Genomic DNA, 57,671 nt, shown 5'->3' on the forward strand with positions numbered 1-57,671 from the left:
GATTTTATCGCTTTTTGTTTAGAAATACCGACCTTAGCTAAACTTTTACAAGCATCAAGTTTACTGCTTCCTCCTTGCTTAAGTGAAGCAGAATATCGCCGCATCATCATCAATCCCGCTGAACAAGTAGGTTTAACAGTCGAGTCAGAATTAGTAGAAGTGCTAATCCAGGAGTTACACCAATCTCCAGGAGATTTACCTTTATTAGAATTTGTATTAGAACAATTGTGGGAACATCGTGAGCATGGTGTAATCACTTTACAGGCATACCAGCAAAACTTAGGTGGCATTAAAGGGGCATTAGAAAACAAAGCTCAAGCAGTTTACGAAAGTTTAGACCCAGAAGCACAAGAATGTGCGCGCTGGATTTTCTTGTCGCTGACGCAGTTAGGTGAAGGTACAGAAGATACCAGACGACGGATACTCAAATCTGAGTTAATCGTTAAAAAATATCCTGTGGCATTAGTTGAAAGAACATTGCAAATTTTAACTGCTGCCAAATTGATAGTTGTGAATTTAGAAGAAGACGACAAACAAAGAAGTAAAAAAGAACTAGATAGCAATTCTTTGTTTTCTACTCCTCCCGTAACCGTAGAAGTAGCTCACGAAGTATTAATTCGTTACTGGTCAACCTTGCGATGGTGGCTAGAAGAAAATCGTACCCGTTTGCGATCGCAACGTCAAATTGAGCAAGCAGCCGCTTTGTGGAAACACTATGACGAACAATCTGATTTTTTATTGCAAGGTGTGCGCCTAGCAGAGGCGGAAGAAATTTATGTTAACTACACCGATGAACTATCTTTTGATGTGCAATGTTTTATTGAAGCTTGTTTAATCGAAAGACAAAGACAACAACAAAAAGAAAAAAACAGACTCAGACAAGCTCAAAAAACTGTAGCAATGATCAGTATTTTAGGACTGACTGCTTTTGGTTTAGCTGTTTTAGCTTATCAGCAAACTCAAAAAGCCCAGTTACAAGAAATACAGGCTCTCAATTCCTTATCGGAAAACTTCCTTCTCTCCAATCAGCAATTAGAAGCATTATTAGCTAGTGTGCAAGCTGGAAAGGAATTACAACAAATCGCCCCTGCAATTCCCCTAGATGTGCAAACTAAAACCGCAACCATTCTCCAACAAGCAGTTTATGGAACTCAAGAACGCAATCGTCTAATGCATAATTCTTGGGTAACTAACGTTAGTTTCTCACCAGATGGTCAAATGCTGGCCTCTGCTGCTGCTGATAATACCATTAAACTCTGGAGTGACAGTGGCAAGTTACTTGCAACTCTTAACGGACATAGTGATGGAGTCAATAGCGTCAGTTTCTCACCTGATAATCAAATGCTAGCTTCTGCTAGTACTGATGATACTATTAAACTTTGGAGTGACGGTGGCAAGTTACTTGCAACTTTTAATGGACATAGTGATGGAGTCAATAGCGTCAGTTTCTCACCTAATGGTCAAATGCTGGCCTCCGGTAGCAACGACAATACTGTCAAATTGTGGAGTCTTAGCGGCAAGTTAATTACAACTTTCAATGGACACAGCCAGGGTGTAAATAGCGTCAGTTTTTCTCCAGCAGGTAATATAATTGCCTCCGCTAGTGATGACGGCACAGTCAAACTTTGGAGTTTGGATGGTCGCCTTGTGACAACTATACCAGCACATACCAAAGAAGTTTTAGGTGTCAGTTTTAGCCCTGATGGACAGACCATTGCTTCTGCTAGTGCCAATCATACTATTAAACTCTGGAATCGTCAGGGTACTTTGCTGCGGATTATTGAAGGACATAAAGATCGTGTTTGGCATGTTATTTTCTCACCAGACGGTAAGATTATTGCCTCAGCCAGTGCAGATAAAACGATTAAACTCTGGAGTCGTGATGGTAATTTGCTGACTACTCTAGCAGGACATAACCATGAAGTGAATAGTTTAAGTTTTAGTCCAGATAGTAAGATTATAGCCTCAGCTAGTGATGACAACACTGTCAGACTTTGGAACTTAGAGCGAACATTGCCCAAAACCTTTTATGGACATAGAGACAGTGTAAATCATGTCAGTTTTATCTCTAACGGTAATACTATTGCCTCACTTAGTGCTGATAACACCATGAAACTCTGGAGTTTGGATGGTCGTCTGCTCAAAACTTTACCTTCTCCAGTGAATAATGTTACTAGTATTAGCTTTTCTGCTGATGGCAAAATAGTAGCTTTAGCCACTGCCAACCAGACTATCCAAATTCGTCAGCGCGAGGGTACTTTGCTTCACACCCTTGGGGGTCATACTCAGTGGATCATGAGTATGGATTTCAGTCCTGATAATCAGACTCTAGCTTCAGCCAGTGCTGATAAAACTATTAAACTCTGGAGTCGAGACGGTCGCCTGTTAAAAACCCTGCAAGGGCATAATGGTTGGGTAACTAACGTCAAATTTAGTCCAGACGGTAAAACTATTGCCTCCGCCAGTGCAGACAAAACTATTAAACTCTGGAGTCGAGACGGTCGTCTTTTGAAAACTCTGCAAGGACATAGCGCTAGTGTCTGGGATATTAGCTTTGCTGCCGATAGTCAAACTATAGCTTCAGCTAGTCAAGACAAAACTGTCAAAATCTGGAGTCTGGATGGTCGCTTACTCAAAACCCTCCAAGGACATGGTGATTTAGTTGCCAATGTGAGTTTTTCTCCTGATAGCAAGATGATTGCCTCAGCGAGTGATGATGGTAACATCAAACTTTGGAATGTTGCTAGTGGGACTTTGCTCAAAACTTTCCCAGGTCATCAAGGTGGTGTCAGAAGCGTAAGTTTCAATCCTGAAGGCACAATGCTGGCTTCCGGTGGTCAGGATGCCACAGTCAAACTCTGGAATCTGGAGGAGATAGAATTGCAAACATTAGATCTGAATCAGTTACTCATTCAAGCTTGCGATCGCCTACACAATTATCTAACCACTAATCCTAATATTACTCAAGAAGAATATCAACGTTGTTTTGGCGATTAATAATGTCAAAGGTTTAAGATTTCACAAAATTTTAGTTACCCTGAAATGGCAAGCTAACAATAAACGTTGTACCCATTCCTACTTTAGTTGCATAGGCAATTTCGCCCCCATGTAAATCTACATAATGTTTGACAATTGCCAGTCCCAAACCATGTCCTGGAATATTGCCAACATTACTACCTCTGTGAAAGGAAGTAAACAAGTTTTCTTGATCGACTTCTGGAATCCCAATGCCTTCATCTTGAATACGGAAAATTGCTTCCCCCTCTACACAAAATAAGTCAAAATACACCATGTTACCTAATGGCGAGTACTTCATAGCATTAGACAGTAAATTAGTTATAATATGCCGTAACAACTTTTTATCTAATCCAGGTAATTTATATTTTGTAATTAGTGAATGTGAATTTTTCCCAAAATTACTACTGTCTTTAATTGCACAACTTCCTTGCATAGAAAAAATAATTTTATAATCATTGCCTACACTTAATTGAATTTCTGATATTATTTCTTGACAAAAATTTTCTAAGTCCAGTGGTGAAGGATTGAAAGAATCACGACCAACTTCTGCCTTGCCAATTAGCAAAACATCACATAGTAAATGATCTAATTGCTTCACAGCATTTTGAATTTGTTGTACGTACTCTTTTATTTTAACTTCCTTTAAACTGGCAACTTGATTTGCCAATAATTCAGTATAGTTGAAAATACTACTTAACGGATTACGAAATTCATGACTAACCATTGAGACAAAATAAGAGTTAATACTTCTATTTGCTTTTTCCTTTTCTAAAGCTTCATGCATCAACACTTCTATTTGATGTTTGTTCAGGGCAATTTCAATAGTCGTAATTAATTGATGTTCTTCAAATGGTTTTGTGATGTAGCCAAATGGGCGAGAATTTTTAGCTTTATATAAAGTATTTTTATCTGAATGAGCAGTCAAATAAACTATGGGTATATTTAAACGGGTTATAATTTCCTGAGCAGCTTCTATGCCATTCATGTTACCTCTTAACATAATATCCATGAGAACTAAATCTGGATGGAAATCTGTTGCTTTTTCAATTGCTTCTTCTCCATACACAGCAATAGCAGGAACAATATATCCTGAATATTCTAAACAGTCTTTAATTATATAAGCAATAACATCTTCGTCTTCAACAACTAGGATTTTTGCTTTCATTATTTGTTTTCTCCCTAGTTTTAAATGACGCTTTTATAAAATGGCTATAGCGACAATTTTTCATAGATATATTAACATATAGTAAAATGTCACTTTGTATATATCAATATCTGTTGAAATTATTATTTTCTGTATTTAGATTTTTTATAGAAAAATATAATTTATGAGTCACGTTTTATAGAAAAAATTCAATTATTGGAGATTGAACAGGGCTTTGCCCTTCAGGAAAAGAGAAGATTTTTCTTCTTACTTCTTCCTTCAGCATATAAGCCCCGCTGTCAACGGCGGCTAATGCTTGGGAGATTTTCAAGCTCCTTTCAAACTAGAACACTTCTTTCTTCTTTCAACGCTTGCGGACTCGCTACCACTGCGCTATTCTTCCTTTTGACTTCGTTTATAACTGATAATAATAAATATAGGAATCCGGTTTGATTTGGTGAAATTACTTGCGTCGTGCGCGAAGCGCGATAGGCAGGGAACTCTTAACAGGGAACACTTCGGCTACGCGGTAGTTGAATCTCGACTTCGCTCGATTACCGCGCAGTCGAAACTCAGTGCATCGCAGGAAACAAGGCTCTTTGAGGTGTACTGAATTTTTTCAAAAATCAAATATGAGTCCTATACAATGCACACTATATATAAATTAAATTATTAGAACATCATAGTAGTCTCTTTAAATAGTCAAAAATTTAAGCAAATGCAAATAAGGAGAATGCCTTACTGCCTGTATGCTATAAGCGAAATTATCTGGTAACCAAAGTGTCATCATTATACTAATTCATGAGTTTTAGAAAAATTAACTTGGATGGATATGTATTTTGATTAATCAATAACATTACTAAACTGAGAAGTAAAACTTCAAATTAGAGATACATCTAAGTATCAATAAGGTTTTCGGTAGAGAAAAATTAGAACAATAATAGTTCCTTTGTGATAAACTAAGTCATAATTAATATTATTACCTCAGTATATTTTCTGATTTTAATCAACAAAGTTATCAGAAAACTTGATTTGCATATATCTGAACATAGTAGTTATGGGAGTAAATATCGTATTGGCACTGAGTAACTTAGGGAATGCCAACTTTTTGTCTTAATCTTGAATCTTGAGCAATTTGCTTTTGAGTCTAAATCGGAACTACTTAGAACGCTGCACTTTTTTAGGGATGTTAACCAGTAAATTAGATGTAGGGAGTAAAAAAATAAACTGATGAAATCTATCGCCTCTTGTCTTGCATCTACTATCGGCGAAGAAAATGCTGTATATCCTTGGGAAAATCTGGAACTGAGTCAGCAACAACGTATCCAACAAGCGATCGCCCCAAACAGCTATACTTCTGGAAAATCTCCCAGTTGTATTGTCTATCCCCATACCCAAGAACAACTAGCTGCTGTTGTTGCAAAAGCTTATCGTCACAACTGGCGTATCCTTCCCTGTGGTAGTGGTAGTAAACTTAGCTGGGGTGGTTTAGCTACAAGCGTTGATATTGTCATCAGTACAGAACGCCTCAACCGACTCATTGAACATGCTGTAGGTGATTTGACTGTTACAGTAGAAACAGGGATGAAGTTTTCTAATCTACAAACAATTTTGGCAGACTCTCGTCAATTTCTCGCCCTTGACCCCACAGCACCAAAGTTAGCAACCATTGGTGGTATTGTCGCCACTGCTGATACAAATTCTTGGCGACAACGTTATGGTAGTGTGCGCGACCAACTTTTGGGTATTACTTTTGTCCGTGCTGATGGACAAATTGCCAAAGCCGGAGGACGAGTAGTGAAAAATGTAGCTGGTTATGACTTGATGAAGTTGTTCACTGGATCTTATGGCACATTAGGTATTATTAGTCAACTCACTTTTCGAGTCTATCCATTGCCAAAGGTGTCTAGTACGGTAGTGTTAACTGGTACAGATGAGGCTATATCTCAAGCGGCTACTATTTTGCGAGGTTCGGCTTTAACACCAACCCAGGCTGATTTACTTTCAGCTAAATTAGTATCTAAATTAGGTCTGGGTAAAGGATTAGGATTAATTGCACGTTTCCAAAGTATTAGTGAGAGTGTTAAAGAACAGTCAAACCGGCTTTTGGCAGTAGGGGAAAAATTGGGTTTAGATGTGGTAATATATTCAGCCGCAGATGAAGCTGATTTATGGCAAAGATTACTAGAGCAAATGCATTCTTTTAACACAGAGTCTGTAATTAATTGCAAAATAGGAGTATTACCGACTGCTGCTGTGGAGGTTTTAAGTCAAGCAGAAATGGGTTGGATTCACATTGCTAGTGGTTTAGGATGGTTGCAGTTTGAGAATCAAAATCCAGTTTTAGCAATGCGCGATCGCATTCAAAGTCATGGTGGTTTCTTAACTATTTTACAAGCACCAGTGACAGTTAAACAAAAATTCGATGTTTGGGGCTATAGGGGTAATGCTTTACCAATAATGCGCCGTATTAAACAACAGTTTGATAGTAAAAATATTTTAAGTCCTGGTCGGTTTGTGGGTGGTATTTAGATGAAACGAACCGCGGAGGACGCTGAAAAAATAAAGAGAGAAAGAAATATGCAAGTTTCAGAGAATTACGTTAATAATACAGCTAGCTTAAAAAACTTGAAAGGATTTGATCCTAATCATCCACCAGACCCCAAGTTAATTGATAGTTGTGTACATTGTGGATTTTGTCTCTCGACTTGTCCTAGTTATCGAGTGATTGGTAAGGAGATGGATTCTCCTAGGGGACGTATCTATTTAATGGATGCCATTAATGAGGGAGAAATTGCTCTAAATACTGCCACAGTCCAACATTTTGATTCTTGTTTGGGGTGTTTAGCTTGTGTGACAACTTGTCCTTCTGGTGTGCAGTATGACAATTTGATTTCTGCGACTCGTCACCAAATTGAAAGGAATTATTCTCGCAGTTTGCCAGATAAACTATTTCGCCAACTAATATTTTCTTTGTTTCCCAATCCTGATTTGTTACGCTTTTTGTTGGTTCCATTATTAGTTTATCAAAAACTGGGTTTTTCTAAATTCTTCCAAGCTACGGGTTTATTAAAGAAAATATCTCCCCGTTTGGCAGCAATGGAATCAATTCTGCCAAAAATTACTCCCCAATCGTTTCAAAGTAATTTACCGGATATTATTTCAGCTAAAGGTGAAAAACGTTACCGAGTCGGGATGATTCTAGGATGTGTGCAACGGCTGTTTTTCTCCCCAATTAATGAAGCGACGGTGCGGGTATTAACGGCGAATGGTTGTGAGGTAGTAATTCCTAAATCTCAAGGTTGTTGTGCAGCACTTCCCGAACACCAAGGCCAAACAGAACAGGCGAAAGCTTTGGCCAGGCAGATGATTGATAGTTTTATCAATACTGATGTAGATTTTGTCATTATCAATGCTGCTGGTTGCGGTCATACATTGAAAGAATACGGTCATATTTTAGAAGATGACCCAGAATATCGACAAAAAGCACAAGATTTTGCCGCGAAAGTCAAAGATGCTCAAGAATTTTTGGCAACTGTAGGATTAACAGCAAAACTTTCACCATTAACTGATGAACCCTTGAATTTGGTTTATCAAGATGCTTGTCATTTACTGCACGGACAAAAAATTAGTGTGCAACCGCGTCAGCTGTTACGGCAAATTCCAGGGGTGAAGTTAACAGAACCAATAGATGCAGCTTTGTGTTGTGGCAGTGCGGGGGTTTACAATATGCTGCAACCAGAAATAGCTGAGGAATTAGGCCAGCAAAAAGTTGAGAATTTACTAAATACTGGTGCTGATTTGATTGCGTCTGCTAATCCTGGTTGTACGTTGCAAATTACTAAGCATTTACAATTGCAAGGTCACAAAATTTCTGTAATGCATCCAATGGAGTTGTTAGATTATGCAATCCGGGGTGTAAAGTTGTAAGGTTTCTACGGGTTAATAATGAATGTCCCAAGCAATCGGGTTTCGACACTTCGACAGGCTACTTCAGCTTGCTTCGGCTGCGCGGTAATTGAGCGCACTTGTACTGAGCGACTTGCCTTGAGCGCAGTCGAAAGGAGTCGAAGTAGTCGAAACTCGGTTGACTGATACTTTATTTCCACGCAAGTCCTTAATCTAAATTACTATCCATCTCTACTCATCTTGGGTAGAGTTTTATCTTATCTATTCGTTTGATTTGTTGTGTGGTAATTTTTATTTTAAAAATCACCTAAAAAATAACTAAATAATTAAACCAGAATTATTAAACGTTGTATAAGTCCTTAATCATTAGAGAGTAAAGGAATCTCATATAACCTAAATTTCTGGTCTACCGTAACTATCGTTAAACCTTCTACCAAGGCTTGAGAAATTAACATCCTATCGAATGGGTCTTTATGATGCCAAGGCAAACTACCCACCTTTAAACAATGCTTTGCCGAAATCTCCAAAATTTGAAATTGATTATCCCTAATCACTGCCAACAAATCATCGGGTTGCTTTAACTTTCCTAATGAAGTTTTAATCGCTATCTCCCATATCGTTGCCGCGCTAACAAAACTATCATTTACTGGATTTCTAAGAATTTCTCGCACATCTGCCGACAACTTCGGGTCATTTGCTAACCACCACAACAAAACATGGGTATCTAATAAGAAACCCATTAATCTTTTCCATAAAACATAGTATTAATCTCCTCTGATTCATCATCAAAATCATCAGCAATCCAAACGCGCCCTTCCCAAGCTCCTGGAGTACGCGGCTCAAGTTCCGCCTGATAGCGTACCAAACGCACCAATGGTTTACCTTCTCGACTAATAACCACATCTTCACCCTGTAACACTGACTCTATTAATTCGAGAAGACATGCCTTTGCCTCTTGAACCGTTGCATTCTTCATAGACAAAAAAACCTGATCAATTAAAATTTAATTATAAAATTAAAATTTATATTATCTTCACACACTCTTTTAATCTTTAATCTCAAGCATAATGTCTGGCAAACAGCCGTTTCCAATCTACGCATATCCCAGTAATTTGTTGTAAAGTTACAAATTCCGAAATAGCAGCCTTGCCATTTGTATAATCACTGAAATGGGTGTTAATGTCAGGCTGATGTTGGGTTATATGCAATGAAACTGGATTTAACAAGGTTTTTTCAGGCTTGCAACCCTAGTAAAACTCTGGTTGTAGGCAAAGCAGAAGATAGACAGTATTATATTGATTTTTCTCAAGTGCGTGGTGGCAAGATAATTGAGGAATTGGGGCGAACTATTACCCGCCTTTCACCCAATGAACCAACTTGCCAGTTATTTACCGGACATATTGGCTGTGGTAAATCTACAGAACTACTGCGACTCAAAGCCGAGTTAGAACAGCAGGACTTTCATGTGGTTTATTTCGAGTCTAGCCAAAGTCTGGATATGGCAGATGTTGATGTTACTGATATTTTACTAGCGATCGCCCGCGAAGTCAGCCAAAGTTTAGAAGCAATCAAAATTAATCTCAAACCAGGCTACTTTCAAAATCTGTTTACTGAAATTGTCGATTTTTTGCAAACACCCCTTGATTTGTCGGCTGAAGCTGAATTATCTGTGGGTATTGCCAAAATTACAGCCAAAACCAAAGATAGTCCCAAACTGCGCGGTCAATTGCGGCAATATTTAGAACCGCGCACCAACAGCATTTTAGAATCAATCAACGAAGAATTACTCAAACCTGCTACAGAAAAGCTCAAACATCTAGGCAAGAAAGGACTAGTAGTCATAGTCGATAACCTTGACCGCATTGATAACTCTTTGAAACCTTCTGGTTATTACCAGCCAGAGTATTTATTTGTCGAACGCGGTGAACAGTTAAATCAGCTAAATTGCCATGTTGTCTACACAATTCCTTTAGTTTTGTTGTTTTCCAACGCTTTAGGAAGGTTAACAAATCGCTTTGGAGTAGACCCGAAAGTTTTGCCAATGGTTCCTGTATTATTACAAGATAATTCTTACTATCCGCAGGGAATTAGACTACTACAACAAATGGTAATGGCAAGGGCTTTTCCTGGTATTGGTTGGGAACAAAACCGTAATTTAATCACTGAAGTTTTTGATAGTCCGCATACTTTAGAACGACTATGTTTAGTTAGTGGTGGTCATTTGCGTAATTTATTGATGTTATTGTTTCGCTGTCTTCAGCGAGAAGACCCACCTCTTTCGCGGGAATGCATAGATAAAGTCATTAAACAACGTCGCAATGAGTTAACTTTAGCCATTACTCCTGATGAATGGGAACTACTAATGGAGGTGGCGCAAGATAAGAAGTTGAGAGGTCATGAAAAATACGAACTTTTGCTGCGGAGTATGTTTGTTTTTGAATATCGAGATGAAGATGGTTCTTGGTTTGATATTAATCCAATTTTGGCAGAAGCCAAAGAATTTGAGTTATAACTCAATACGCTTGGGATAAGAATAGTTAATTTAAAGTCTGTTCCCTGCTATATGACTAATCACCACAAATCAGAAAATTTATCCACTGACAACGAAAGTTCTTTACATACTTTAGTACGAGCAATTACCCTTTCTCAGGGTCAATTTTCGCTAATTTTGCTGCGCTGTAACTATGGGGCTTTGCGCCAGCGGATGGTAGATAGATTGCATCAATTATCTTCTGTAAAAATCCGCGAAATTACTTTACCTACATCAGTTAAAACACTTTATACAAATCTCAGCGAACAATTGGGAGATGAACAACCACCAGCATTGATGGTTTTTGGTTTAGAGTCAGTTAAAGATATTAAGACAGTTTTGACATCAGCCAATCAAGTCCGAGAAGAGTTTAGAAAAAAGTTTTCATTTCCGATATTAATATGGATTAATGACCAAGTTCTGCAAAAATTTATCAGATTAGCTACAGATTTAGAAAATTGGGCTACGATAATTACCTTTAAGAACACTACTAATGATTTAGTCGATTTTTTGCAGCAAAAAACTGATACAATTTTTGCCGATGATATAATCTGTAACCCTCAAACTTGTTGGGAATTAGAAACGGCTTGCAAAGATTTACAAACTTTGGGAAAAGAACTAGAATTATCACTACAAGCAAGTCTAAAGTTTGTGATTGGTTTGAATGATTATCAACACGATCGCATAGACTCAGCTTTAGTAAATTATCAACAAAGTTTAAGCTTTTGGCAACAAAATAATCATTTAGAACGGCAAGGTATTTTACTAGTTCATATTGCCATAGTTTATGATCGGCAAGCAGAGAAAAATCAGCCAGAGAGTAAAGTAGGTTGGCTAAACTCTCAAGATTATTTTCAGCAAGCCATTAATATTTTTGAACAAGCACAACGTCCAGATTTAGTTGCTAAACATATTAATAAACTTGGTGAAATTTTGCGACACCTGCAAGCATGGTCAGAGTTACAAAATTTAGCTGAAAAATCCTTGACTCTGCATAAATTTTATGAAAATCCGCTACAAATAGCTCAAGATTATGGTTTTCTGGCAGAAGTCGCGCTACAGCAGTCACAATGGAACCAAGCCAATCAACTTGCTCATAAAGCACTACACATATTAGATGATATTCCTAATCTATCAAATCATGAATATGTTTTATATCGGTTTATTTTAGCGAGATCGCAGCAAAATTTGCATCAGATTTCCGCAGCAATTATTAATTTAGAAGCCTCCAGAAAAGAAAGTAACCATCAATACGACCCACAACTATATATATCTATATTAGAGAATTTGCGATCGCTTTATTTTAATCAATCTAAATATCTCGATGCTTTTAATATCAAACAAGAGCAATTAAGAATTGAACATCAATATGGTTTTCGCGCTTTTATTGGTGCATCTTATCTCAATCCTCAGCGACAAATTATTGGTTCTGCACAGTTACAAATTGAACATCCTGAAACAATTGCTCAAGAGATTTCTGCTTCTGGTCGAGAACAAGATGTCAATCGTTTACGAGAACGAATTAGTCGTAATGACTATAAACTCACTGTGATTCATGGTCATTCTGGAGTCGGGAAAAGTTCTATTTTACAGGGTGGATTAATTCCAGCTTTACAACAGCAAGCAATTGGGGCGCGGGATGTTTTACCTATCTTGATTCGCTCTTACACAGATTGGGTAGGAATGCTCAATCGTTCTTGGATAGATACTTTTGAAAAACTTAGATCTCAAACATTTGCTATTAATCTTGATTCCATTGCAGCTATTGTAGAACAGTTACATAAAAATGCTGATCGTAATCTATTAACAGTATTAATTTTTGACCAATTTGAAGAATTTTTCTTTGTGTATACAGACCAAGCTCAAAGAAGACCATTTTATGATTTTTTGCGAGTCTGCTTAAATATTCCTTTTATAAAAATTATTTTATCATTGCGAGAAGACTATCTCCATTATTTATTAGAATTTGACCGACTATTCGATTTGAGTACTATCAACAATAATATTTTAGATAAAAATATTCGCTATTATTTGGGCAATTTTTCACCCGAAGATGCTAAAGCAGTTGTACAGAACCTAACAGAAAAAATACATTTTTACCTCGAATCAAAGTTAGTTGATAAATTAGTAGAAGATTTAGCTGGGGAATTAGGAGAAGTCCGCCCTATTGAATTACAAATTATTGGTACACAACTGCAAACTGAGAAAATTACCACATTAGAAAAATATTGTCAGTTTGGCACTAAAGAAAAGCTGGTGGAACGATTTTTAGAAACAGTCATTCATGATTGCGGTTCTGAGAATGAATGTACAGCCCGGTTAGTTTTATATTTACTCACAGATGAAAACAATATTCGTCCCTTGAAAACTCGTGCCGAATTGGCAGCAGATTTAGCAACAGAAGCCGAAATACTAGATTTAATCTTAAAGATTTTTGTCGAATCAGGACTAGTATTACTATTACCAGAAGTTCCTGCCGAACGATATCAACTAGTTCACGATTATCTTGTATCGTTTATTCGTCAACAACAAGGAAGTGAACTGTTAGCCGAACTCGAAAAGGAACGTCAACATAGAAAGTTGATTGAACAAGAACTAAAGCTTGCAGAAGCAGCATTAGTTCAAGTCAACAAAGAACTGCAAAAACAACAAATAGCCCTCCAAGAAGCACAAGAAGGTACAAGGTTAGAACGTGAGGGCGTGAGTGCTTTACGACAATTTGAGTTTGCCCAGTTAGACTCGCTAATATTAGCAATGCAAAGTGGCAAAGCTTTACAAGCCTTAGTCAAAGATAATCGTCCTTTAGAAGAATATCCCGCTACCAGTCCTTTGCTAGCTTTGCGAACTATTCTTGATCGTATCCAAGAATGTAACCGAATCCAAGGACATCAAAGTTGGGTGAGGAGTGTGTGTTTTAGCCCCGATGGCAAATACATTGCTACTGCTGGTGACGACTGTACAGCTAGATTATGGCAAGTTAATGGTCAGCAAATTGCCCAATTTTCAGAACATCAAGATATTGTCTGGAGTGTGTGTTTTAGCCCTAATGGCAAATATATTGCCACTGCTTCAGGCCATACAGCCCGATTATGGAACTTAGATGGTCAATTACTTGCTCAATTTCCTGAACATCAAGGTACTGTCTGGAGTGTATGTTTTAGTCCCGACAGTAACTACATTGCTACTGCTAGTGACGATTGTACAGCTAGAGTCTGGAACTTCAGTGGTCAATTGCTTACCCAATTCCTTAGGCATCAAAAAGCAGTTAGAAGTGTGTGTTTTAGCCCCGATGGCAAGTATATTGCTACTGCTAGTGATGACTGTACAGCCCGATTATGGAATTTTGATGGTCAGTTAATTACCCAGTTCCGAAGACATCAAGGAGCAGTTAGAAGTGTAAGTTTCAGTCCTGATGGTCAAAATATTGTCACTGCTGCTGATGGCTGCACAGCTCGGCTGTGGAATATTAAAGGGCAGCAGATAGCCCAATTTCGAGGTCATCAAGGCAATGTTTGGAGTGTGTGTTTTAGCCCGGATGGTAAATACATTGTGACTGCTAGTGATGACTGTACAGCCAGAGTTTGGAAACTCAACGGTCAGCAGGTGGCTCAATTTCTAGGACATCAGGATTGTGTGAGAAGCGTGAGTGTAAGTCCTGATAATCAGTATATCGCTACTGCTTCATCTGACTGTACGGTTCGGTTATGGCATCTTAATAGACAGCAATTTACCCAATTGCAAGGACATCAGCATTGGGTAAGAAGTGTATGTTTCAGTCCTGATAGTCAGTATATCGCTACTGCTTCGTCTGACTGTACGGTTCGGTTGTGGCATCTGAATGGGCAACAATTGACCCAATTTCTCGTGCATCAAGGAGCAGTTAGAAGCGTATGTTTTAGCCCTGATGGCAAATACATTGCTACTGCTGACCGTACAGCCCGATTGTGGAACCTCCACGGACTGCAACTTACCCAATTTTCAGGACATCAAGGTACTGTCTGGAGCGTGTGTTTCAGTCCCGACAGCAAATACATTGTCACTACTTCTGATGATTGTACAGCCCGATTGTGGAATCTCAAGGGGCAGCAGCTTGTGCAATTCCAAGGGCATGAGAACTGGGTAAGGAGTGTGAGTTTCAGTCCTGATGGTAAGTACATTGTCACTGCTTCCGAAGACCGTACAGCCCAATTGTGGAACCTCAACGGGCAGCAGCTTGTACAATTCCAGGGACATCAAGGCAGTGTTTGGAGTGTGAGTTTCAGTCCTGATAGTAAATACATTGTGACTGCTAGTGATGACCGTACAGCCCAATTGTGGAACCTCGACGGACAGCAACTAACTCGATTCCAAGGACATCAGGGTACTGTCTGGAGCGTGAATTTTAGCCCTGATGGTCAGTACATCGCTACTGCTGCTGATGATGGCATAACCCGGTTGTGGAGCCTCAGTGGCCAGCAAGTTGCTCAATTTCCAGGGCATCGCAAGGCAGTTAGAAGTGTGAGCTTCAGTCCTGATGGTAAGTATATTGCCACGGCTGCTGATGACCATACAGCTCGGTTATGGCCTGTAGAAAATTTAGACCAACTGCTGGTGCGCGGTTGTAACTGGTTGTATAACTATCTTCAGAATAACCCGAATGTGAGCGATGTCTACGACGGGCTACGCCTACGCAATCTCTGCAATCAAAGCAACACTCAACTGCCATAACTCATCTTTCATCAAAATTATCGCAAATAGTTGTACTTTTATAAAGTATAATTAAGAAAAAGATAAAAAAGCTTGGGTAGTAAGGTCGGAACAATTTGCCGTCAATACTATCTAAAAAATCGGTAAACTTTAATAGTTTTTTATAAAAAGCTATCGATAATCTCAGACTTGCAACTAGCTTGTCAGTCTGGATACAAACAAAAATGTAAATTTCCCAGTTGAAGAGGCAAAAAAGGCGTGGGTCAGTATCAACCTGGTCAGCTAAAGCGCTACAACCCAGACGAAATCGCTCGTCATTATCGTTACCGTCCCTGGCTGGCTTGGGGACGATTCCTAAGAATTATCTGGTCTTTTGCTGGATTTATTTTTAGTCTGAAGTGGGACGAGTGGCAAAATCAAGTTGAGCAGAATAAGGGTAAACGCGCTACCCAGTTGCGAGAACTGCTCACTCGCCTAGGTCCCACTTTCATTAAAGTTGGTCAAGCCCTCTCTACCCGGCCTGACTTAATACGTAAAGATTTCTTAGAAGAACTTGTCAAGCTACAAGATCAACTGCCACCCTTTGATAATGCGATCGCTTATCGAATTATCGAAACTGAGTTAGACCGTTCAATCTCTGAAAGTTTTAGTGAATTGTCGCCTACACCAGTGGCCGCTGCAAGCTTGGGTCAAGTATATCGTGGTCGTCTAGTCACTGGCGAAGAAGTCGCAGTTAAAGTCCAACGTCCCCACTTACGCCCTGTCATCACACTCGATTTATATTTGATGCGCTGGGCTGCAAGTTGGTTGGCTCCTTGGTTGCCCTTGAATCTTGGTCACGACCTGACTTTGATTGTAGATGAATTTGGCACAAAAATATTTGAGGAAATTGACTATATTAACGAAGGTCGCAACGCCGAAAAATTTGCTAGCAATTTCCGCAATGACCTACAAGTAAAAGTTCCCATTATTTACTGGCGTTACACCAATACCCACGTTTTAACCCTAGAATGGATTGACGGCTTCAAACTCACAGATACTAAACGCATCCGTGAAGTAGGTTTAGACCCAGAAGGAATTATTAAAATTGGTGTCACCTCCGGTTTACAACAGCTACTAGAACACGGTTTCTTTCACGCCGACCCCCATCCTGGCAATTTGTTTGCTATGCCCGATGGTCGCATGGCTTACATTGATTTTGGCATGATGGATCAATTAGAGGAACCCACTAAAGAAACACTGGTGGATGCCTTAGTACATTTAGTTAACAAGGACTACACAGATTTAGCCGAAGATTTTGTCAAATTAGGTTTTTTGACTCCAGACACAAATATTTGTCCCATTATCCCGGCTTTAGAGTCAGTGCTGGGAAGCGCGATTGGTAAAAACGTCGGTGATTTTAACTTCAAAACCATTACCGATGAATTTTCGGAACTGATGTATGAATATCCTTTCCGAGTTCCTGCCAAATTCGCTTTAATTATTCGTTCTTTAGTGACACAAGAAGGCATTGCCCTCAGTCTCAATCCCAACTTTAAAATTGTTGAAGTGGGTTATCCCTACATAGCGCGGCGCTTACTGACAGGAGAATCTCCAGCATTACGGCGACGATTACTGAATGTGTTGTTTAAAGATGGTAAATTCCAGTGGCAACGCTTAGAAAATTTAATTGAAATCGCTCGTACTGATGGCAACTTTGATGTTGTACCCACCGCCAAAATGGGTTTGCAATATTTGCTATCTGATGAAGGAAAATTTTTGCGGCGACAGCTGGTGTTAGCGCTGACTGAAGATGACCGCCTGCATACAGCAGAAGTGCAACGTCTGTGGAATTTAGTTAAAGATGATATCCAGCCAAATCGTTTATTGAATGTGGCGATTGGCATGTTAACAGATTTATCTAAAGAAAGCGTAGCGGCGATTCTTCCTAAAGCTACATCTCTAGCAGCTTTTACAGAAAACCAGCGACTAAATAACAATTAAATCACTATCAGGAGTTCTTATGTACTACTTCCCTCTGCAACCGCCATATCTTTTACTAGTTATGGGACTATTCATCGCATTAACTTCTGGTGTGGCCTTGTCTGGAACCTTGAAAGTAATTGTACAGAAATGGTCGAGCGATCGCCAAGAAAATCCTCAGCCTAGTTCTTCTTTAAAACAGTTATTTGTACCATTTCTAGGTATAACTAGCGGTATTTTTCTGTTTTTGTATTCGGGTTTACAGATATTTGGCTTTCCCTCTTCCCTAGCATTAGGAGTTGCTTTACCTCTAGGCTTGTTGACTTGTTTGTTAGTTTGGTTGCAGTTGGGAAGTATGCTAGATTTTGCTCAAAGCCGAGGAATGCAATCTCTAGATTTAGATTCTTGGTCTTAAATTCGGAAAAACTAACTGTTGTCTATCTGGTTTAACCAAGCTATTAAATCAGATACATTAGAAAAATCTAAAAACTCTTCTCCTAATACTTCCAACTGTACAGTAGATAAAACTTGAATTTGCTCAATTATTGATGAATCGATTTCTCCAAAACGACGATTTAACTGGCGCTTCAAAAAGCGAAAAGCTTCTTTTTGTTCACTCTTTTTTTCACCTTTCTGTTCTCCTTTCTGAAAAATATGCTGATAAATCACTGACTCTTGCATAATTTCCTCGCTTAATAATTACGGATAAAGTCATGGGGATATGTTTCTGCCAGGATTTTACACAGGTTGTCATATTCTGCCATTTCAAGAACATTTTTAAGTTCGCTGAGGATGACGCTTAATTGTAAACTAATTCGGGAGAAGACTAAAGTTTTGACTCTCAGGTGATGCTCCTAACGTCGCTACTGCTTTGCTTTAAGCGTACTCCTGCAAAGAAGCAAACTACGCAGTGTCATTGCTGACTGGTTTTTTCTAACTCTTTAGTCTAGTTTTCCACACCTATCTATATATGTATAAATAAAAAAGCTAATTTCTAGATAATTCCATCTCTAGATCGAAGTAATTTAAATTTAAAAACGCTAACACAGAAAAAGAGTTCTATTAGCCTTTAAAACTGGCTTTAATCGACAACTCATAATCTGAAAAAAAACAAAATACAAAAGAGTACATTCAATGACAACTTCTACAGACCGCGATCAACAACTTAAAAAACTGTGTGAATTAATAGCAGACATTGACTGTGGCATGTTGACTACAACAGAAGAAGATGGCAGCTTGCATAGTTGCCCAATGTCCAAAAATGGCGAGATTAATTCTGATGGTACACTTTGGTTCTTTATTTATCGCAGTTCTCACAAGGCAGCTGAGATTGAACACAACCAGCATGTAAATGTGAGTTTCTCGTCACCTGACCAACAGCGATATATTTCTCTATCAGGTACAGCACAACTTGTACAAGACCGCAATAAAATGCAAGAAAAATGGCAACCAAAACTGCAAACTTGGTTTCCTCAAGGTTTAGATGAACCTGATATTGCTTTACTCAAAGTGAATATTAATCAAGCTGATTACTGGGATAGTCGCTCAAGCTTTAAGCCACAAGTAATTAATTTATAAACTCTATCACACCGCTAATCTGCGGGATTTTGAGACTTGATTTCTTGGCTGTACTGCGTCAGGATTTAGCGATCGCCTGTGGTTTTCAACCAATGCAACCTCAAAAAATGCAATGATTGGGCGATCGCTAATAAACACTCAATTTGCCGGATTATGATATGAGCATGATTCTTCTGTGGTCTTGAAGTGAACCAAGGCTTATGTGAAAATTGGAGTCTTTCGCATCACAGCCTAACTTTTGAGGAATCGATCAATGGCGCGTTTAGCACTGCTGAGTGTATCTAATAAAACTAATTTAATAGACCTAGCCCGTAGCTTGGTGGAAGAATTTGACTTTGATTTAATCAGCAGTGGGGGAACAGCCAAAACCCTAAAAGATGCTGGGCTACCAGTTACGAAAGTTGCAGATTACACAAATTCGCCAGAAATTTTAGGCGGTCGGGTGAAAACTTTGCATCCCCGGATTCATGGGGGAATCTTAGCACGTCGAGATGTAGCTAGCGATGTCACAGATTTAGAAGATAACCAAATTCGTCCGATTGATTTAGTAGTAGTGAATCTTTATCCTTTTGAAGAAACTATTGCCAAACCAGGAGTAACATTAGCTGAAGCTGTGGAACAGATTGATATTGGTGGCCCGGCGATGTTACGGGCATCATCAAAAAATTTCGCCCATCTGACAGTATTATGCGATCCGGCACAGTATGACGAATATTTGCAAGAGTTACGGCAAAATCACGGGGAAGCATCTCTAGAGTTCCGCCAAAAGGCTGCCTTAAAAGGCTTTTTGCATACTGCTAGTTATGATCAAGCGATCGCATCTTACCTCGCAGGAACGCAGCAGTACACCCTTAGCGGCACACAATTACAATCTCTGCGCTACGGCGAAAATCCTCATCAACCCGCTGCTTGGTATCAAACTGGCACTACCCCCACAGGATGGACAGCTGCCAAAATACTGCAAGGGAAGGAACTGAGTTACAACAATTTAGTTGATTTAGAAGCTGCACGCCGAATTATTGCTGAATTTACAGATACCCCAGCAGCCACAATTATCAAACATACTAATCCTTGTGGTACAGCCTTAGGAAATACTCTTGTAGAAGCTTACCAAAAAGCTTTTAAGGCTGATTCTGTTTCAGCTTTTGGGGGAATTGTCGCCCTTAACCGCACTATTGATGCTGCTACCGCCAGTGAATTAACTCAGACATTTTTAGAATGCGTGGTTGCACCCAGTTGTGAACCTGAAGCTGAAGAAATTTTGGCTAAAAAATCTAAAGTCCGGGTTTTGACTTTAGCAGATTTGCATAATGGTTCTAAAGATACTATAAAAGCGATCGCAGGTGGTTTTTTAGTCCAATCTGCCGATGATATGGTTGCAGACACCAACCAATGGCAAATCGCTACCGAACGTCAACCCACCGCTGACGAATTGGCAGAATTGCTGTTTGCTTGGAAAGTTTGCAAACATGTAAAATCCAATGCGATCGTAGTCACAAGCGATCGTACTACCCTAGGTGTAGGTGCTGGTCAAATGAATCGCGTCGGTTCAGTTAAAATTGCCCTCGAACAAGCTGGGGAAAAAGCCAAAGGTGCAACTCTGTCCAGCGATGGATTTTTCCCGTTTGATGATTCAGTAAAAACAGCCGCAGCAGCAGGAATTACTGCCATTGTCCAACCAGGAGGAAGTCTACGAGATCAAGACTCCATCAAGGCTGCGAATGAATTGGGTTTAGTGATGGTACTAACAGGTGTACGCCACTTTTTACACTAAAAATAAAGTGTCACTCATAATACTTGCCATTCCATAAAATAAGTGATATCTTTGATTTGTGTGTGAGGAGCAAATTAAAGATAAAAAGCGTTTGGGGTGGAAACACGGCAACACTCCCAAGCGCTTTTTAATTTTTATGTAGAAATGTTCCAGTTAGCAAAGTGTCACCTATTTTACTTGCTATCCCATGAAATAGATGATATCTTTGATTTGTGTGTGAGGAGCAAGTTAAAAATAAAAAGCGTCTGGGGTGGAAACACGGCAACACTCCCAGGCGCTTTTTAATATAACTGACGATTTACAGTCGTATTAAAGTACTGTAAGTAAAAAAATACCCAATTGTCATTACGATTGCTCTTAGCGTTCCCGCAGGGTACGAAGCGTAGATGCGTTAGCGGTGAAGCAGCTCAGTCTTGGGGGTTTCCACGCCACTTGCTACAAGTCGGCGGCACTTCCTACAAGTCGGGGAACCCGCCCAACGCAGTGCCTCCCCATGAACGACTGCTGTAATACCATTTCACGAAATTATTGATACAAATTACTTTTCTTACTCTCCCTGCCTCCGGTCACTGAGTTTCGACTACGCTCAACTGCCGCGTAGCCGAAGTGCTGCTTCCCCTGCTTGCCCAAATGTATCAACTTTAAAGTGAAACAGTATAAAGCCTGCGGCATAGCGTCTTTGTAAGGAGAAGAGTAACAATCCCAATCTTTGCGATTGCTTCCCTTTGCTTGCAACGACGTGAAATTATAGTCTATGAGTAAGGCTTGAGCAACTTAAACAGAAGCCGTACTGATACCACGCACAAAAATATCTACACAAGTTTGGATATAATGCTCACGGTCATACTTATTTTGTTTAAAATTGGCATTACGGCACAGCATTCCGGCTAGTAACATTCCTGTAAACATATCAACTGCCGGCAACGGATCAATATCCGGTCTCACATCACCTCGTTTTTGACTAGATTGTAGATAAGCTATAAGTTTTTCTTCTAAAGGCTTGACCGCTGCTTGAATCACTTGCTTTGCAGCCTCAGGATGACGTTTGGCTTCTCCAATGAAGGTACGAATTAAGTCTTCTTGAGCTTCCAGCATAGAGTTATAAAGCTGGGCATAATGCTTTAAGTCAACGCCAAGATTTTGTGTCCAGGCTTCAGGATGAGCCAAAGCTTCTATTTGAAGTACTAAAGCATTTTCAATCACTGCCCCTAGAAGTTGCTCTTTACTAGCAAAATGGCGAAATAAAGTTACCTCATTCACGCCAGCTACACGAGCTATTTCACGGGTGGTTGCTCCTTGAACACCTAGATTAGCAAATACCTGTGAGGCAGCTTCTATGATACGTGTACGGGTCAGGGCGGAAGAACGGATAATTTTATTCATTCAAGTTTGCAAGTGCTTACTTGCATTATAGTCTGGGGAAAAAGTGGTTGCAAACTTGTATAAAAAAATAGGAGTTTCAAGCATAGTTTCTAGAGAATTTGGTAACGAGTTTAAATCCATTACCAAATTCTCTTAATGTCTACTACTGACTGTCTTTTGGTGCAAACATCAAGTACGTACCTCCCAGCCCTTCTACAATTGTGCGTGTATTATTAATCATCATTTTTTGATAAGTGTCTCCTTCGCTTCCCGGTTCACCCAGCCCCTCAGTCAACAATTCTCTTTCGGAAACTTTCACTTGTGCTTCTGTGGCTATAGATTGCACCAAGTTAGGGTTCATTTTCGTCTGGGCAAAAATTGTCGGTACTTTAGTGCGTTGCAGATTTTTAACTAAGTTTTTCACTCGTATATCTGTCGGTTTTTCGTCAATACTAAAATTTACTAAAGAAATATTGTATGCCTTAGTGTAATAACCTAGCTCATTATATGTTGTGACTAATTTAGGTTGCTTGACAGGAATACTAGCAATTCTTGACTTGATCCAACTATTCATCTGAGTTAGTTCATTTTTAATTTGTTTGGCATTGTCACTATAAATAACTGCATTGCTAGGTTCTAACTTCTCTAAGTTGCTGCTAATTATCTCTACCATCTTGATAGCATTTTTAGGGTTATGCCAAATGTAAGGATCGGCTACTTTTTTACCATTTTTTTGAAACTGTTGTGGTTTGGGAACCGCCTGTTGAGCAACGGCTCTTTTGGGTGCAGAGTTTTTAGTTGCTTTAATGATTTTTATTAGTTCTGGTTCCAAATTATAGCCGTTGTAAAGAATGAGATTTGCTTGCTCAATAGCTTGGCGGTCTTCTGGTTTTGGTTGATAGAAATCAGAGTCTGTACTAGGAGAAATTAAACACGAAAGGTTAATTGTGTTGCCCGCAACCTGTTTAGTTAAGTCACATAGCACACTTGTAGTTGCTACGACTTGGGGCAAATTTTCGTTTACTGTGGTGGTCTGAGTAAAAGAGGTGCTTGCTGCTTGATTTACACATCCCATAAATCCCATCGTCAAAGCAATCAAGCTAACTCGTAAAGAATGATATGATGGTGATTTTTTTGACATCATCAACTCCTGCTAGGTATACAAAAAAGATAATGGCGATCGCTAAAGAATTGGTGAGATGCTAAGATTTCAAGGTCGCAAAAGTACAATGATGGGCAATGCTGTGGTGATGCTTCCTGTGATTGGTGTAGTGCAGATCCTCTCACTGTCTGCTGAAACATTAGCATTACGCTAAAGGTAGCCAACAGACTGACATAATCAGGTGGTTAAGTTGAGAAATGTAGTGATGAGGAGGCGTATTGCTCATACAGGTTGATTTCGCAAACCAAGTCGTAAACCTAAAGCAATTTTAGCGGCGGTTTTGCAAGGTGTGGACATTTGTTTGTGACGAAATCGGCAAATTATTTAAGCTCATCCCACCCCTTCCAAGATACTGCTGGCGAATTAGGGGTGCGACCCCTGATTAGAGTAAGGCAGATGAGCAAAATGCAACCGTTGGCGGGATAATACAAAAAGTTGAGTTGGAGAGTTGCATTTACCTATGACACTGCATCCAAAAAACCATTGGGATGTCCCACAACAAACGGCAGCTGTATCCTTCAAGGGATGGGATGAGCTTAATTAGGGAGTTGCTCAAGGCGATCGCAACGCATACTATGGCTGCTTTAAGTATTAAATGTCGAATACAAGATCAAGTATTGAATATTTTCTTACTGTAAATACTCTCGCGTCAACTTATTTTTGCCAAAAAGCTCCATATCATATTCAAGATTATCTAAAAAAATTGAGAAAATAGTTCTATCATATTCACCTTCACAAAAAGTTTCTAAAAACAAATCATTTACTGGATTATGAATATATGCTCTCATAAACATAAATTCTGAATTTAATTCGTTTACATATTCTAATAAATCTACTCTATTAATATTTGGCTGACAAGAATAAAGCGCTCTAATTAATACTCCGCGATTAGGAATACATTTAACAATTAAGTTATTCTTTCTATGATGACGACATAAAAGCAAATCATGATCTTCTTCAACATGATATCCATTAAATTCTAAATGATTACGATATCTCACTAAAGGATGAGCTAAAGAATCACCAATATTAATTTCTGGCATGGAATAAAGCCTCGCAAATTTTTCCAAAAATTAGGTTAGCTAAACTTAGTATTCCCACTCAGCTAAGAACTTAATCAAGACTGCCGCCAAAAATAATACTTACTATATATCAGTAGTCTTGGGAACTAATACCGTTTGACTTTAAAGTTGATACATTTGGGCAAGCAAGAGAAGCAGCACTTTGGCTACTTCGACTACGCTCATGCAAGATAGAATGACTAATACTTGCGCTCTTTTGGCTCAAACATAGTGATTGCTACTGAGCGATACTGGATATCAATTCCTGCTGGTGAATAGTAAGCCATTGTATGCCTGAGGAAATTAGCATCGTCTCTTTGAGGATAATCTTCACGGAAATGAGCGCCGCGACTTTCTTGGCGATTTAGGGCTGATGCTAAAATTGTCTGTCCTACTACCATTAAACTCCGCAGTTCTAGAGCTTCTAAAATTTCTGTATTCCAGCAACTGCCTTTATCATCTAAATAAATTTGAGTATATTGCTGTTGTAATTCTGCTAATTTATGCAAGCCCTGACTCATTAATTCTTGAGTACGAAAAACCCCACAGAACTGAGTCATACAATCTTGAAAGGCTTGACGAACTTGGTTAATACGATACTTTCCTGGCTGTTCTAATAACGTTTGGATTTGTTGCTTGGCTTCGTTAACATAATGTTGTTCATCTAAAGTTGGTAGTTTGCGGTTTTGCACAAATTTAGCGATCGCTGCCCCAGTGCGTTTACCATAAACTACACACTCCAACAGAGAATTACTACCAAGGCGGTTAGCACCGTGGACGGAAACACAAGATGTTTCGCCAGCAGCAAAGAAACCCTCAACTAAACCATCACCACTACTACGAACTTGACCATCAATATTAACTGGGATACCACCCATACAATAATGAATTGTCGGTCGGACTGGCATCGGTTGAGTTACCGCATCCACACCTACTAAGCGGTGAGCTTCTTCCCAACAAAAGGGAACACGACTCATAATTTTTTCTTTGCCCATGTGTCGCAAGTCCAGATAGACAAAAGAACCACCAGCGCTACCATCGGCATGAATACCGCGACCTGCACGAATTTCATAGGCGATCGCTCTTGAGGTAATATCACGAGGAGCTAGTTCCATGCGACTGGGTGCGTAGTTGGCCATGAAGCGATCGCCTTCACTATTAATTAAATACGCTCCTTCTCCCCGTACTGCTTCGGAAATCAGCACCCCTACCGGATACAAGCCAGTAGGATGAAATTGGACAAATTCCATATCTTCTAAAGGTAAACCGGCGATCGCAGTCATTGCTAAACCATCACCCGTAGAAGCATAATCATTAGATGTAGTATTATAAACACGACCATAGCCCCCAGTGGCAAACATTACAGCCTTAGCCCGTATCACCTCTATATGTCCATCTAAAAGCCTATACATCACTACACCTTTAGCCTGACCTTCTGACAAAATCAGGCGCATTACATACCATTCTTGATAAATTTGCACACCATAACGCCGCAAATTATTAACCAATTCATGCAAAATTGCGTGACCAGTCTTATCAGCAGCGTAACAAGTACGGTTGTGAGTATGTCCACCAAAAGCCCGCTGGGCAATGCGACCATCGCTTAAACGAGAGAATAAAACGCCCATGTGTTCTAAATCAATTACTACATCCGGCGCTTCTTGGGCAAGAATAGCCACTGCGTCTTGGTCTGCCAAGTAGTCAGAACCTTTAACAGTATCAAAAGCGTGGGCTTCCCAAGTGTCTGCTGAATCCACATTTTTCAGGGACGCTGCCATACCACCTTGAGCAGCGACCGAATGGGAACGAATCGGATGGGTTTTAGCAACCACAGCAATATTTAAACTAGGGTCAGTCCGGGCAATTTCTACAGCGGCGCGACAGCCCGCCAATCCACCCCCGACAATAATCACATCATGTTCCAGCATAATTTGTCTCTGACTGCAAAAAACTGTTGTTCTAGCTGTTCTATTGTAGAGACATGATCAACGAGGCAGCCTGCATTCATGAAAGTTTAAGATAAAACGCTTTGTGTCAATAAGTTAAAATAATATAAATGGTGTAAATCATGTTTTATTAAACTTAGGACTTACGCAATAACTCTCTAAAACTCCTATTTATCCGGGTCTTCAGCGTCCTCTGCGGTTATATTTTCCGTTACCTGTGCGGTAATACCAATTCTTTGTGAAGATGCACTAAATTTTTTAATTACGAACCGCCAAGAACGCCAAGAACGCTAAGGAAGAAAAGGATAATCATTAAGTGCAAGTTTATAGAGAATTGGTATAAGTCCTAAAACTAAAAGTATTGATTATAATAGTGAAGTTTTTTCATTGGGACTGATTTAATAATTAATAACTAAATTTTTATGACAAAAACTATTTCAATTTTTGATTCTGGAGTTCCTAATCCTGTTCCCAAATCGACTATTATTCGCTTAGAGAATATCTTTAAAGTTTATGGCAGTGGCGAAACTGAAGTAAAAGCCCTGAATGATGTTAATTTAACTGTGGAAGAGGGTGAATATTGCTCAATTATGGGGCCTTCTGGTTCGGGTAAATCCACAGCCATGAATATTATCGGTTGTTTAGATCGTCCCACCAGTGGACGTTATTATCTAGATAACCTTGATGTTGCCCAAATGAATGATCAAGAGTTGGCACACACTCGTAATAAAAAATTAGGGTTTGTATTCCAACAATTCCACCTTTTACCTCAGCTAACCGCATTAGAAAATGTCATATTGCCAATGGTATATGCCAGTATTAATTCTAGCGAAAGACGCGATCGCGCTGCTGAAGCTTTGACACGAGTAGGTTTAGCTAATCGCCTCCACAACAAACCCACTCAACTATCTGGAGGACAACAACAAAGAGTAGCGATCGCTCGTGCCATTGTCAACCGTCCCGTTGTTCTGTTAGCCGATGAACCTACTGGCGCACTCGATTCCCACACCACCCAGGAAGTATTAGATATCTTTAGCGAACTGAATAACAGCGGCATTACAGTTGTCATGGTTACTCATGAACCAGAAGTCGCTCGTCAAACCCAGCGCATTATATGGTTTCGTGATGGTGAAGTATTGCACTCCAACCTCACACCAGCCGACTTGGGTCAAACTCAAGTACTGTAGATATAAATTAGCAGTAAGCTGTTTGAATGCGTTTTTTCAAAATTTATTATGGCTACTGTTAACGACAACTACCTAAAGCTAAAAGCAGGTTATCTGTTTCCGGAAATTGCGCGACGGGTTAATGCCTTCGCCCAAGCAAATCCTGATGCTAAAATCATTCGGTTGGGTATTGGTGATGTCACAGAACCTTTACCAGCAGCTTGCCGCACAGCAATGATTCAAGCTGTGGAAGAAATGGGCGATCGCAATACTTTTAGAGGCTATGGCCCAGAACAAGGTTATGCTTGGTTAAGAGAGAAAATTGCCGCCCAAGATTTTCAAGCACGGGGGGCTGAAATTGATGCCTCAGAAATTTTTATCTCTGATGGTTCTAAGTGCGACACGGGCAATATTCTAGAAATTTTCGGACATAACAATACTATCGCCGTCACTGACCCAGTTTACCCCGTATATGTAGATACTAACGTTATGGCGGGTAATACTGGGGTTGCCAATGAACAAGGTGAATTTGCAGGTTTAGTCTATCTGCCAATTTCTGCTGATAACAACTTTACCGCTGAAATTCCCTCACAGAAAGTCGATTTAATTTATCTCTGCTTTCCTAATAATCCCACTGGTGCGACTGCCACTAAGGAATACTTGAAGGCATGGGTAGATTATGCTAAAGATCATGGCTCGATTATCTTCTTTGATGCAGCTTACGAAGCATATATCACAGATCCAGCACTTCCTCATTCTATTTATGAAATTGCAGGTGCTAGAGAATGTGCGATCGAGTTTCGTTCTTTCTCTAAAAATGCAGGTTTTACCGGCACTCGTTGTGCGCTAACCGTCGTGCCAAAAACACTAACAGCGAAAGCCGCCGATGGTTCTGATGTGGAACTGTGGAAATTGTGGAATCGTCGCCAATCCACTAAATTCAATGGTGTATCTTACATTGTACAACGAGGAGCTGAAGCAGTTTACTCCCCAGAAGGACAAACACAAATTAAGGAATTAGTTAGTTTTTATTTAGACAACGCTAGAATAATTCGGGAAAAACTGTCAGCAGCAAAATTAGCTGTTTACGGTGGCGTAAATGCGCCTTACGTCTGGGTAAAAACTCCCAATAGCCTCTCTAGTTGGGAATTTTTTGATAAACTGCTGCAAACTGTAAATGTGGTGGGAACACCTGGCTCTGGATTTGGTGCTGCTGGCGAAGGCTACTTCCGAATTTCGGCATTTAATAGCCGAGAGAATGTAGAAGAAGCGATGCAAAGGATTACAAACCACTTCATTTAGGCTTGTTTGCCTTTATTTTGATCAAGCTCAGTTTTAAATGAACTGAGCTTGATTTCATACTGTACTAGATGTACTAGATTGAATAAAAAGAAAGCCTCCTAGCATTGAGATGAGCTAGAAGACTTCTTGTATGATTAGACCTGGCATCGAGCTATTTTTGCGTAGGGCTACCCCTAAACTATCGTGGCCGCAACAGCGTTTCACCTCTGAGTTCGGGAAGGATTCAGCGTGGTTCCACCGCGCAATAGACACCAGGAAAAGCTGATGGGAATGTAAAATTAAAAATGACTTTTGAAATTTTACATTTCTAATACTTCACAAAACCCTGAAGACTGCAAGTAACGCGAATGAATTAGTAACCAAATGTTTGAGAGGTCAAGCCCTCGGTCTATTAGCACGGCTCGGCTGCATACATTACTGCACTTCCACCTACCGCCTATCAACGGGTGTTCTGCCCGTGACCTTACCTACTATTAGTAGTGAGAGCACTCATCTTGAGGTGGGCTTCCCACTTAGATGCTTTCAGCGGTTATCCGCTCCGCACTTGGCTACCCAGCGTCTACCGTTGGTACGATAACTGGTACACCAGCGGTGCGTCCTTCCCGGTCCTCTCGTACTAAGGAAGGCTCCTCTCAATGCTCTTACGCCTGCACCGGATATGGACCGAACTGTCTCACGACGTTCTGAACCCAGCTCACGTACCGCTTTAATGGGCGAACAGCCCAACCCTTGGGACGTACTTCCGCCCCAGGTTGCGATGAGCCGACATCGAGGTGCCAAACCTCCCCGTCGATGTGGACTCTTGGGGGAGATCAGCCTGTTATCCCTAGAGTAACTTTTATCCGTTGAGCGACGGCCATTCCACTCTGTACCGTCGGATCACTAAGGCCTACTTTCGTACCTGCTCGAGATGTCACTCTTGCAGTCAAGCTCTCTTATTGCCTTTACACTCGCCGCACGGTTTCCAAGCGTGCTGAGAGAACCTTTGCGCGCCTCCGTTACCTTTTAGGAGGCGACCGCCCCAGTCAAACTGCCCACCTGAAACTGTTCCCACACCCGGTCAGGGTGCTAGGTTAGAATTCTAGCTTCGCCAGAGTGGTATCTCACCATTGGCTCCATATCCCCCACAAGGAATATCTCAACGCCTCCCACCTATCCTGCGCAAGCGAAGCCCGAACACAATTCCAGGCTACAGTAAAGCTTCATAGGGTCTTTCTGTCCAGGTGCAGGCAGTCCGTATCTTCACAGACATTCCTATTTCGCCGAGTCTCTCTCTGAGACACCATCCAGATCGTTACGCCTTTCGTGCGGGTCGGAACTTACCCGACAAGGAATTTCGCTACCTTAGGACCGTTATAGTTACGGCCGCCGTTCACCGGGGCTTCAGTCGTCAGCTTCAAGCTTTCACCCTGACCAACTTCCTTAACCTTCCGGCACTGGGCAGGCGTCAGCCCCCATACGTCCTCTTGCGAGTTTGCGGAGACCTGTGTTTTTGGTAAACAGTCGCCTGGATCTCTTCACTGCGACCCACCATGAGTGGGCACCCCTTCTTCCGAAGTTACGGGGCCATTTTGCCGAGTTCCTTAGAGAGAGTTATCTCGCGCCCCTTGGTATTCTCAACCTCCCTACCTGTGTCGGTTTCGGGTACGGGTATCATGCTTTCATCACATTCATTGCTTTTCTTGGCACTATCCTTCACCATCCGGAGTTCGTAAACTCCTCCCAAACCAATCAGGGTATGGCTATCTTTCATGCGTCCCAATCAATGCTCCCACATAATAGTCAGGGATTGTTGACCCTGTGTCCATCGACTACGCCTTTCGACCTCGCCTTAGGACCCGACTAACCCTCCGAGGACGAACCTGGCGGAGGAACCCTTAGGGTTTCGGGGCTAGGGATTCTCACCCTAGTTTGCGCTACTCAAGCCGACATTCTCACTTCCGTTTCGTCCACAGCTGCTTGCCGCTACTGCTTCTTCCTAACACGGAACGCTCCCCTACCGATTAATCGTTACGATTAATCCCACAGCTTCGGTACATCGCTTAGCCCCGTTCATTTTCGGCGCAAGAGCGCTTGACTAGTGAGCTATTACGCACTCTTTCAAGGGTGGCTGCTTCTAGGCAAACCTCCTAGTTGTCTTTGCACTCTCACCTCCTTTATCACTTAGCGATGATTTGGGGACCTTAGCTGGTGGTCTGGGCTGTTTCCCTCTTGACAATGAAGCTTATCCCCCACTGTCTGTCTGGCAATGTGTTCTCTGGGTATTCAGAGTTTGTCTCGATTTGGTACCGTTCTCACAGCCCGCACCGAAACAGTGCTTTACCCCCCAGATATAATCATTACCGCTGCGCCTCAACACATTTCGGGGAGAACCAGCTAGCTCCTGGTTCGATTGGCATTTCACCCCTAACCACAGCTCATCCGCCGATTTTTCAACATCGGTCGGTTCGGACCTCCACTTGGTGTTACCCAAGCTTCATCCTGGCCATGGTTAGATCACCAGGGTTCGGGTCTATAAACACTGATTATCGCCCTTTTCAGACTCGGTTTCCCTTTGGCTCCGGCATTTTCGCCTTAACCTACCAGTGCCTATAAGTCGCCGGCTCATTCTTCAACAGGCACGCGGTCATCCGTTGAATCGGACTCCCACTGCTTGTAAGCTAACGGTTTCATGTTCTATTTCACTCCCCTTGCGGGGTTCTTTTCACCTTTCCCTCGCGGTACTGGTTCACTATCGGTCACACAGTAGTATTTAGCCTTACGAGGTGGTCCTCGCTGATTCACATGGGATTCCTCGTGCCCCATGCTACTCGGGATTCAGCTACTATCTTTAAGTTTTCAACTACAGGACTTTCACCTTCTGTGGTACAGTATTTAGCTGTTTCGTTTAACCGCCAGATTCGCAATTTGCTGTCCCACTACCCCAGTCAGTAAACCAACTGGTTTAGGCTTTTCCCCGTTCGCTCACCACTACTTAGGGAATCTCTAGATTGATTTTTTTTCCTCCAGCTACTAAGATGTTTCAGTTCGCTGGGTTGGCTCTTTGCTGCCTATATATTCAGCAGCTAGTATAAAAGGTTGCCCCATTCGGAAATCTCCGGCTCAATGTCTGCTTCCAACTCCCCGGAGCATATCGTCGGTAACCACGTCCTTCGTCGCCTCTGTGTGCCTAGGTATCCACCGTTAGCCCTTATTAGCTTGACCACTTTCTAATTCGTAATTTCTAATTCGTAATTCGTAATTAGATTTTTACGTTGGTGTACAAAATGCAAACACAATTCATCTCATCAAAAAATAAATGTCTGTGTCTGCCTGCTAATTTCGCGTTACTATGCAGTTTTCAAGGTTCTGGCTGAGAATCTCTCAGCAGTCTGACATTATATACCTACATGCCATGTTGCTGATTTCTCGTCAAATTTACAGGTGGAGATTAGCGGACTCGAACCGCTGACATCCTGCTTGCAAAGCAGGCGCTCTACCAACTGAGCTAAACCCCCAGATACAATTAAAAATTGATAATTAAAAATTAAAAATGAATATAATTCAATTTTTAATTTTGCATTTGACATTTTTAATTGATTCAGGTGGGCCATCCTGGACTCGAACCAGGGACCTCACCCTTATCAGGGGTGCGCTCTAACCACCTGAGCTAATAGCCCCAATCCGAACCTTCATCATAGTTTGAAAGCACTCAATAATTCAAGTAGAAGCGACCGACCTCGGTTTGACCAACTCAATCTTTATTTGCATTTTGCTTTCAAGATTTGAGGGGTGTAGGTCTCCCTTAAAAGGAGGTGATCCAGCCACACCTTCCGGTACGGCTACCTTGTTACGACTTCACCCCAGTCACCAGTCCTGCCTTAGGCATCCTCCCCCACGAATGGTTGGAGTAATGACTTCGGGCACTACCAGCTTCCATGGTGTGACGGGCGGTGTGTACAAGGCCCGGGAACGAATTCACTGCAGTATGCTGACCTGCAATTACTAGCGATTCCTCCTTCACGCAGGCGAGTTGCAGCCTGCGATCTGAACTGAGCTACGGTTTTTTGGATTTGCATCACATTGCTGTGTAGCTGCCCTTTGTCCGTAGCATTGTAGTACGTGTGTAGCCCAAGACGTAAGGGGCATGCTGACTTGACGTCATCCCCACCTTCCTCCGGTTTGTCACCGGCAGTCTCTCTAGAGTGCCCACCCGAAGTGCTGGCAACTAAAAACGAGGGTTGCGCTCGTTGCGGGACTTAACCCAACATCTCACGACACGAGCTGACGACAGCCATGCACCACCTGTGTTCGCGCTCCCGAAGGCACCTCTCCCTTTCAGGAAAGTTCGCGACATGTCAAGTCTTGGTAAGGTTCTTCGCGTTGCATCGAATTAAACCACATACTCCACCGCTTGTGCGGGCCCCCGTCAATTCCTTTGAGTTTCACAGTTGCCTGCGTACTCCCCAGGCGGGATACTTAACGCGTTAGCTACGGCACGGCTCGGGTCGATACAAGCCACGCCTAGTATCCATCGTTTACGGCTAGGACTACTGGGGTATCTAATCCCATTCGCTCCCCTAGCTTTCGTCCCTCAGTGTCAGTTGCGGCCTAGCAGAGCGCTTTCGCCACCGGTGTTCTTCCTGATATCTACGCATTTCACCGCTACACCAGGAATTCCCTCTACCCCGAACGCACTCTAGCCGTGTAGTTTCCACTGCTTGTATGAGGTTGAGCCTCACTCTTTAACAGCAGACTTACAAGGCCACCTGCGGACGCTTTACGCCCAATCATTCCGGATAACGCTTGCATCCTCCGTATTACCGCGGCTGCTGGCACGGAGTTAGCCGATGCTTATTCCTCAGGTACCGTCAGAACTTCTTCCCTGAGAAAAGAGGTTTACAACCCAAGAGCCTTCCTCCCTCACGCGGTATTGCTCCGTCAGGCTTTCGCCCATTGCGGAAAATTCCCCACTGCTGCCTCCCGTAGGAGTCTGGGCCGTGTCTCAGTCCCAGTGTGGCTGATCATCCTCTCAGACCAGCTACTGATCGTCGCCTAGGTGCGCTCTTACCACACCTACTAGCTAATCAGACGCGAGCTCATCTTCAGGCGGCAAGCCTTTTACCTTGCGGCATATCCGGTATTAGCCACCGTTTCCAGTGGTTGTCCCCGACCCAAAGCCAGATTCTCACGCGTTACTCACCCGTCCGCCACTAGCTCCGAAAAGCCCGTTCGACTTGCATGTGTTAAGCATACCGCCAGCGTTCATCCTGAGCCAGGATCAAACTCTCCGTTTTGATGGAAGTGTTTGCTTTTTAGCTCACATATAATATATGAAAGACTGTTGTTTATACACTCCAGCCTAGTGTTTCAATTTACTTGACGCTGACCACTTGCTGTATAATCGCTTTCAAACTATAATATTTTCAAGGTTCGGTTGCCTTTCGGACCGCGCTTTGCGGCGCTCTCCTCTAGGCACTTATCTAATATATCTACCCCACACGCCTTTGTCAACTCTTTTTTCCAATATTATTTGGAAATGTATTTCTTAGTCTCTTCAAATTAGCTACACCACAGGCTTCTAAGCAACAATGGTTTATGAACGCCTGCTGAGTTAGGAGGACTAAGCGTGAATTTTCAGTCAGTGATTGCTACGTTGCATCAATTCTGGGGAAACCGGGGTTGCTTGATTGCTCAACCCTATGACATTGAGAAGGGAGCAGGTACTAAAAACCCCCATACATTTTTAAGAGCCTTAGGTCCGGAGCCGTGGACTGTTGCTTATGTTGAACCCTGTCGTCGTCCAACGGATGGGCGCTACGGCGAAAACCCAAATCGCTTCCAACACTACTATCAGTACCAAGTTTTGATTAAGCCGTCACCAGATAATATTCAAGAGATTTATCTTGATTCTTTGAGGGCTTTAGGTATTCGTCCTGAAGATCATGATGTTCGATTTGTAGAAGATAATTGGGAAGATGCAACGGTGGGAGCTTGGGGTACTGGCTGGGAAGTATGGTTAGATGGGATGGAAATTACACAATTTACCTACTTTCAACAGTGTGGCGGAATTGATTGCCGTCCGGTATCGATTGAGATTACTTATGGGTTAGAGCGACTGGTGATGTATCTCCAGCAAGTGGAGGCAATTCCTAAGATTCATTGGACAGACAACATTACTTATGGAGATGTTTTTCTGCAAAATGAAATTGAGCAAAGTACCTATAACTTTGAAGCGTCAAATCCTGAGATGCTGCTGACGCTGTTTAATTTGTATGAGCAGGAGGCTACCCAGTTGACGGAGCGAGGATTAGTTGTGCCTAGCTTAGATTATGTAATGAAGTGTTCCCATACCTTCAACTTGCTGGATGCTAGGGGTGTGATTTCCGTGACGGAAAGAACTCGTTATATCGCCAGAATCCGTCATTTGGCTCGGAAAGTAGCTCAGTTATATGTTGAGCAAAGGGAAAAGTTGGGTTTTCCACTATTGGAGGGATCAGCAACTGGTTTAAGTAGTGTTGGCAATGTTTAGCATTAGTGATGAGGGATTTTTAATCATTAACTTCTCTTTAACTTTAATTCTTACTTTTTGAGTTTGAGCAGATGATGAGTTTTGAACAACTAAAAATCGGCGATTACTTTCGCATACCTGGTATTACCGTCGAGTGTGTCTACAGAAAGACTAGTAGTTCTCAGTGTAGTCTAATGACATTACTACAATTTATTCGACCAGGAACACAAGTAATACCGCTAACTTCCGCAGAAGTTAGTGATTATTTTGCAGCGAAGCACAATTACTTAAACAGCTTGAAGTAATCTACGTTAGACTGGCTGCTTTTTATGAATCAAAAAATTAAGGTCTCATTTCTAACTTAGTTCAGGAAAGGCTGCATCAACGAAGCTCGCAAACGCGGGCTTTATTTATATAAAGATGATGAACTATACTTCACCAAAAGCATCAAGGTTTTTTCCTTCCTGCTTCTACTTTAGCGTCAGTTCGGGTCAAAGACTCAATTGCGATCGCCTGGACGAAAGAAGTAAGACTTGCACACTGGTAAAACTAACGACATAATCAAGGTTTTAGCTTATCCCGAACTCAGGTTACTTTAATGTAAGTCAGCCACGAATTTTATTCGTCAGGTGCTTCTGCAAAAAGTTTTATGATTCAAACGAGTAGTTTAATTATTTGTCTTGGTTACATTCTAGGATTGTTGTTTACGGCAGTTCCTTGGGGTGGTGTATGGATTTTAGTTTTAGGAATAGTGGGAGCAATTCTTTTTAAAAGACGTAATAGATTGCGACAAATTCCACAGAAATCAGAAAATGCTGGTGGTAAAACTAAGTCAACGCCCAATATCTGGCAGAATTTTCCCCATCCACGTGTATGGCTGGTTGCTGGTTTCGTAGGTTTGTTGGCTACTGTATATTTTCAATGGCGAATACCTCAGCCAACTACAGAAGATATTAGTAAATTCATCCCAACAGGAAATAATAATCAAGAACAATTGGTGATTGTTCGCGGAGAATTGGTTAGCAATCCCCGTTTAACTCGCAGTCAACGAGGACAATTTTGGTTAGAAGCTACTCAGTTAGATGAAGTGAAAAATGATAAAGGCCCCGCAGGTGTGCCAAAAGGGGTGACGGGAAAATTATATGTGACAGTACCTATACTTCAAGCGACTGGGTTATATTCTGGCCAGGAAATTGCTGTGACTGGAATTTTGTACCAACCGAAGGCAGCTTCTAACCCTGGTGCTTTTGATTTTCGCAAGTTTCTCAAGCAAGAAGGATCATTTGCTGGTTTGATTGGACGGCAAATAAATATTGTAGATACGAGTAAGAAACGACAATGGGGATTGTGGCAAGTCCGGGAGCGAATTGTACGATCGCAGGTTCGTTGGTTGGGTATTCCTGAAGGGCCACTTGTTAGTGCAATGGTTTTAGGCAGCAAAGCAGTCGATTTACCTTATGATATCCGCGATTTGTTTGTACGAGCTGGATTAGCTCATGCTTTGGCGGCTTCGGGGTTTCAAACTTCTTTGATTTTGAGTGTGATTTTACAGTTAACGAAACGTGCCAAAAAAGCAACACAATTTACTCTTGGCTTTTTAGCTTTAATGATTTTTTTGAGTTTAACTGGTTTTCAACCTGCGGTATTAAGAGCTGTGATTATGGGTTTTGCAGCCTTAGTTGGCCTTTTCTTAAAAAGAAAAGTAAAACAGTTAGGCTCACTCCTATTGGCAGCAACCCTTTTATTAATTTTTAACCCTTTATGGATTTGGGATTTAGGTTTTCAACTGAGTTTTTTAGCAACATTGGGGTTAATTGTCACAGTACCAGCTATAACTGAACGTTTGAATTGGTTGCCACCTGCGATCGCTTCTTTAATTGCTGTTCCTCTTGCGGCTACAGTTTGGACTTTACCTTTACAACTTTTGGTGTTTGGTGTAGTACCATCTTACAGTCTGCTATTGAATATCATTAGCACACCATTCATTTCGATTATTAGTATAGGTGGAATTATCAGTGCCTTGGCAGCGTTAATTTGGCCGGAAGCTGGAAGTGCTTTAGCTGGATTACTACATTACCCCACCGATTGGCTGATCAAGCTAATAGAATTTTTTAGCAATTTACCAGGAAATTCTATTGCTGTGGGTAGTATATCCACTTGGCAGTTAATCACGATTTACGCACTGATTATCTTGGTTTGGCTGGTACATTGGTGGCAGCGACGTTGGTGGTTTGCCAGTTTAATTGCTTTTGGTTTAGTACTAGTTCCAGCTTGGCATTCTACCAATACACTATTTCGGATCACGGTTATGGAAGCTAGTACAGAACCAGTAGTAGTTATTCAAGACCGAGGAATTGTAACCTTGATTAATAGTGGTGATGAAGGTACAGGACGCTTTACCATTTTACCATTTTTGCAACAGCAAGGTGTTAATCAAATAGATTGGGCGATCGCTAGTGATTTTCAAGGCAATGATAGTAATGCTTGGTTGGAAATATTGCAAGATTTATCGATTAAAAATTTCTTTGCATATTCTTCCCAGCCAGGAAATACAATTACTACTCAAGCAATTCAACAGGAAGTACAAAAGCATCAGGGAACTTATCAACCTTTAACACCTGGACAAGCAGTGAATACAGGTTCGATAGTGGCACAGTTAATTAACGATCAATTGCCTGTTTTACAATTACAAATTCAAGGACAGAGTTGGTTACTTGTGGGTAATGTCAAGCCGAAAGAAGTGGAAACGTTATTTAAAACAGGAGGGTTGTCGCGTCCACAAGTATTATGGTGTAGTTCTGCGTCTTTGAAAGATTTAGTTCTCATGCTACAACCACAAGTAGCGATCGCTTCTTCTAGCAACCTGGATTCTAAAGCTTTATCTGAATTGAGCCAAAGTCAGACAAAACTATTTTTTACAGGCACGGATGGAGCTATCCAATGGACACCCAAGGGTCAATTTGAAGCATTTATCCAAGCCACGGAAAATAAATCTTCTATGTTGTAAATCAGGCTGAATCCCATAATGACGTATCGTCAACCAAAATCACGGGAATAATTCAGGACTTACGCAAAAATGGCTGAAAAGCTGAATTTCCTGTTGACGCAAAGCGGCTTTGCCAAGACACCTTCTCTACGAGAGGCTTCCGCCAACGCGCAGCGTCTCGCACAGAAGAATTGGTAGAACGTGTGTAAGTTCTAATTTATTCAAAAAGGTCAAAAGCTCGGCCGTTATGACCAAGCTTTTGAGAAAAGACAAGGGATATATTCCCCAAACTGTTAGTTATAGAAGTTCTGTATAAATCGCTGTACTGTTAAGTGATACCACTGGAGCTTCGGCGATTCCGGAAAATAAGAAAAAATTTTTTAGGGTACTTTTATTTTACTAATGACCGATACATTTAGTAGATGGCAGGAATGGCTAACTGTATTCGCTTATGTAGGATTCACAGTTTTTATCATTTGGCGCGTATTTACCACACAGAAGAAATGAAACATCACCCCTGTCTCAGGGTACACTTTTGTGTAGTAACTGTTTCGATTAAATTTAAACCAAACCTGAACGCAGTGCGACAACTGCTGCTTGAACGCGATCGTCTACTGCTAGTTTATTCATAATTCCCCGGACGTGAGTTTTGACGGTGTTGGGACTGAGATAGAGTTTTTCGGCAATCTGTGGATTGCTCAATCCATCTACCATAAGTTTCAATACTTCTAATTCGCGTCCAGATAAGTTTCCAGTATTTCCCTTAGCTGGAGGAGGTTTGAGATTGTCAATTACTCGCCGCGCAATCTGCGGATCGAGATAAGCTGCACCATCAACTGCGGCGGCGATCGCACTTAATAATCGCTCTACACTTGCACCTTTGATACAATAGGCATCTGCACCGCTAGAAAGTGCAGCAATAATTTCTGTCTCCGTTTGGTGAGACGTTAACATGACTACATGAGTTTCTGGCAGTGCGGCTTTAATTTGCTGTGTCGCCGCAATACCATCAAGTCGCGGTAAGCCAATATCCATCACTACCAAGTGAGGTTTTAATTTTAGTGCTGCTTGCACACCCAAATAACCATCTTCTGCTTGTCCCACAATCTCTAACTGCGGATGAGCCATTAATGACTGTTCTAGTCCTAGCTGCATCATCGGATCATCTTCAACAATCAGCACACTTAATGGCGCATCTGTTGGCAGATTTAAAAGATGGCTGGTATCTAGAGACATTTTTATTCTTCCACGCGATAGCCCAACTCTGCCAAACTGAGGCGAGAATGCCGCCACTTTGGTTGTACTTTAACGAACAAGTCTAAGTAAACTTTACCAGAAATTAGCTTTTGAATTTGTTCGCGGGCTGCGCTACCGACGGCTTTCAGCATTGAGCCACCTTTACCAATTAAAATTCCTTTTTGGGAATCTCTCTCGACGTGGATGGTAGCAAGCACACGGGTAATATTTGGTGTTTCTTCTACTTGATCAATAGCGATCGCTACTGAATGAGGCACTTCTTCCCGTGTCAACAATAAAATTTGTTCACGGATCAATTCGCCCATAATAAAGCGTTCTGGTTGGTCGGTTACTAAGTCTGGCGGATAATATAACGGCCCAGTTTCTAAACGTTCAATTAATAAATTTTGCAGTTGTGGCAATCCTGCACTAGTTTTGGCAGAAAATTTTACTATTGGCCACTTATTTGGCGTAGCTATCTGCTGGTAACTATCATCTATAAAGTATGAATCTGGTGGTTGTTGATCAATTTTATTCAAACCTAAAATTACTGGTGTTTGGCTGCGAATCAGCAAATCGGCAATATAGCGATCGCCTGTTCCACAAGCTACTGTTGCATCTACAACAAACAACACCACATCTACCGATTCAATCGCTATTTTGGCATTTTTCACCAGTACTTCTCCCAATTGATGATGGGGTTTATGGATTCCTGGTGTATCTACAAAAATCAACTGTGCTTCTGGTGTAGTTAAAATCCCTCGCAGACGATTGCGTGTAGTTTGTGCTACTGGTGAGGTAATAGCAATTTTTTGTCCTATTAATTGATTCATTAACGTAGATTTACCGACATTGGGACGACCAATAATGCCGATAAAACCCGATTTAAATTCAGGAGGAGCCTGGGGAATCGATACTTCTTTTGAAAAAGAGAAGACGTAATTATCAATACTATTCACCTTTGGCTCCACAGTCATATTTTATAGATTTATAGTTGTGACAATTATGTAATTGATAACCAAGTATAGCGCATTTTACTCAAGATGATTTGGAGAAAATTTTATTTAATCGCTGTCAATCTTGACTTCAACAGCAAGATTTGATTCAAGGTTTAACTAGTTTTTATTGGTGGATTAAAATCGGGGCTTAATCGTAAGTAATTTATCAAACATGATGTCAAGCATGACTCACAGTAAAGACGATATGAATATCCGAATTGCTCAACTGGACGATATCGACACTCTCTTTAACATTAGAACCAGCGTAATCGAAAATCATCAATCCCGCGAGGAGATTGCTGAACTTGGCATTACTCCAGAGTCCGTTATCAAAATGCTAGAAACAGACTGTTGTGCATGGGTTGCTGAAATTGACGAGCAACCGATTGGTTTTTCAATTGCGAATGCCACAGAAAAAACGATATTTGGCATATTCGTCCTCCCTTCTTTTGAATGCCAGGGAGTTGGACGTGCTTTGATGCAAGCTGCTGAAAGCTGGTTGTGGTCAAAGGGAATGGAAGAGATTTGGTTAGTCACAGGCAATGACTCTAGCTTAAGAGCCTACGGTTTCTATCTACATCTAGACTGGATTCCAGTCGGTGTTGAATCTGATGGAAACTTCAGAGGAGAGATGAAATTTGTCAAAAAACGTAGCGTAAATAAAATTTACTAAATAATTCCTAGAACAAACTCACCTTGATTTACTGCCTGATTAGTTGATATATCATAAACTAATCCATTTTGTTCAGCAAAAATATCTATAATAGTAGGTAATTGACTTTCTTTATTAAAACTCAGAATTTGATATAGTTTATCTCCAGCTTTGACTACAGTACCTAGTTCGATTCTAGCCTGAATCATGCCACCGGCGATCGCATAATATTTCTGTCTTTTGCTACTTGTAGTAAAAGTCATCTTATGATTTTCTTCTTGGGAAACTAAACTAGAGATTTTCAGCACACCTTTTTGTATTAAATAATTTTTGATACCTCGTACACCTTTAGCAACAGAATCAGGATTCATTTGCATTCCTGCGCCTAGTTCAAGCGTCCAAGCTTCTACATCAAATCTGATGTCTCTACCTAGCTGTTGAAAACGACCTTCCAAAGCTAGCCAAGGTTTGATAAAAGCTTCATCAAAAGCATCTCCATCATATTTATCAAGTAAAATCCCCAAATCGAGTAGAAAGTATTTTGCACTTTCTTCTTGATTTGGGAAGTAATAAAGGAAGTCTAAACCTTTGTTTGTAGAACTGTGTAGGTCTATTAAATAATCTGCATCTAAACTGAGGTTTTGTAGTTGATAGCGAAAATATTCAGTATAAGGAACGCTACTAAAAGAGTTAATTTCTGCTAAGAGTTTGGTAAACTTTTCTTTAATTATATTTAGATAATTTTGGCGAACTACCTCTTGATGATCTTGAAGTTGAAATTTAGCAAAAGCTACTAAATCATCAGCTTCTTTTTCATAGTCCCAAAAAATGCGGTTCCAGTCTTTAGCTTCGTAAACACAAAATCGCCCTGGCGAAAAATGTTGAGCGCGTTCATTAGTTCCCATCGGGTTACAAACAGGAACTAACCAAATTTCTCCAGCTAAATCAGTATCATTTAATGAAATTAAAAACTCAATTAATTGGTGAATGACTGCATTACCAGCAATCTCTGCACCATGCAAGTTAGATTGGATGTAAACCTTTTTCCCAGGTTGAGCGCCAATGAACTTGTAAACTTGCAAATACAAGCGATCGCCCGAAGCCATTTGACGTAAAGCAATAGTTTCAATAACTGGCAACATGAGATAATTCGGTCATGATTTGAGTAAATTATGGCTAGATCTGTACCGAACTCAAAATTATACAAAATCAAATCATACCAAATAACATAGACTATGTATCAATATTCATTTTTTCAACTTGTCTGGTTGATAAATAATGTTTCACAATGAAAAGTAATAGATAAAACTTAAATTTCTTCTTACATTTACCCCACCTCTTAATGACTCTCTTGCCTCCTACCGATTTCAGGAAGGTAACTAAACAACCTGTCTTTCCTGCATCTTCTGTTCGTCTCACACACCTGATTAACCGTTTTCAACTATCTCCAGAAACCGTTGTACTATTTTTAGCCGTGCTAATTGGCGGTAGTACTGGTATGGGCGTGGTGACGTTTCATTATTTAATTGAGCTGATTCACCACTTAATGTTGGAAAATTTAATGGGTGCGATCGGCATTTGGGGTGCTTGGACTTTAGCTTGCGTTCCCCTGCTTGGCGGATTAATCGTAGGATTTATGCGCTGGCGTACTCAAGATTTTGGGCCAGGACTTTCATCTTTAATTGCTGCTTCCCAAGGCACAGAGGTAAAGCGACAATTACGACCAGTAACTAAGATGCTAGCTGCATCTGTTTCTTTAGGGAGTGGTGCTTCTTTGGGGCCAGAGGGGCCAAGTGTCGAAGTTGGGGCTAATTTTGGCATGTTGTTGTCTCTAGTATTACAAGTATCTCAAGAGCGACAGCGATTACTTTTAGGTGCTGGTGCTGCTGCTGGATTAGCTGCTGGATTTAATGCTCCCATCGCTGGGGTGTTTTTTGCTTTAGAAGTTGTGATGGGGACTACATCCTTCGCCACTTCTGCTGTGAGTGTAGTACTATTAGCCGCCGTGGTAGCAGCATTAATCGCTCAAATCGGTTTGGGCGCACAACCTGCTTTTGCCTTACCTGTTTATCAAGTTCTGAGTCCGTTGGAATTACCGCTTTATCTGGGCTTAGGTTTGGGCGCGTGTCTGGTTTCTCTGACATATACGCAATTAATTCGTTTAGCCAAAGCTTGCTTTGCTGGAGATGTGCCGGGTTTTAACTTTTTGGGTCAGATTCCTAAATTTATTCATCCTATTATTGGCGGTTTGATTATTGGCATAGTAGCTTTGCAATTCCCGCAAATTTTAGGCATTGGTTATGAAACTGTGGAAGCGATGCTTCAAGATGTGGAGTTTTCGCTACTTTTATTAGTTGAACTGTTAGTAGCAAAGTTACTGATTACAGCAATTAGTGCTGGTAGTGGCTTTGTTGGTGGTTTATTTGCACCGGCAATGTTTTTAGGTGCTTCTTTTGGATCGGCTTATGCCAAAATTTTAGTTTTTTTAGTCCCCGTCATTAGTCAACAAATGGCCGCACCTCCAGCTTATGCAATGGTGGGTATGGCAGCAGTTTTGGCTGCTAGTTTTAGAGCGCCGTTAACGGCTATTTTGATGCTGTTTGAATTAACGCGCGACTACCGGATTGTTTTACCTTTGATGGCGGCAGTGGGCTTAAGTGTTTGGCTAATGGAAAGGATTCAGCCAAATTTTAATGCCAATTCTAATCTACAACGAATTGGTCTTTCGGCTTTGAAAGACGAACAAGCAGAAATTGTTCAACAAATTTTGGTAGAAGATGCCATGCTTTGTTGCCCCAAAAAATTATCTGCAAACCTAAATGTCTTAGAGGCGGCTATGGAAATGATCCGCGATCGCTGTCGTAGTGCTTTAGTAGTTAATGAAGCAGAACAGTTAGTGGGTATCCTTTCTCTAGAAGATATTAACCGTACACTTTCTCTGTGGCAAAATTACTCCATTTCTGACACTAAAATTCCCAGTAATTTATCCAGTCAATCCCTCATAGATATTTGCACAACTGAAATTCTCTATGCTTGGCGAGATGAACTTTTATCTGAAGCTTTAGACCGCATGGCTTTAAGAGGTTTACATCAATTACCAGTTGTAGCACGAGACAACCATGAACGCATTTTAGGTTTATTAGAACGGGAACAGATTACATTGACATGTAACTTGGCAGTAACACGCAAGGCACTTAACCACTATTTACCAGTAATTTCTACAACAGATATAGTTAATAGTCAGTAGCCAATGGTCAGTAGTCAGTAGAAAATTCAGCAACTGACTCAAAACTAGATTTTTAATGAGCAGTGGAAGATATAAACAACTGACAACACTTCGACAAGCGGTAGTTGAATCTCGACTTCGCTCGATTACCGCGCGGTCGAAACTCAGTGCATCGCTGACAACTGACAACTGACTATTTAAATTAAGCTGTAGCTTCTTCCGCTTCAAGACCTTCCCTATCGTCTGCGTCTACCTGCCTCAGACGAATATGCTTTTTACCCAAAGTGATAAGAAACTCATCTCCTGGTTGGAGATTCATCTGTTTTGTATAAGCTGAACCTATCAGTAAATTACCGTTTGATTGCACACTAATTCTATAGCTAGCACTGCGTCCACCACGTCCATTGGCATTGGGTGCGCTGTCTAATTGAATGCCTTCAGCATCAATTAAAGCATTTAAGAATTTCATCATATTGACACGTTCTATACCATTTTTGGTAACGGTATAGTAGCCGCACTTCTTAGCTTTGTCTTCTTTGCTCTCATTCTCTAGCTCTTTAACTTTTTTGAGCAGTTCTTCCCCGACTAGGGGTTCAATTTTTTTCTGTTTAGGCATCAACTTAGGTCGAAAATGAATGGTTGAAGTAGTTGAATCGATTTTATTTTAACTGACGTTGAGCTATTAGGAACAGAATCCTTTAGTTTTATCTCCGTCTAGCCAAGTATATTACACTCATTGACTAAATTTTTGCACAATTTACAATATTGCCAATTAATCTATTTTAGAGAATGCTGATAACTATATATAGTTTGTGAATTACTGCTAAACTATATTTGTTTAAGTTTTTTAAAGTAGTAACGCTAAAAAGGTCATTTACTTGGTCAACTTGATCATCGAAGCACAAAATTATAAGCAAACCTGATTTTTAGTAACTAGTCAAGAGTCTAAAGATTTTTGACTACTGACTATTGATTATTGACTAAATGAAGTTAACTACTAGAGGACACTATAGTGTAAAGGCGTTGTTAGATTTGAGCTTACAGCCAAATTATGGCCCTATTTCTGTAAGAGCGATCGCACTTCGCCAAAATATTCCAGCTCCATACCTAGAAAAATTGCTAATAGAAATGCGTCGTGCTGGGTTAGTAAAATCAATTCGCGGCAGCATTGGTGGATACCAATTAGCGCGAGAGCCTGGACAAATTTCTATAGGACAAATTTTAGAGTCAGTGGGTGAAACCATCACTAATTTACCTCATCACACCCCCACACCAGCACAAACTGAAGATTGGGTAACATTCACCCTTTGGCAAAGACTCAATCAAAAGCTCAAAGAAGCTTTGTACAATATTACTTTGGCAGATCTCTATTACGATGCTCGTAGCTGGCAAGCTTCACTTGGGGAGGAAGCTAGTTTTGTTATTTAAAAGTGGTCAATTGTCAGTTGTCAGTAGTCAGTGGTCAGCGATGCACTGACTACTGAGCGCAGCCGAAGTAGCTTGCGTTGTCCTCAGCTTTGTCGAAGGGTCGAAGTGTTGTCAGTTGTTGACTTTCCACTGATTATTAACTACTAATTAATGGCTAACAATATTTATATTTTGATTATCGCTACCATTGTAGATTATTTAATTGGCGATCCTTGGGGTTGGCTTCATCCAGTACAAGTTATGGGATGGGTAATTTCTCGCCTCGCCAAATTTTCTCTACAATTGTGGCAAAATCACTTGACACAACGCATAGCTGGAATTTTACTAGGCATGATTTTAATCATTGGTAGCGGTTATGTAGGCTGGTTAATAATTCAAATTGCCAGATGGTTGCATCCGCTATTAGAAATTGCTTTAGAAAGTATTCTCCTCGCTAGTTGTTTTGCTTTTAGAAGTTTGCGAACAGCAGCAGCAGCTGTTTTACAACCTCTAGCAACAGGACATTTGCAGGAAAGCCGTAATATCTTAAGTAATTATGTGGGTCGAGATACCCAAAATCTCTCAGAACCAGAAATTTTGCGAGCTGTTTTAGAAACAGTTACAGAAAATGCTACTGATGGAGTCATGGCTCCACTATTTTATGCAATTGTTGGTGCTTGTATACCAAATTTAGGAGCTGCTCCTTTGGCTTTGGCATATAAAGCCAGTAGTACTCTTGATTCAATGGTGGGTTATCAAGAAGCACCTTACACTCATTTAGGATGGTTCAGCGCCAAATTTGAAGATTGCTTGACTTGGCTACCTTGTCGTTTTACAGTCATCACTCTGGGGCTTTTATCTGGTAAACCTGGGTATATTTGGCAAATTTGTAGACGAGATGCAGTAGCTGACCCTAGCCCCAACTCTGGCTGGAGTGAATGTGCTTATGCTGCAATTTTAGGTGTGCAGATGGGAGGTATAAATTGGTATCGTGGGGTAGCTAAACAAAAACCACTCTTAGGAGATGCTATTTATGCCATCAAACCAACTCACATTCAAACTGCTTTGCAATTAACTCGATATTGTTTTTGGTTGTGGTTGGGAGTAGCGATCGCTATATTATTAATACTCTTAAACAAGTAATGATCAATATAAAGTTAGAATTTATAACTCCTAACTCATCACTCAGGGGTATCGGTCTAGAGCTATGTCTGCCAAAATAGTTGAAATTCTCTCATCAGAAGACCTCCGTCGCACTGTTACTCGTCTTGCTTCTCAGATTGTGGAAAGAACGCGTGATTTATCCCAACTAGTACTTCTCGGTATTTATACAAGGGGGGCGCTATTAGCCGAATTATTGTCCCGTCAGATAGAGATACTTGAAGGTGTATCTGTAGCAGTAGGGGCGCTAGATATTACATTTTATCGGGATGATCTTGACCAAATTGGGTTGCGGACTCCAGCAAAATCAGATATTCCTTTTGACCTCACAGGGAAAACGGTTGTATTGGTAGATGATGTAATTTTCAAAGGCAGGACAATTCGCGCTGCGTTGAATGCCGTTACCGAATACGGTAGACCAGAAGTGATTCGTTTAGCTGTGTTAGTAGATAGGGGTCATCGAGAGTTACCCATTCACCCAGATTTTATTGGCAAGCAGCTACCTACAGCCAAGGAAGAGGTTGTCAAAGTTTACTTACAAGATTGGGATGGAAAAGATGCAGTAGAATTGATTGGAGATTAAACTTACCTTTATATAAAAGCTTGAGACTTAAGTACAGATCTGCGCCCAATGCTTAAAATACATTGATGTGATTCCTAAGTGTTAAGTGGGCAAACTTAACTAAGAATAGGAGATCAAAATGTTTAAAGTTGTTGTTGGTCACAGCGAAGATCCAGAGTCTCAAGATGCAATTTTAGAAGTTTTAGAACAATGTTCTCAAGATTTAGCGGGTGTCATACCTCAGGCAGGTATGTTATTTGCAGCCATTGATTTTGACCATGCTCTCATCCTAAAAGAAATTGACCAAGTATTTCCTGGAATTGATTTAATTGGTTGCACTACAGATGGTGAAATCTCTTCCAAATTAGGATTTCAACAAGATTCATTGACGTTGATGCTTTTTTGCTCTGACACTATAGAAATCCGTGCTGGTATAGGGTACGGTGCAAAAGATAACCCACTAGCTGCTGCTCACCAAGCAGTACAACAAGCAACCCAGAAAAGCACTCATACAGCAAGCATGTGTATTTCTATACCTGCTAGCTATATAGCAGATGGTTCAACAACTAATGGAGAGTTAATTCTTAAGGGATTAAAACTAGCTTTGGGTTCCCAAGTTCCTATTTTGGGTGGTACTGCTGGAGATCAATTTAGATTTAAAAAAACTTACCAATTTTTCGGCAATGAAGTTCTGACCGATTCCCTACCAGTTCTGATCTTTTCGGGAGATATTCAATTTTCCTATGGAATTGCCTGTGGTTGGCAACCCATTGGCCACAAGAGCATTGTCACCAAGGCTGAGGGAACCGTTCTTTATGAGATTGATGGTAAATCAGCATTGGAATTTTATGCACGTTATTTAGGCGATCGCCCACCAACTGCGGAAAATCCCTTAGCAGTGTATGAAGGAGATAGCGATCGCTACTATATGCGAGTACCTAATACTTTTGATCTTGAAATTGGTAGCATTAATTTTTTAGGAGATGTTCCAGAGCAAGCCATAGTTCAAGTTACAGATATCAGTAGGGACGAAGTTGTTGCGGCGGCTGAGGTTTCATTAAAAAATGCCTTAAAAAATTATCCGGGAACAGAACCAGAAGCAGTTTTGTTATTTTCCTGTTGCTGTCGCCGTTGGCTTTTAGGTACAAGGGCAAAAGAAGAATATCAACTTGTCAAAAATTTGCTCTCTGAAGAAGTACCTGTTGGTGGATTTTATACCTATGGTGAATTTGCACCATTAGAACATCAAGGTTCAACTTACTATCATCAAGAAACTTTTGTTACTCTACTTCTGGGAACAAAGTAGAGACTTATGGAACCTACAGACTACGAGAGCAGACTAAAACTGTTAGAAAAAACCGTTCGGATTCTCCAAAAAAAACTCGACCGTTCCGAAGCAGATCGACAACAACTTGAGAACGCTAGCGAACTTAGAGAATCAGTTCTCAAAAGTGTGATTCGAGGATTAGAAGAGTCACAAATCGCTCTAGAAAAACGAGGTCATGAACTAGAAACTGCATTAGCAAACTTACAAGCTTTGCAGATGAAACTGGTAGAATCTGAGAAAATGTCTGCTCTTGGAGTTATGGTAGCCGGAATTGCTCATGAAATTAATAATCCAGTTAGTTTTATCTACGGAAACTTGAATTATGCTCATGAATATTTTCAAGACTTACTCAGATTAGTAGAACTTTATCAGCATTATTACCCTGAACCAGTAGCTGCTATTAAACAAGAAATTAAAAAAATTGAACTCGAATTTCTCAAGGAAGATTCTGCAAAACTGTTTCAGTCTATGAGTATAGGTGCAGAAAGAATTGCTGAAATTGTCAAGTCACTCCGCACGTTTTCTCGTTTAGATGAAGCAGAGTTTAAAATAGTAAATATTCATGAAGGAATTGAAAGTGCATTAGTTATTTTAAATAACCGTCTTCAACCATCTCAAAATCATCCGCAAGGCATTCAAGTAGTTAGAAAATATGGAAAATTGCCATTAATAGAATGTTATGCCGGACATATAAATCAAGTGTTTATGAATATTATTATTAATGCAATTGATGCTTTAGAAGAGTCATTTATAAATACTAATTTATCAGTAGTTAATGGGAAAATGATTAATAACAATCAACTGAATCCCAAAAATCCGCAAATTCACATTAATACAGATATCATTAGTCATGACTGGGTAGAAATTCGGATTGCTGATAATGGTTTAGGAATAAATGACAAAGTTAAAGCAAAACTATTTGATCCGTTTTTTACAACCAAAGATGTAGGCAAAGGAACAGGCTTAGGTTTATCAATTAGCTACCGAATTATTAGTGAATTGCATGGTGGTAAAATACATTGCAATTCAGCACCAGAAGCTGGAGCAGAATTTGTCATTCAAATTCCTATTCGACAGTCAAAACTATTATAAATAGGTCGATGTCAATAATTATCGTTGGGATAAAGCAGGGGACAGCCCTACCCTTCGGGAACTCCTTCGGAGAACGGCTTCGCGGTAGTTGAATCTCGACTTCGCTCGATTGCCGCGCAGCGCTGCACTGAGCCTGTCGAAGTGTCGAAACTCAGTGACCAAGGGCAGGAGGAGAAAGAGTTTGAGCCTTATTTACTTTTATTCACATAGTTTGATTTTATTTCACCGACTTACTCAGTTATCAGGAACAGAGAAAAACCCCTGTTCCTTTGCATATTTTTTATGCGCGATTATTCCACTCTTGCGCCGCATCTTCTACGGCTTGATCTACAGTTTTCGTTCCTAGCATAGCTGCTTGCAAGTTTTCATAAATTGCCTTTTGTAATTTGTTGAAATCCTTTAAAGTTGGGGTTAATATTTCTGCTTGTTGCAGTTGTTCGGCAGTAATAACTCGTGCTTTTTCTACTGTTGAAGCATCGGCTGGAACATCTTTAAAGTAGCTATCAGACAGGGCTTTAACTGTGGATGGTAAGACATTGGCAGCTTTAGCAAAAGCTAGCTGATTTTCATCATTCGTCACAAATAAAGCAAATTTCACAGCTGCATCTGGGTGTTTGGTTTCACGGGGAATAACTATGTTCATCACAGCGACATTTTTCTTACCTGTGTCACCTGTAAGTTGAGGTGCGATCGCGGAAGCTTGAGCAATTTTTGGAGCATTATTGGCGATCGTTTTCAGAAATTCTGGCCCCGAAGCTAAAAATGCTGTTTCGCCAGCTTGGTATAAATCAATGGCGTGGCGATGTCCTTGGGTCAGAACTTCTTTTGGTAGTAGACCTTTTTTATACAAATCTACCCAGTACTGAAACGCTGCTTTCCCTTGAGGAGAATTAAAAGCAGCTTTACCTTGAGAATCTACTAAAGTCACACCCATTTGCACCAATGACTCTATCACCTCACCAGAATCTTGCGGTACAACAGTCACAAAGAATGCATATTTACCAGTCTTATCTTTAATTTGTTGCGCTGCTTGTGCTAGTTCTCCGTAGGTAGTAGGTGCTTTATTAATACCTGCCTGTTTTAATAAATCAGTGTTATAAATGGTTAGCCGTGTAGTCAAGTACCAGGGTATACCAAAACTCTGGCCATTCAGTGTGCTTGCTTTCCAGATATTCGGTAGATAGGAGGAACGGACTTCGTTTGAGACTTTGGTATCTAGATTTAACCAAGCATTTCGACCAGCAAGTTGGGAAGCAAAATCAGGATTGAGGTTAACAACATCAGGTGGCGTTTTTGCGGAGACAGCTGTTAAAATTTTGTTCTCCATAGCTGCCCAAGGTATATCGACCCAGTTAACCTTTATACCGGAATTTTTGGACTCAAAATTAGTAATTAGGCTTTGGAAGTAATCGGTAAATTGAGGTTGGAGTTGCATAGTCCAAAACTCAATAGTTGCTGTTCCTGAAGCAGTCTGTTTTGTATTTGTGCCAACGTTTCCGGTGCTACAACTTACCATCCAACTGGTCAATACGCCAATTAGTACCCAAGCAGCTAGTTGTTTAAATTTTCGCAATTGTATCATCTTCCCAGTATTTTTACGCTTGATGAAAGTAAAAAGCTTATGCAGAATTGTCGAGATTATAGGCTAAATAAATTACCTAGTACCAAGACCATTCTTTACATTCTTTAGTGTCGTTTAGATTTTCAATTTAGCAGTCCAGCGGGCATAACTGTGGTGAAAAGCTTCAATAGTCTATTTGGCAAATCTAATAAAGGGGTGGGTATTGAACTTGCACCAGAACGGGTGAATATAGTTCAGCTACGCAAGCAGCGCCAAGGCTTGAAACTAGAGTCCTTGACATCAATAGCAGTTCCAGAAGGCGTTGTTACTGATGGTCAAATCACCGACCCCCCGGCAATGGCGCAATTAATCCAGCAAGGTCTGGCTGAGAGTAAAATCAAAGCCTCTCGTGTGGCGACTGGTGTCCCAGGACGAGATGCAATTGTGCGTCTCATTCCTGTACCAGCCGAGTTAGATGACAAAGAACTGCGAGAGATGGTGTTAAACCACGAAGCAGGTTTGTATTTACCTTATCCTCGTGAAGAAGCTGATGTAGATTATCAGAAACTTGGGTATTTTGTAGATGAAGATGGCATCGAAAAAGTACAAGTACTACTAGTTGCCACCCGTAAGGAGGTGACAGATACATATATTAGTACGTTTGAACAGGCAGGATTGCAAATTGACGTTTTAGAGATTAGCAGTTTTGCGCTGATTCGGACAATTCGCGACCAACTGCGGCAATTTGGACCACAAGAAGCAGCAGTGTTAGTTGATATTGAGTTTGATAGTACAGAAATTGCGATCGTCATTAATGGAGTACCGCAATTTTCCCGCACTGTACCTATTGGTACATATCAAATGCAAACAGCCTTGGCCAGAGCCATGAGTTTACCGACATCACGAGATATGGAACTATTGCAGGGAATGACGATTCCTTCAACTCCTATTGATGGCGGCAAAACTGGGGTTACTGAAATTAATCCTGGTATGGCTGCGGTGGTGAGAGTGTTAGGAGAACTCACAGATGAACTGCGCCGTTCCATCGATTTTTACTTAAATCAAAGTGAAAATTTGGAAGTAGCACAGATTTTATTAGCTGGGCCAGGAGGTGGACTACAACAACTAGATGAGTTTTTTACTCAAAGATTAAGCTTGCCAACTATCCAAATAGATCCAATTGGGTCTTTGTCGTTGGAAGTTGATCAACAAAAGTACCCCATGTTAGGACGTTCTGGCTTAGCAGTAGTACTTGGTCTAGGCATGAGGGAGGTTTAACAGCATGTACAGTCTAGATATTAACTTTCTCAAAGACCGCGCAATTCACGTTTCTAGTCCTCAAAAACGGGAAGGAATCAAGCTTCCAGTCGGGGATTTAACACCAATTTATGTGGGAGCTACTTTAGGGATTTGTCTACCACTTTTTGTGTTAACTGGTTGGTGGTTTTTACAAGCTAAAAATAGCGAATTAGAACAGACAATAGCACAATTAGATCAGCAAAACAAGCAGTTAGACACGGAAATAGGAAACATTAATAAAATCCGGGAAGAGACGAATCAAGTTAAAGCGTCAACCCAGAGTTTAGTTAGCGTATTTGACCAGATTCGTCCTTGGTCAGCTATGTTACAAGATTTGCGCGATCGCATCCCAGCGACGGTACAAATTGATAACATCAAGCAAATTCCACCCGCACCCGCAGCGGAAGGTAAACCATCACCCAATCCCGCTGGGGGACTAGAAATTAACGGCTTGGCTCGTTCTTATAATGATGTCAATGATTTCTTGTTGATTTTGCAACAGTCTCAGTTCTTAAAGTCTTCAGAAAGCAAAATTATCTCAGCCAATTTAGTAGATGCACCACTACCACCAAACGCCGCTAGTTCTAATAATGCTGTAGTGATTAAACCACCCCAAATAGTTAAATATACTATCCAATCTAGTCTAAGTGATGTTCCAGCTTCTGAACTTATGCGGGAGTTAGAAAAAAAAGGCACAGTGGGTCTAGTGGCTCGTATTCGTAATATGCAACAAATAGGAGTCATTCCAAAATGACACTGAGTGATGATTTAAATTTTGCCGAACAAGCCGGAGATTTAGATTCAGGCGCATCAAGCTATCCCGTTCTTTTTGGTCTGACTTTCACCCCGCAAATCATTGGGGTTTTGGTAGGAGTTGCAGGAATTACTGGGGCATTTTACATACTTTTAAATATGGTGATGCCAGCTTGGGATAACTATCAGCAACAGCAAGCCAAAAGCAGCGAACTACAAGGGCAACTTGAACAAAAGAAAAACACTATCAAACAAGCAGCCAAGGTCAAAGAAGACTTAGACCAAGCAAAGCAACAAAAAATCCAGGTTTTAGGTTTATTTGCTAATGAAAAAACCTTAGATACTTTGCTACTAGATTTGAATCGTTTAGTCGAATCTGGCAATATTAAAATTCCTGGTAACGCAGTCACGGCCAAACTGCAAAAGTTTGTGCCAGCTTCACAACAAGCAGAAATAATTACTGATGGTTCTCTTGGCCCATTAGTCAATGGTCAACTCAAACGCACCAGCGTTAATCTTGAAATCGTCGGAACTTATGAACAAACACAATCAATTATTCGTAATATAGAACGTTTACAGCCTTTGTTAATTATTAAAGACTATCAATCGACATTGGCTCCAGTAGCGGCTATTAATCAGTTAGGCAAAGTGGTACGTAGAATAGGCCCCGCACCGATTACTACCGCTTTTCAAATACAGGCATTGATGCCACTTAATCCAGAAGAAATTGCTGCTGCTCAAGCAGCACCTAAAAAGTAAAAGTTAAAAGTGCTGAGTGCTGAGTAGAAAAAAGAATATTTCTAATAATGCTCATAGCAAAAGTAGTAGTGGACTTACAAGGCTAAATTGATGCAAAAAAATTGTAGGTTGGGGAGCCACTGCGTTGGGGAGACAGCGCCGTGGTGAGGCAGTCCGGTCTTGGGGGTTTCCCCCATGAGGAACTGCCGAAAGGGTTTCCCGACTTGAGGCGACTGTCGTCGGCTCTGCCGACTTGTAGTAAGTGGCGTTTGACGTAAGGAAACCCAACACCTTTATCCATGTTGGGTTGCGCTGCGCTTAACCCAACCTACACCTAATGCACTCTTTTAGACTAGACACGCTACTACAAAATATAAGCACTAAAGTACTTACTACAAACTCTAAAAAATTGTTTGTTTAGTTTTATAAGGTGAGGAATGAACTGTGAAACAGCTTCACGGTAATAGTTTAATATTGGGTACTGCCGCTTTTTTATATTTGGCAGCTCAACCAGTTTCGGCACAGATAACTCAAGTTAATGATGTACAGCTAAGTCCAGTTGATGGTGGAATTAGCGTTATTTTGCAAACTTCTACAGGGTCGCGTCCGCAAGTTTTTACCACCAAAAGAGGCAACACCTTAGTTACAGATATTATTAATACTCAACTACGTTTGCCAAAAGGCAATAGTTTCCGCAAAGATAATCCATCTCCCGGAATTGCTTCAGTTGAAGTTGGTCAGCTTGATGCTAATAGTATTCGAGTAACGGTGACTGGTAGCAAGAATGCACCCAACACTCAACCTGTAGTGCGAAAGCAAAACGGTCTTACTCTCAGCTTTACTCCTTCCACAGGTATTACAGCGTCAGTACCAACACCCCCAGCACCCTCAACAGCGACAGCGCCACCTGCTTCTATTCCAGCGCTACCGGGTCAAAAGCCAGATGTTCTTGTTCCTAATCCACAAGTCACAATTGACGGCAAACCTGCCCAGCCAGCTGGTCCTGGTCAACCTATCAGTCAAGCTCCTCCTTTCTTGCCTAGAGCCGTCGCCCCACCAGTGGGAGATATTGCCATCTCTACTACCGATGCATCTCCTAGCACAATTGATTTGGGAACCCAAGAACGCGTTCCTCGCTTAGTATTACGAGATGCACCAGTGCGCGAGGTTTTATCATTACTTGCCCGTGCTGCTAATCTAAATCTGGCTTATGTAGGTGGTGAGCAAGCTGCTGGAGCGACTTCTACTGACGGTCAGGCTGTTTCTCAAACAATTTCTCTAGATATAGAAAACGAGCCAGTGCAAGATGTGTTTAACTACGTTTTGCGAATGAGTGGTTTAGAAGCTAACCGCAGTGGTCGCACGGTTTTTGTTGGAGCTAACTTACCCAATGGAACCCGTGATATGGTCATGCGTAGTATGCGCCTTAATCAGGTAACAGTAGGGGTTGCACTAAATTTTTTGGTCGGCTTAGGCGCAGAAAGTGCTGTCAGTCGTGAACGCCAAGTTACCAGTGTTAATGCAGTGCCTGTGGGTGCTGGAGCTGCTCCTATTACCCAAACTCAGACCACTACAGAAACCAAGCTAGAAACTCAACGCGCTGAATTTAAAGACTCAAAGCCTTTACTAAGAGGATTACAAGCATTAGGAGACGAACGTACTAACTCTCTAACCTTGATTGGCCCTCCCAGACTAATTGAGGTGGCAATGTCTCAATTGACTCAGCTGGATATTCGCCGTCGTCAGGTAGTAGTCAATGTCAAGATTATCGATGTTAACCTGTTGAACACTCAGGATCAAAATACCAGTTTTTCCTTTGGGGTTGGCAATAATTTCTTTACTAATGATGGTGGTGCAGCATCTTTTAATTTTGGTGGTTCCAGACCTGCTACCGGGGCTGAAGTGGCAAGTAGTGTAACTAGTACGCCAGTAATCACAAATCCTGTTACAGGAACACCTTTCTTTAACCCCAACGGCTCTGTATCTATTCCAGGAACTACCCCAGGTACAGTAGTAATAGACCAAAACGGCAATGCTGTTAGAGTTGCAAACCCAGGAAGTGGCTCTTTCTATCAACCTATTGCGCCTACTGGCAATGGAAACCCACTACAACCGGGTTTCACGGATATCACTCCTGCAACCGATAACATTATTACTAGGAACGCAGATGGTACATCTAGTATCACACAAGGCACTCTCGGTACAGCTACCGCATCTTTGCCAACTTTATTTCAATTCCCTAAACGGTTTCTCGCTAGTTTGCAAGCTCAGATTACCAATGGCAATGCCAAAATTTTGACTGACCCAACCTTAATTGTGCAAGAAGGTCAAACCGCTAACGTTAACTTGACTCAAGAAGTTGTAGGCAATATTAAAAGGGAAATAGTTCGCGATGCGAATCTTGCTACAGAAACTATCTCAGCGGATAAAGACAAAGTAGGTTTAACTTTAGCTGTTAAAGTTGAAAGAATTGACGATAATGGCTTTGTTTCTCTATCAGTAGCTCCTGTTGTGAAAGCACCTCAAGCTCCAGCTAGTATCAATGTTGGAGGAGGTGGTAGCCAACAAATATTTTTGGTATCTGAGCGTTCTCTTAATTCTGGAACAATTCGCCTACGAGATGGTCAAACGCTCATTTTGTCAGGTATCATTCAAGACCAAGACCGGACAAGTGTCTCTAAAATTCCCATCTTGGGTGATTTGCCATTAATTGGTTCACTGTTTAGAAGAACAAACAGGCAGAATCAGCGTAACGAGGTAATAGTGTTGCTGACACCTCAAGTTATGGATGATTCTGAAAACTCTTCCTATGGTTATAACTACACCCCCAGTCCAGAGGTGCGGCAAATACTTGAGCGTCGAGGGTTAAACACACCTAAGCGATAAACAGTAGCCTTTTCAAGGTGGGTAAAAATATTGGCAAGAAAACCCCTTTTTAACTTCTTACCTCTGTTACCTCAGCGTCTCTGTGGTTAGATAAATTACTTTTAAACCACAGAGACGCTGAGAACGCAGAGAGGAAAGCAAAGATTTTTCGAGTCACCTTGAAAGGTTAGCAAAAACACAAAATTTTCTATCTAACAACTAATTAACAGGATTTTATTGGGTAATGCTTGCGCTTTACCCAACCTACTATTTTTCAATTACAACGGACGGTAAACACGATAGTTAATTTCGGGGAAGATGTTGTCCATTAACTCAACTTTTTCCAACCAACCACTGTCAACCTTGCCAATTTTCACGTCCTCATACAGCTTATTAAACCGCATCAAGTGCGATCGCGTCCTTCTGACAGCATAGGGAACCATTGTTCCAGTTCGCATAATGAATGCCCAGTCAGAAGATTGTGCTAATAAAAGTTCTCTTGCAGCTTGATTCAAGGCTTTCCACTGCAACTCATCTTCTGGTTCTAAGTGAGCGATTTCAATCATCCGCTCGGTTGCTTTGTGTAAATGCGGATAAATCCAGGCATTTGTTTCATTTAACCAGTATTCGTGGAAACCTTTATAACCCCAACTCGATTGCGAAGGACGGCAAATTTGCTGAGTCGGTTCTGCTCGTAAATAATCTGCCAAATGAGTCA

General features: G+C 40.9%; 39 protein-coding genes, 2 tRNA genes, 3 rRNA genes and 1 pseudogene (2 of these 45 cut by a window edge). 25 read left to right on the top strand and 20 right to left on the bottom strand.

Annotation, left to right across the window (positions count from 1 at the left end; genetic code table 11):
• A protein-coding gene (locus tag QI031_RS13885) for an nSTAND1 domain-containing NTPase (RefSeq protein ID WP_281485715.1) crosses the window boundary here: on the top strand, window positions 1-2,997 show its 3' portion. It extends 2,127 nt beyond the left edge of the window; the window shows 2,997 of its 5,124 coding nt (coding positions 2,128-5,124); its start codon lies off the left edge, out of view; the stop codon is at window positions 2,995-2,997.
• A 31-nt stretch (window positions 2,998-3,028) separates the two neighbouring features.
• On the opposite strand, the gene QI031_RS13890 is transcribed toward QI031_RS13885, so the two are convergent.
• Window positions 3,029-4,183 carry a hybrid sensor histidine kinase/response regulator gene (locus QI031_RS13890; protein WP_281485716.1) on the bottom strand — a complete coding sequence of 385 codons (1,155 nt, stop codon included), beginning with the start codon at window positions 4,181-4,183 and terminating at the stop codon, window positions 3,029-3,031.
• A gap of 1,209 nt (window positions 4,184-5,392) precedes the next feature.
• Between QI031_RS13890 and QI031_RS13895 the strand changes: the two genes are divergently transcribed.
• Entirely contained in the window at window positions 5,393-6,694 is a 1,302-nt protein-coding gene (locus tag QI031_RS13895; protein ID WP_281485717.1) for an FAD-binding oxidoreductase, read from the top strand.
• Between the two features lie 48 nt (window positions 6,695-6,742).
• Window positions 6,743-8,092 (top strand): (Fe-S)-binding protein, encoded by a 1,350-nt coding sequence (locus QI031_RS13900; RefSeq protein ID WP_281485718.1) that lies wholly within the window; start codon window positions 6,743-6,745, stop codon window positions 8,090-8,092.
• 338 nt (window positions 8,093-8,430) lie between these two features.
• On the opposite strand, the gene QI031_RS13905 is transcribed toward QI031_RS13900, so the two are convergent.
• Window positions 8,431-8,811, bottom strand: coding sequence for a type II toxin-antitoxin system VapC family toxin (locus QI031_RS13905; RefSeq protein ID WP_281485719.1), 381 nt, complete (start codon window positions 8,809-8,811; stop codon window positions 8,431-8,433).
• Entirely contained in the window at window positions 8,811-9,047 is a 237-nt protein-coding gene (locus QI031_RS13910; protein ID WP_281485720.1) for a type II toxin-antitoxin system Phd/YefM family antitoxin, read from the bottom strand. The genes QI031_RS13905 and QI031_RS13910 overlap by 1 nt, the downstream gene beginning before the upstream one ends.
• A gap of 231 nt (window positions 9,048-9,278) precedes the next feature.
• On the opposite strand from QI031_RS13910, the gene QI031_RS13915 reads away from it, so the two are divergent.
• The 4 genes from QI031_RS13915 to QI031_RS13930 all read left to right on the top strand — a co-directional run bounded on the left by QI031_RS13915 (window position 9,279) and on the right by QI031_RS13930 (window position 17,664).
• On the top strand, window positions 9,279-10,583 hold the full coding sequence (locus QI031_RS13915) for a P-loop NTPase fold protein (RefSeq protein WP_281485721.1): 1,305 nt from the start codon (window positions 9,279-9,281) through the stop codon (window positions 10,581-10,583).
• Between the two features lie 51 nt (window positions 10,584-10,634).
• Window positions 10,635-15,308, top strand: a complete 4,674-nt coding sequence (locus tag QI031_RS13920) for a WD40 domain-containing protein (protein WP_281485722.1) — start codon at window positions 10,635-10,637, stop codon at window positions 15,306-15,308.
• A gap of 237 nt (window positions 15,309-15,545) precedes the next feature.
• Window positions 15,546-17,270, top strand: a complete 1,725-nt coding sequence (locus QI031_RS13925; RefSeq protein WP_281485723.1) for an ABC1 kinase family protein — start codon at window positions 15,546-15,548, stop codon at window positions 17,268-17,270.
• Between the two features lie 19 nt (window positions 17,271-17,289).
• A complete protein-coding gene (locus tag QI031_RS13930; protein ID WP_281485724.1) occupies window positions 17,290-17,664 on the top strand; it encodes a hypothetical protein in 375 nt (124 codons plus the stop codon).
• An 11-nt stretch (window positions 17,665-17,675) separates the two neighbouring features.
• Here QI031_RS13930 and QI031_RS13935 read toward each other — a convergent pair.
• A pseudogene (locus tag QI031_RS13935) lies at window positions 17,676-17,948 on the bottom strand (DUF4351 domain-containing protein); the annotation flags it as partial.
• 435 nt (window positions 17,949-18,383) lie between these two features.
• Here QI031_RS13935 and QI031_RS13940 point away from each other — a divergent pair.
• Both QI031_RS13940 and purH read left to right on the top strand, forming a co-directional pair.
• Window positions 18,384-18,827 carry a pyridoxamine 5'-phosphate oxidase family protein gene (locus QI031_RS13940; protein WP_281485725.1) on the top strand — a complete coding sequence of 148 codons (444 nt, stop codon included), beginning with the start codon at window positions 18,384-18,386 and terminating at the stop codon, window positions 18,825-18,827.
• Between the two features lie 253 nt (window positions 18,828-19,080).
• On the top strand, window positions 19,081-20,601 hold the full coding sequence (gene purH / locus QI031_RS13945) for a bifunctional phosphoribosylaminoimidazolecarboxamide formyltransferase/IMP cyclohydrolase (RefSeq protein ID WP_281485726.1): 1,521 nt from the start codon (window positions 19,081-19,083) through the stop codon (window positions 20,599-20,601).
• Between the two features lie 774 nt (window positions 20,602-21,375).
• On the opposite strand, the gene QI031_RS13950 is transcribed toward purH, so the two are convergent.
• The 4 genes from QI031_RS13950 to QI031_RS13965 all read right to left on the bottom strand — a co-directional run bounded on the left by QI031_RS13950 (window position 21,376) and on the right by QI031_RS13965 (window position 26,114).
• On the bottom strand, window positions 21,376-21,984 hold the full coding sequence (locus QI031_RS13950) for a TetR/AcrR family transcriptional regulator (protein WP_281485727.1): 609 nt from the start codon (window positions 21,982-21,984) through the stop codon (window positions 21,376-21,378).
• Window positions 21,985-22,126: 142 nt separating this feature from the next.
• A complete protein-coding gene (locus QI031_RS13955) occupies window positions 22,127-23,104 on the bottom strand; it encodes a metal ABC transporter solute-binding protein, Zn/Mn family (protein WP_281486022.1) in 978 nt (325 codons plus the stop codon).
• 650 nt (window positions 23,105-23,754) lie between these two features.
• Window positions 23,755-24,168, bottom strand: a complete 414-nt coding sequence (locus QI031_RS13960) for a DNA mismatch repair protein (RefSeq protein WP_281485728.1) — start codon at window positions 24,166-24,168, stop codon at window positions 23,755-23,757.
• Between the two features lie 218 nt (window positions 24,169-24,386).
• Entirely contained in the window at window positions 24,387-26,114 is a 1,728-nt protein-coding gene (locus QI031_RS13965) for a succinate dehydrogenase/fumarate reductase flavoprotein subunit (RefSeq protein WP_281485729.1), read from the bottom strand.
• 440 nt (window positions 26,115-26,554) lie between these two features.
• Between QI031_RS13965 and QI031_RS13970 the strand changes: the two genes are divergently transcribed.
• Together QI031_RS13970 and QI031_RS13975 are read left to right on the top strand one after the other, a co-directional pair.
• Window positions 26,555-27,319, top strand: a complete 765-nt coding sequence (locus QI031_RS13970; RefSeq protein ID WP_281485730.1) for an ABC transporter ATP-binding protein — start codon at window positions 26,555-26,557, stop codon at window positions 27,317-27,319.
• A 48-nt stretch (window positions 27,320-27,367) separates the two neighbouring features.
• Complete coding sequence (locus tag QI031_RS13975) at window positions 27,368-28,600, top strand: LL-diaminopimelate aminotransferase (RefSeq protein ID WP_281485731.1); 1,233 nt, start codon at window positions 27,368-27,370, stop codon at window positions 28,598-28,600.
• Window positions 28,601-28,738: 138 nt separating this feature from the next.
• On the opposite strand, the gene rrf is transcribed toward QI031_RS13975, so the two are convergent.
• The 5 genes from rrf to QI031_RS14000 form a co-directional block, all read right to left on the bottom strand.
• A 5S ribosomal RNA gene (rrf, locus tag QI031_RS13980) occupies window positions 28,739-28,856 on the bottom strand.
• Window positions 28,857-28,971: 115 nt separating this feature from the next.
• Window positions 28,972-31,804: ribosomal RNA gene (locus QI031_RS13985) — 23S ribosomal RNA — on the bottom strand.
• A gap of 220 nt (window positions 31,805-32,024) precedes the next feature.
• Window positions 32,025-32,097: transfer RNA gene (locus QI031_RS13990), tRNA-Ala, on the bottom strand.
• Between the two features lie 88 nt (window positions 32,098-32,185).
• A tRNA-Ile gene (locus QI031_RS13995) sits at window positions 32,186-32,259 on the bottom strand.
• Window positions 32,260-32,387: 128 nt separating this feature from the next.
• Window positions 32,388-33,876: ribosomal RNA gene (locus QI031_RS14000) — 16S ribosomal RNA — on the bottom strand.
• Together the 16S, 23S and 5S rRNA genes with 2 tRNA genes alongside form the textbook arrangement of a ribosomal RNA operon.
• Before the next feature lie 332 nt (window positions 33,877-34,208).
• Between QI031_RS14000 and glyQ the strand changes: the two genes are divergently transcribed.
• The 3 genes from glyQ (at window position 34,209) to QI031_RS14015 (ending at window position 38,097) form a co-directional block, all read left to right on the top strand.
• Complete coding sequence (glyQ, locus tag QI031_RS14005; RefSeq protein ID WP_281485732.1) at window positions 34,209-35,111, top strand: glycine--tRNA ligase subunit alpha; 903 nt, start codon at window positions 34,209-34,211, stop codon at window positions 35,109-35,111.
• Window positions 35,112-35,182: 71 nt separating this feature from the next.
• Window positions 35,183-35,395, top strand: a complete 213-nt coding sequence (locus QI031_RS14010; RefSeq protein ID WP_343217861.1) for a hypothetical protein — start codon at window positions 35,183-35,185, stop codon at window positions 35,393-35,395.
• A 344-nt stretch (window positions 35,396-35,739) separates the two neighbouring features.
• A complete protein-coding gene (locus tag QI031_RS14015) occupies window positions 35,740-38,097 on the top strand; it encodes a ComEC/Rec2 family competence protein (RefSeq protein WP_281485733.1) in 2,358 nt (785 codons plus the stop codon).
• Window positions 38,098-38,637: 540 nt separating this feature from the next.
• On the opposite strand, the gene QI031_RS14020 is transcribed toward QI031_RS14015, so the two are convergent.
• Window positions 38,638-39,312, bottom strand: a complete 675-nt coding sequence (locus tag QI031_RS14020; RefSeq protein WP_281485734.1) for a response regulator — start codon at window positions 39,310-39,312, stop codon at window positions 38,638-38,640.
• 2 nt (window positions 39,313-39,314) lie between these two features.
• Complete coding sequence (era, locus tag QI031_RS14025; protein WP_281485735.1) at window positions 39,315-40,289, bottom strand: GTPase Era; 975 nt, start codon at window positions 40,287-40,289, stop codon at window positions 39,315-39,317.
• A 205-nt stretch (window positions 40,290-40,494) separates the two neighbouring features.
• Here era and QI031_RS14030 point away from each other — a divergent pair, with 205 nt between their 5' ends.
• The gene (locus tag QI031_RS14030; protein ID WP_281485736.1) at window positions 40,495-40,983 is read left to right on the top strand and encodes a GNAT family N-acetyltransferase; all 489 of its coding nucleotides are present in this window, start codon (window positions 40,495-40,497) and stop codon (window positions 40,981-40,983) included.
• Here the strand turns inward: QI031_RS14030 and QI031_RS14035 are convergent.
• Window positions 40,980-42,104 (bottom strand): succinylglutamate desuccinylase/aspartoacylase family protein, encoded by a 1,125-nt coding sequence (locus tag QI031_RS14035; protein ID WP_281485737.1) that lies wholly within the window; start codon window positions 42,102-42,104, stop codon window positions 40,980-40,982. The two genes, QI031_RS14030 and QI031_RS14035, sit on opposite strands and share 4 nt — an antisense overlap.
• Before the next feature lie 200 nt (window positions 42,105-42,304).
• Here QI031_RS14035 and QI031_RS14040 point away from each other — a divergent pair, with 200 nt between their 5' ends.
• On the top strand, window positions 42,305-44,209 hold the full coding sequence (locus QI031_RS14040) for a chloride channel protein (protein ID WP_281485738.1): 1,905 nt from the start codon (window positions 42,305-42,307) through the stop codon (window positions 44,207-44,209).
• A gap of 181 nt (window positions 44,210-44,390) precedes the next feature.
• Here QI031_RS14040 and QI031_RS14045 read toward each other — a convergent pair whose 3' ends face one another.
• On the bottom strand, window positions 44,391-44,804 hold the full coding sequence (locus QI031_RS14045) for an AbrB family transcriptional regulator (protein ID WP_281485739.1): 414 nt from the start codon (window positions 44,802-44,804) through the stop codon (window positions 44,391-44,393).
• A gap of 368 nt (window positions 44,805-45,172) precedes the next feature.
• Here QI031_RS14045 and QI031_RS14050 point away from each other — a divergent pair, with 368 nt between their 5' ends.
• The 5 genes from QI031_RS14050 (at window position 45,173) to QI031_RS14070 (ending at window position 49,737) form a co-directional block, all read left to right on the top strand.
• Window positions 45,173-45,616, top strand: a complete 444-nt coding sequence (locus tag QI031_RS14050; protein WP_281485740.1) for an Rrf2 family transcriptional regulator — start codon at window positions 45,173-45,175, stop codon at window positions 45,614-45,616.
• Window positions 45,617-45,766: 150 nt separating this feature from the next.
• Entirely contained in the window at window positions 45,767-46,738 is a 972-nt protein-coding gene (gene cbiB, locus QI031_RS14055) for an adenosylcobinamide-phosphate synthase CbiB (protein ID WP_281485741.1), read from the top strand.
• A gap of 64 nt (window positions 46,739-46,802) precedes the next feature.
• The gene (gene pyrR, locus QI031_RS14060; RefSeq protein WP_281485742.1) at window positions 46,803-47,339 is read left to right on the top strand and encodes a bifunctional pyr operon transcriptional regulator/uracil phosphoribosyltransferase PyrR; all 537 of its coding nucleotides are present in this window, start codon (window positions 46,803-46,805) and stop codon (window positions 47,337-47,339) included.
• Window positions 47,340-47,457: 118 nt separating this feature from the next.
• Window positions 47,458-48,624 (top strand): FIST signal transduction protein, encoded by a 1,167-nt coding sequence (locus tag QI031_RS14065; protein ID WP_281485743.1) that lies wholly within the window; start codon window positions 47,458-47,460, stop codon window positions 48,622-48,624.
• A 6-nt stretch (window positions 48,625-48,630) separates the two neighbouring features.
• Window positions 48,631-49,737, top strand: coding sequence for a sensor histidine kinase (locus tag QI031_RS14070; RefSeq protein ID WP_281485744.1), 1,107 nt, complete (start codon window positions 48,631-48,633; stop codon window positions 49,735-49,737).
• A gap of 280 nt (window positions 49,738-50,017) precedes the next feature.
• On the opposite strand, the gene QI031_RS14075 is transcribed toward QI031_RS14070, so the two are convergent.
• Complete coding sequence (locus QI031_RS14075) at window positions 50,018-51,319, bottom strand: ABC transporter substrate-binding protein (RefSeq protein WP_281485745.1); 1,302 nt, start codon at window positions 51,317-51,319, stop codon at window positions 50,018-50,020.
• A gap of 150 nt (window positions 51,320-51,469) precedes the next feature.
• Here QI031_RS14075 and pilM point away from each other — a divergent pair, with 150 nt between their 5' ends.
• Genes pilM through QI031_RS14090 form a run of 3 tightly spaced genes read left to right on the top strand, consistent with a single transcriptional unit; the run spans window position 51,470 to window position 54,109 of the window.
• Window positions 51,470-52,576 (top strand): type IV pilus assembly protein PilM, encoded by a 1,107-nt coding sequence (gene pilM / locus QI031_RS14080; protein ID WP_281485746.1) that lies wholly within the window; start codon window positions 51,470-51,472, stop codon window positions 52,574-52,576.
• A 4-nt stretch (window positions 52,577-52,580) separates the two neighbouring features.
• Window positions 52,581-53,351 carry a PilN domain-containing protein gene (locus QI031_RS14085; RefSeq protein WP_281485747.1) on the top strand — a complete coding sequence of 257 codons (771 nt, stop codon included), beginning with the start codon at window positions 52,581-52,583 and terminating at the stop codon, window positions 53,349-53,351.
• Window positions 53,348-54,109, top strand: coding sequence for a pilus assembly protein PilO (locus QI031_RS14090; protein ID WP_281485748.1), 762 nt, complete (start codon window positions 53,348-53,350; stop codon window positions 54,107-54,109). Before QI031_RS14085 ends, QI031_RS14090 begins: the two co-directional genes overlap by 4 nt.
• An 82-nt stretch (window positions 54,110-54,191) precedes the next feature.
• Here QI031_RS14090 and QI031_RS14095 read toward each other — a convergent pair whose 3' ends face one another.
• Window positions 54,192-54,389, bottom strand: a complete 198-nt coding sequence (locus QI031_RS14095) for a hypothetical protein (protein WP_281485749.1) — start codon at window positions 54,387-54,389, stop codon at window positions 54,192-54,194.
• 143 nt (window positions 54,390-54,532) lie between these two features.
• Here QI031_RS14095 and QI031_RS14100 point away from each other — a divergent pair, with 143 nt between their 5' ends.
• The gene (locus QI031_RS14100; protein ID WP_281485750.1) at window positions 54,533-56,974 is read left to right on the top strand and encodes an AMIN domain-containing protein; all 2,442 of its coding nucleotides are present in this window, start codon (window positions 54,533-54,535) and stop codon (window positions 56,972-56,974) included.
• Between the two features lie 257 nt (window positions 56,975-57,231).
• On the opposite strand, the gene QI031_RS14105 is transcribed toward QI031_RS14100, so the two are convergent.
• A protein-coding gene (locus QI031_RS14105; protein ID WP_281485751.1) for a glycoside hydrolase family 57 protein crosses the window boundary here: on the bottom strand, window positions 57,232-57,671 show its end. It continues 1,150 nt past the right edge of the window; the window shows 440 of its 1,590 coding nt (coding positions 1,151-1,590); its start codon lies beyond the right edge, outside the window; the stop codon is at window positions 57,232-57,234.

The organism is Halotia branconii CENA392, from assembly GCF_029953635.1.
GTDB lineage: Bacteria > Cyanobacteriota > Cyanobacteriia > Cyanobacteriales > Nostocaceae > Halotia > Halotia branconii.

What these genes read in the sequence shown, in the direction of transcription:
- QI031_RS14050 (WP_281485740.1), top strand. Translation starts at nt 45,173, where the DNA reads ATGAAGTTAACTACTAGAGGACACTATAGTGTAAAGGCGTTGTTAGAT.
- QI031_RS13920 (WP_281485722.1), top strand. Translation starts at nt 10,635, where the DNA reads ATGACTAATCACCACAAATCAGAAAATTTATCCACTGACAACGAAAGT.
- era (WP_281485735.1), bottom strand. Translation starts at nt 40,289, where the DNA reads ATGACTGTGGAGCCAAAGGTGAATAGTATTGATAATTACGTCTTCTCT.
- QI031_RS14020 (WP_281485734.1), bottom strand. Translation starts at nt 39,312, where the DNA reads ATGTCTCTAGATACCAGCCATCTTTTAAATCTGCCAACAGATGCGCCA.
- QI031_RS14035 (WP_281485737.1), bottom strand. Translation starts at nt 42,104, where the DNA reads ATGTTGCCAGTTATTGAAACTATTGCTTTACGTCAAATGGCTTCGGGC.
- QI031_RS14085 (WP_281485747.1), top strand. Translation starts at nt 52,581, where the DNA reads ATGTACAGTCTAGATATTAACTTTCTCAAAGACCGCGCAATTCACGTT.
- QI031_RS14015 (WP_281485733.1), top strand. Translation starts at nt 35,740, where the DNA reads ATGATTCAAACGAGTAGTTTAATTATTTGTCTTGGTTACATTCTAGGA.
- QI031_RS13955 (WP_281486022.1), bottom strand. Translation starts at nt 23,104, where the DNA reads ATGTCAAAAAAATCACCATCATATCATTCTTTACGAGTTAGCTTGATT.
- QI031_RS14095 (WP_281485749.1), bottom strand. Translation starts at nt 54,389, where the DNA reads ATGGATAAAGGTGTTGGGTTTCCTTACGTCAAACGCCACTTACTACAA.
- QI031_RS13950 (WP_281485727.1), bottom strand. Translation starts at nt 21,984, where the DNA reads ATGAATAAAATTATCCGTTCTTCCGCCCTGACCCGTACACGTATCATA.
- QI031_RS14040 (WP_281485738.1), top strand. Translation starts at nt 42,305, where the DNA reads ATGACTCTCTTGCCTCCTACCGATTTCAGGAAGGTAACTAAACAACCT.
- purH (WP_281485726.1), top strand. Translation starts at nt 19,081, where the DNA reads ATGGCGCGTTTAGCACTGCTGAGTGTATCTAATAAAACTAATTTAATA.
- QI031_RS13915 (WP_281485721.1), top strand. Translation starts at nt 9,279, where the DNA reads ATGAAACTGGATTTAACAAGGTTTTTTCAGGCTTGCAACCCTAGTAAA.
- QI031_RS13910 (WP_281485720.1), bottom strand. Translation starts at nt 9,047, where the DNA reads ATGAAGAATGCAACGGTTCAAGAGGCAAAGGCATGTCTTCTCGAATTA.
- QI031_RS14045 (WP_281485739.1), bottom strand. Translation starts at nt 44,804, where the DNA reads ATGCCTAAACAGAAAAAAATTGAACCCCTAGTCGGGGAAGAACTGCTC.
- QI031_RS13900 (WP_281485718.1), top strand. Translation starts at nt 6,743, where the DNA reads ATGCAAGTTTCAGAGAATTACGTTAATAATACAGCTAGCTTAAAAAAC.
- QI031_RS14010 (WP_343217861.1), top strand. Translation starts at nt 35,183, where the DNA reads ATGATGAGTTTTGAACAACTAAAAATCGGCGATTACTTTCGCATACCT.
- pyrR (WP_281485742.1), top strand. Translation starts at nt 46,803, where the DNA reads ATGTCTGCCAAAATAGTTGAAATTCTCTCATCAGAAGACCTCCGTCGC.
- QI031_RS13965 (WP_281485729.1), bottom strand. Translation starts at nt 26,114, where the DNA reads ATGCTGGAACATGATGTGATTATTGTCGGGGGTGGATTGGCGGGCTGT.
- QI031_RS13970 (WP_281485730.1), top strand. Translation starts at nt 26,555, where the DNA reads ATGACAAAAACTATTTCAATTTTTGATTCTGGAGTTCCTAATCCTGTT.
- QI031_RS14070 (WP_281485744.1), top strand. Translation starts at nt 48,631, where the DNA reads ATGGAACCTACAGACTACGAGAGCAGACTAAAACTGTTAGAAAAAACC.
- QI031_RS13975 (WP_281485731.1), top strand. Translation starts at nt 27,368, where the DNA reads ATGGCTACTGTTAACGACAACTACCTAAAGCTAAAAGCAGGTTATCTG.
- QI031_RS13960 (WP_281485728.1), bottom strand. Translation starts at nt 24,168, where the DNA reads ATGCCAGAAATTAATATTGGTGATTCTTTAGCTCATCCTTTAGTGAGA.
- QI031_RS14065 (WP_281485743.1), top strand. Translation starts at nt 47,458, where the DNA reads ATGTTTAAAGTTGTTGTTGGTCACAGCGAAGATCCAGAGTCTCAAGAT.
- QI031_RS13905 (WP_281485719.1), bottom strand. Translation starts at nt 8,811, where the DNA reads ATGGGTTTCTTATTAGATACCCATGTTTTGTTGTGGTGGTTAGCAAAT.
- QI031_RS13890 (WP_281485716.1), bottom strand. Translation starts at nt 4,183, where the DNA reads ATGAAAGCAAAAATCCTAGTTGTTGAAGACGAAGATGTTATTGCTTAT.
- QI031_RS14075 (WP_281485745.1), bottom strand. Translation starts at nt 51,319, where the DNA reads ATGATACAATTGCGAAAATTTAAACAACTAGCTGCTTGGGTACTAATT.
- QI031_RS14030 (WP_281485736.1), top strand. Translation starts at nt 40,495, where the DNA reads ATGACTCACAGTAAAGACGATATGAATATCCGAATTGCTCAACTGGAC.
- QI031_RS13895 (WP_281485717.1), top strand. Translation starts at nt 5,393, where the DNA reads ATGAAATCTATCGCCTCTTGTCTTGCATCTACTATCGGCGAAGAAAAT.
- QI031_RS13930 (WP_281485724.1), top strand. Translation starts at nt 17,290, where the DNA reads ATGTACTACTTCCCTCTGCAACCGCCATATCTTTTACTAGTTATGGGA.
- QI031_RS13940 (WP_281485725.1), top strand. Translation starts at nt 18,384, where the DNA reads ATGACAACTTCTACAGACCGCGATCAACAACTTAAAAAACTGTGTGAA.
- QI031_RS14090 (WP_281485748.1), top strand. Translation starts at nt 53,348, where the DNA reads ATGACACTGAGTGATGATTTAAATTTTGCCGAACAAGCCGGAGATTTA.
- cbiB (WP_281485741.1), top strand. Translation starts at nt 45,767, where the DNA reads ATGGCTAACAATATTTATATTTTGATTATCGCTACCATTGTAGATTAT.